Raw genomic sequence first — 55,678 nt, forward strand, 5'->3', positions numbered from 1 at the left:
GGCGCGCACGGCGCCAGCCCGCATTATCACGTCACCGAAGACTCGAACGCGCCGATCCGCGCCGGCGAGCTGTTCCTGATCGATTCGGGCGGCCAGTATCGCGATGGCACCACCGACGTCACCCGCGTCATGCCGATCGGCGCGCCGACGCCCGAGATGCGCGACCGCTTCACCCGCGTGCTCAAGGGCCATATCGCCATCGCCACCGCGATCTTCCCCGACGGCACCTGCGGCGCGCAGATCGACGGCTTCGCCCGCCGGCCGCTGTGGGAAGCGGGGCTCGACTTCGGCCATGGCACCGGCCACGGCATCGGCAGCTATCTCGCGGTCCACGAGGGGCCGCAGCGGATCGCCGCGCCCAATTACCCCGGCGGCGCCTCGCTCGAGCCACTGCGCGTCGGCATGATGCTGTCCAACGAGCCGGGCTATTACAAGGCCGGGGAATACGGCATCCGCATCGAGAACCTGCTGCTCACCGTCCCGGTCGCAGTGGCCGGCGGCGACCGCGATCGCCCCATGCTGGGGTTCGAGACGCTCACCTTCGCGCCGATCGAACGGACGCTGATCGACCCCGCGCTGCTCACCCGCGACGAGCGCGACTGGCTCGACGCCTATCATGCCGAGGTGCTCGCCCGCATCGGCCCCGAACTGGCCGAGGCTGACCGCCAGTGGCTGGCGGCGAAATGCGCGCCTATCGGCTGACCGGCGGATCAGGCGTCGGGCGTCACAGGCTTTTCGCCGTCGTCGCGCGCCGGTTCGGCCTGCGCCGCGGCGCGCGCCTGCGCCTTGCGCCGGTGCAGGTTCGCCCGCAATTGTGCCGCCAGCCGCTGCGCCCGTTCGTCCTTGTCCGCCATGCTATCTGCCTAGCCGCGACGACAAGCGCTTGACAATGCGTTCCGGGTCGTCTCTAGGCGCACCTCGCCCGAACGGGTCGAGTGCTGCCGTAGCTCAGTGGTAGAGCGCATCCTTGGTAAGGCTGAGGTCGTGAGTTCAATCCTCACCGGCAGCACCATTTTTCGACAATCTGACATTCCCCTGCCGGGGGCACGGCCGCTGATCGGGGCGTTACGACGCGTGTCCATGTGACAGTGCACTGCGCGTCGTAACACTTGGCCCGGTCTTGCATCGAGACAGCCTCGCGCACGCAAGCTGTTGCCGGCGATATCTTCGCCCATGCGCCCAGCCGAAAATCAGCCGGATTCAGTCTGTTATTCCACGTTGGTTTACAGCGTGCAAACCGTCTGTGTAAGCAATGCCGGCGGGCAACAGATCAAGACATCCGCGCGACTACAAGCCTATTTCGAAATTTTCCCGGAACTTGAGATGATTTCGTGCCCATCTCCTCTCTGTATCTCGAGCGCCTCGGATGGCTCGTTGCAAAACGCCATGAATGCCGCGGCCGACCCGGATTCCCGCTCGGACACATCGACAGTTACATGGCCGCAGATGTCCTGCCACAATCCGGAATACTGAAATATATTTGATTTTGAACAGAAACAACGAGAGGCAGGCCTCTCCGAATCTCCATGGTTTTCGTCTCTAGCTAAGGAGCGACTCTGTGAAGAAAGTAGCAGCGGCAACGTGGGTCGTCGCGATCACCTTGGGTCTGGCCGCCTGCAAGAAGCAGGAACAGGCGCAGCAAGGCAACGCTCTTGCGGTCATGTCGAATGGTGCTCAGGACCATCAATCGCAACAGCCAGCAGCCGGCAAGGCGTTCGATCCCGCCAGCCTGCCGGTATCAACCGCGCCGCTGGGTGACTTCCCGTATATCTCGCTCCCCAGCGGATATGTGACACCGAGAGCGCCCGACGTGATCGATTTCGATCAGGTGCCGTTCTGGACCGGAGATCATCTGCAGCCCGTGGAGGGACGGATCTGGTCGGGCTACATCAACACTGTCGAAGGCAAGCAATTCTCCGCCCTGGAATTGGAGCGCAACATCGAAGCCGTGGTCTCTTCGCTGGGTGGAAAAAAGATTTTTGACGGCAAAATTCCTAAGGACGCAACAGACAAGATCGGAGAATGGCCGCACAATGTTGCGCAGAAGTACAACGATGGGTTAGGAAGTATTTATAACGAGGCGAGTCAGGTCTTCGTCATCCACCGCGCCGATCGCGATATCTGGATACACCTGAACAGTTCGGAATTCAGCGGCGGCATGCTGATCGCCGAGACCAAGCCGTTACAGATTACGGCCAAAATTCTGCCCGCCAGCGCACTGAAGGCGCAAATCGACAAGACCGGCAAGGTCGCGTTGCACGTCAACTTCGCCACCGACAAGACCGACATTCTTCCTGATTCGCAGCCACAGATCGAGCAGGTGGTGCAATTGCTCAAGCAAGATCCGGTACTGAAGCTGGCGATCAACGGCTACACCGATGCCACGGGCGATCCGGCGCACAACAAGACGCTATCGGAAGGTCGGGCCAAGGCCGTCGCAGCCGCGATCATCGCCAAGGGCATCGATCGGAACCGCCTGTCTGCCGCCGGTTTCGGCGATGCCGATCCGGTCGCCGACAATGCGACCGAAGAGGGCAAGGCCCAAAACCGCCGAGTGGAACTCGTTAAACGGTCCTGAGCCTCGTCACATTGCGGGCCACCGGCATGCCGGCGCAACCGGTGCAGCGTAGACCAACGCTGCACCGGATCGGCGTAACCGACGGGCACATGCCCATCCGTCTGCCGGCGCAGGTGGCTCAGCTTGCCAACCTGGCTGCGACGGCGCGTGCCCACCGCGTCAGGCATCCCGTTCCTGGTTATCGGACAGCCCGGTGCCCTCCGACGCGCGGAGCGCCGCCGCGACATGGCGCAGCTTGTCGGGGTTGCGGACGATGTAGATCGCCGCGATCCGGCCGTCGCGCAGGTCGAGCGCCGTCGTCTGGAGCACGCCGCCGCGCTCGCGACTGACATAGCCCGGCAGGCCGTCGATCATCGTCCAGCGCAACAGTTCGACCGGCGCATCGCGATGCTTGCGCCGCAGCCCGGCGAACAGGCGCAGCGCGCGGTCGAGGCCGCGGATCACGTTGCGGAACGCCGGCACTCGCCCGCCACCGTCGGCGTGGATCGTCACATCCTCCGCCAGCAAGGCCGACAAGGCGCTCGCGTCGCCATCGCGCGACGCCGCGAAGAAGGCGCTGGCGATGCGCGCCGCCTCGGCGTGATCGACGCGATAGCGGGGCCGCGCCTGCGCGACGTGGCGGCGCGCCCGCGAGGCGAGCTGGCGCACCGTCGCCGGTGACCGGTCGAGCGCCTCCGCCACCGCGGACAGCGCCACGTCGAACACGTCGTGCAGCAGGAAGGCGGCGCGTTCCAGCGGCGACAGGCGTTCGAGCGCGAGCATCAGCGTCAGGGTGAGATCGTCCGCCACATCCTCCGGCTCGCTGGTGCCGAGCAGCGGCTCCGGCAGCCATGCGCCGACATAGGTCTCGCGTCGCACCCGCGCCGATTTGAGATGATCGAGGCACAGCCGCGTGACGACCCGCGTCAGCCACGCCGCCGGCGCCGCCACCCCGTCGGCGCGGGCCCAGCGCAGCCAGGCGTCCTGCACCACGTCCTCCGCCTCGGCCAGCGAGCCGGTCATGCGATAGGCGAGGCGGAGCAGCCGCGGCCGCTCCGCCTCGAATGCGGGCGCGTCAGCCATCGTCCACCGGATGCGGCACGCGGAAGCCGACCTGCACGCGGTTCCAGGTGTTGATCGCCCCGATCGCCATCGTCAGCCAGACCTGTTCGCCCGGCGTGAATACCGCCGCCAGCGCCTCATAGTCGGCATCGGGTGCCTGCGTCTCGGGCAGGTGTGTCAGCGCCTCCGCCCAGCCGAGCGCCGCCCGTTCGCGCTCGCTGTACAATGACGATTCGCGCCATGCCGTCAGCATGTAGAGGCGCAGTTCGGTCTCGCCATGGCGGCGCAGATCGGCCGAATGCATGTGCAGACAAAAGGCGCAGCCGTTGATCTGCGACACGCGGAACCTGACCAGTTCGAGCAGCGCATGGTCGAGCCCGCTGTGCGTCAGGCTTTGTTCGAGCGCCATCATCGCCTTCACCGCCTCGGGGACGAGCGCGTGGGGGTTGCGGATACGCGGTGTCATCATCGATCTCCTCGGCGCGGGTGTGCGCCCGGAAGACAGACGAGGCAGGCCGGGCCGGTGTGACATGGCCGGCCGCCCGGACGCCTCGGCTCCGGGCGGCGCGTGCTCAGATCTGCGCCATGCCGCCGTCGACGAACATCTCGCTGCCGGTCATGAAGCTGCTGTCGTCGGATGCGAGGAACGCCGCCGCCGCTGCGGTCTCGGCGGGTTCGCCGAGCCGGCCGAGCGGCGTTGACGCGCCCATCGCCTCGAACGCCTCCGCGCCGACCACGTCGAGCGCCAGATCGGTACGCGTCGGCCCCGGCGACAGCACGTTGACGCGGATGCCGGTGCCCCGCAAATCCTGTGCCCAGCTCCGCGCAAAATTACGGACCGCCGCCTTGGTCGCGCTGTAGACGCTGAACTGCGGCGTTCCCATCACGCCGGTGGTCGAGCCGGTGAGGACGATCGATCCCCCCGCGCGCATCAGCGGCAGGGCTTTCTGGACGGTGAACACCAGCCCCTTCACGTTGACGTCGAACAATGCGTCGTAATGCGCCGCGGTGATGTCGCCGAGCGCGGCGAAGGCGCCGGTGCCGGCGTTGGCCAACACGATGTCGAGCCCGCCGCGCTCGGTGCGCACCGTGTCGTAGAGGCGGTCGAGATCGCCGAGGTCGCTTACCGAGCCGCGAACCGCACGCGCCTGGTCGCCGAGCATCGCCGCCGCGCTGTCCAGTGCCGCCTGCCGCCGTCCGAAGATATAGACGAACGCGCCTTCTTCGATGAACCGTTTGGCGGCGGCCAGCCCGATGCCGCTGCCACCACCCGTTACCACCGCCGTTTTACCCTGCAACCTGTTCATGTCGTATCTCCCTTGAAGGTACGGCACAGCTGGCAGCACACCAACCTATCGACAAGTATGCACCTTTTGGTAAGTACCCGCAGATGAGTGATCTTTCTTCACCCCCCGCCTTTTCCTGCGGGCTCGACGCGACGCTGCGGATCATCGCCGGCAAGTGGAAGCCGCTGATCGTCTATTTCCTGTTCCAGTCGCCCAGCCGCTATGGCGAATTGCGCCGCGCGGTGCGCGGGGTCAGCGACAAGATGCTGATCCAGCACCTGAAGGAGCTGGAGGCGGACGGGATCGTCAGCCGCCACGATCATCAGGAGGTACCGCCGCGCGTCGATTACACGCTGACCCCGCTCGGCCGCAGCCTTGCGGCGGCGCTGGCGCCGCTGTGCGCCTGGGGATCGGAGAACATGGCCGAGGTGACGCGCGTCCTCGCCGAGCGGGAGCAATGGGGCCGCGCTGCCGAACAGACGCCCCATCATTCTTGACACCGGCGACCAAGCGACCGACGATCCGTCCGAATTGGACGATGCCCGGCCGCGCCTTGCGGGATGGTGACATGCGACCGTCCGTCAGGAGAGCCCGATGATGACCGATCCGTCCCGCCGCCTGTTCCTCTCCGGCGCGGCGCTGGCCGCCGCGGCGCCGGCGCTCGCGAAGACCGGGACCGCCGATCGGATCGTCAACCCGCTCGTCCGCCAGCGCGCCGACGCGCAGATCTTCCGCCATAGCGACGGCTGGTATTACATGACCGGATCGGTGCCCGAATACGACCGGCTGGTGCTGCGCCGGTCGCGCACGCTCGCCGGCCTGTCGAGCGCGACGGAAAAGGTGCTGTGGCGGCACGAGGCGAGCGGGCCGATCTCAGGCTTCCTCTGGGCGCCGGAGCTGCATCGGATCGATGGCACGTGGATCATGTATTTCGCCGCCGGCCCGAGTGGCGGCGGAGCCGACGTGTTCCGCATCCGCAGCTATGCGATCGCCTGTGCCGGCGCCGATCCGATGACGGGCAGCTGGTCGGTGCTCGGGCCGCTCGCCCTGCCGTGGGACACGTTCAACCTCGATTCGACGAGCTTCGTCCATCGCGGCACGCGCTACCTCGCCTGGGCGCAGCAGGAGCCGGGGATCGAGACCAACTCCAACCTCTATCTCGCGCCGCTCGCCACGCCGCTGACGCTGGCGGCGAAGCCGGTGCGGCTGTCGGTGCCCGAACTCGACTGGGAGACGCGCGGCTACAAGGTCAACGAGGCGCCGGCGGTGCTCGCGCGCCACGGGCGGCTGTTCATGACCTATTCGGCGAGCGCGACCGACGCGCGCTATTGCCTGGGCATGCTGACCGTGCGCGATGATGTGGACATCATGGACGCCAAGGCGTGGCGCAAGAGCCCGGTGCCGGTGATGACCTCCTCGCCCGCGCACAAGGTCTACGGGCCGGGTCACAACAGCTTCACCGTCGACGAGCGCGGCCGCGACATGCTGGTGTTCCACGCCCGCGATTACGAGACGATCAAGGGCGATCCGCTGTTCGATCCCAACCGCCACACCCGCGTCCAGCCGATCGTCTACCGCGCCGACGGGACGCCGGTATTCAACCCGCCAGTGGCGAACGGCCCGCTACGGTGAGCGATCAGAGGTAGCGCAGCCACCGAACTCAGGGCCGACAGGATGAGGCGCCGGCGGCTGGCGCGGCGTCGATCATCGCGCACAGGGCAAGCGTCGGCTGCTGCCACCATGGTGGCCACAGCCCCCCGCTATCGCCGCTGCCGACGGCCATCCCGGCCGCGGAGATCGCACGATGCTGACCCTGTTCCACGCCCCGCGTTCGCGCTCGACGCGCCTCCTCTGGCTGCTCGAGGAGCTGGGGCTGCCGCATGACGTCCGCTACGTGTCGATCCGTTATAACGAAGGCAGCGGCGATGGTCCCGATCCCGCCAATCCGCACCCCGACCGCAAGGTGCCCGCGCTGCAGCACGACGAGGCGCTGGTCACCGAATGCGCCGCGGTCGCGCTGTATCTCACCGAACTCGCCCCGCAGGCCGAACTGGCGCCGGCGATCGGCGCGGCGGATCGCGGCGCCTTTCTGACCTGGCTGAGCTGGATCGAGGGCGAATGCGGTCCTGCCATCGCGTCCCGCTTCTGCGTCGCACCGGGCGACCCCGAGCCGGCCGCCTTCACCGCCGCGCTCCGCCGGATCGAGGCAGCGCTGGTCCGCGGGCCGTTCCTGCTCGGTGTGCGGTTCAGCGCCGCCGACGTGATGCTCGGCGGGGCGCTCGACTGGGCGCGGCCGGTGCTCCCCGCCGAGGGGGTGATCGCGGCATACAGCGCGCGCCTTGCCGCCCGCCCCGCCTATGTCCGGGCGATGGCGCGCGACGCCGCACCGCAGGCGGCAGCGGCATGACCGCGCGCGACCTGCGGCTGGGCGTCGCCGGCTTCGCGGTCACCGCGCTGCTGATCCTGCTCGTCCCGCCCCCCGTCGGCCTTTAAGGCGGGCGACATGCGCCGTGCCGACCGCCTGTTCGAGATCGTCCAGATCCTCCGCCGCGCGCGGGGGCCGCTCACCGCCGGGGCCATCGCCGCGGCGCTGGAGACGAGCCGGCGGTCGGTGTATCGCGACATCGCCGCGCTGATCGCCCAACGCGTGCCGATCCGTGGCGAGGCGGGGATCGGCTATGTCCTCGATCCCGGCTTCGACATGCCGCCGCTGATGCTGACCTCGGACGAGGTGGAGGCGGTGGTGCTCGGCGCGCAATGGGTGGTCGTCCATGCCGACGACGGCCTCGCCCGCGCCGCCGCCGACGTGCTCGCCAAGGTCGCCGCGGTGGTGCCGCCGCATTTGCGCGCGGCGATCGAGGACCCGGCGGTGATCACCCAGCCCAAGCGGCACGCGCCCGACGATACCAACGTCGACGTCGCGCGGCTGCGCGCGTGGAGCCTGCAGGGGCGCAAGCTCGCGATCCGCTACACCGATGCCGAGGGCCGGAGCAGCGCGCGCACGGTATGGCCGTTCCTGGTCGGCTATCTCGACAGCGTGCGGATGCTGATCGCCTGGTGCGAGCTGCGTAGCGATTTCCGCATGTTCCGCACCGACCGGCTGACCGCGATCGACTTTCTCGACACGCCCTATCCCGAACGCCGCGCGACGCTCCGCCGCCGCTGGCTGGCGATGATGACCGCGCGGCAGGCGGGTGATCCGGGGTAAGTGTAGCCTTGATTGCGAGACCCCTTGCGGGATGGTCCAGGCGGCGGCGGGCAAGACGCAGAGGTGTCGCGCTCGCGCTGCTACCGGCGCATCGATTCGATCAGGTCCAAAGGCCAAGCCCCCCTCGCCCTATACTTCCGCGCGCCCTCTTCGATGCGCAGGCGAAGCTCCGCTCAGGCCGCCGCCGCCAGCGACGCGAGCAGGCCGGAGATGCGCGCGCGCAGCCCCGGCTCACGGGTGATCTCGAGCATCGCCGCAAGACTGCTGCGCGCCGCCGCAACATCGCCGTCGACCAGTTCGAGCCGCGCCCGCTCCCACCAGCCATGGCCATAGCCCGGTGCCATCAGCGTCATCCGCTGGTAGAGGGTCAGCGCGCGCCGCCCCTGTCCCGCCGCCTCGGCACGGGTCGCCTGGTTGAGAAGCAGCCGCACGAGCACCGCGCGATTGGGCATCGCGGCGACATGGCTGACCGCGGCGCCCGGCCCCGGCGCCATCGCCTGCACCATCGCGGCCAGATCCTCGGCACCGACCGGGCGGCCGCCGCGGAACGGATCGATCATCACCGGGGCGACATCGTCGCCGATCAGCACCAGCACATGGCCGGGTACGTCGAGCACATGCGCGATCCACCCCAGCCGCCGCGCCGCCGACACGTAGAGGATCGACAGGCTCACCGGCAGGCCGCGGCGCCGCTTGATCACCCGGATCAGGTCGGCGTTGGCGGGATCGTCATAGGTCACGGCATCACCGACGAAGCCGAACTCGTCGCCGAACACCTGCGCCAGCCGCTCGGCCTGTGCCCGCGCGCTGGTCGCGCCGGGGGCCACCGCGTCGAGCCGGTCGGCGATCGCATCGATCAGCGCGCGGCCGGGTTCGTCGTCCCCCTCTTCATGATCGAGCAGGGCGAGCGCCAGCGCCGCCTGATCGAGGACGATATCCTCGTCGTCGAGCAGCCCGAGGCGGATCAGATCATCTTCCATGTCCCCAAGATGGGCGCCCGGCGATCTTCCGCAACCGCGACCACCCGCCGGTTGCAGCATGATCGCGATTCGCTAAGCCGGTGCGACACAGAGGCCGCAGCCAAGCGGCGCCAGCGAGAGGACCCGTGCCATGACGACGACCACCGCCCTGCTCCGCATCATCGCCCCGCTTGCGCTGCTCACCGCCGCGGTGCCGGAGGCGGGGGCCGACAACCCTATCGTGCAGACGCGCTTCACCGCCGATCCCGCGCCGCTGGTCCATGACGGCGTCGTCTACCTCTATACCAGCCACGACGAGGACGATGCCGACGGCTTCAAGATGCTCGACTGGCGGCTGTACAGTTCGACCGACATGGCGAACTGGACCGACCGCGGGGTGGTCGCCTCGCTCAAGACCTTCCCCTGGGCGTCGCAGAGCAACGATGCCTGGGCGCCGCAGGTGATCGCACGCAACGGCAAATTCTATCTCTACGCGCCGATCACCGTCGCCGGATCGCCGCGCAACGTGATCGCGGTGGCGGTCGCCGATTCGCCGGCAGGGCCGTTCCGCGACGTGCTCGGCAAGCCGCTGATCGCGCCGGGCGAGGGCTATTTCGATCCGACCGTGTGGATCGACCGCGACGGCCAGGCCTATCTCTACTGGGGCAATCCCGACCTGTGGTACGTCAAGCTCAACAAGGACATGGTCTCCTACGACGGGCCGATCACCAAGCTGCCGCGGATCAGGGACTATCAGGAAGGGCCCTGGTTCTACGGGCGCAACGGACGATATTACATGGCCTTCGCCTCGACCTGCTGCGCGGAGGGGATCGGCTATGCGATGAGCGACGCGCCGACCGGGCCGTGGACCTACAAGGGCGAGATCATGCGCCACGACGCGCGGTCGACCGGCAACCACCCGGGGATCATCGACTATAAGGGCGGCTCGTACGTCTTCGGCTTCCATTATGAGCTCAACTTCGCGCTCACCCCGATCCATCACGAGCGGCGCGCCGTGTCGGTCGCCAAATTCACCTACAATCCCGACGGGACGATCCCCGAGCTGGGCTGGTGGGACACGGTCGCCGCGCCGCAGATCGGCACGCTCAACCCCTATGCCCGCGTCGAGGCGGAGACGATCGCCTGGACCGCGCGGATCAAGCGGCCGATCGACCGCGGCTTTGCCTGGGCGCCGGGCGTCACCACCGCGCAGGAGGCCGACCGCGTCTATGTCACCCGCGCCACCGACCGCAGCTATATCAAGGTCGCCGGCGTCGATTTCGGCACGCCGGGCGCGAAGAGCTTCACCGCCGCGGTCGCCAACGCCAGGCCGGATGCGGTGATCGAGGTGCATGCCGATGCGGTCGGCGGGCCGCTGCTGGCGACGCTGCCGGTCGGCAATGCCGGCGCGCCCGCCGCCGGAGGATCGTGGCAGCAGCGGACCGCCGCGGTGACCGGTGCGACCGGCGTCCACGACCTCTACCTGGTGTTCCGCGGCAAGGGCGCGGGCTCGCTGGTCGACGTCGACTATTGGCGCTTCGCCCGCTGACCGGGCGGCAGCGTCACACCAGCAGCAGGTGCGCGGTCTGCAAGCTGGTGGCGAGATAGGATTCGAGCGCGGTGATCGCCGAGAGCGACAGCGTCAGCGGCGTGTCGAGATCGCGGGCCGTATCGCCGACGACCAGCCCGGTCCGCGCAAGATGCTGCAGCCAGCGCGTCATCGTCAGCGGCGGGCAGGCGAGTTCGGCAGCGATCCCGCGCCCGGTCAGCCGCTGCCCCTCGGCATCGGCGACGAACAGCGTGAGCAGCACCTCCCACGGCCATTCGCCGAACAATTCGGCGGGCAGCAGATCGAGCCGCGAGCGCCGGTTAACCAGGATCGCACGTGCCGCCTCGCTCAGGCGGTCGCCGCGGCCCGCCGCCGGCGCATCGTCCGCATCCTGCCACGCCATCGGCTCAGGCCTCCAGGTCCACGTCGATCGCATCGAGCGCCTCGCACAATTTCGCCGCCACCAGCGTATAGCCGAGCGCGGAGGCGCGCTCGATATGGTCGAGCAGCTGATGGCGGATGCGCGCCAGCGCGGCCAGCGGCGAGGCCGGGCCGTCCGTCGCGCACGCAGCGCGCCCACCGCCGGCGAGCGCCGATACGAGGCAGGCGGAATCGATCGGCTTCTCGCAACGGGTGAGGTGCGCATAGGCCTGCGGCACGTCGGCGCGGTCGTTGCCGGTCGCAAAGACGCAGGGCGTGCCGCGCGCGAGCAGCAGATCGACCACCGGATAGACCTTCTGGTCGCCGAGGTTGATGTCGAGCACCGCGCCGTCGATATCCGCCTCCTGTTCGAGCAGGTGCAGCGCCTGCGCGACCGACGGCACCGGGCCGAGCACCACCGCGCCGGCACGGCGCAGCTTGCGCTCCATCGCATCGGCGACCAGATATTCGTCCTCGACGATCAGGACCCGGCGGTTCTGCAACACAGCGTCAGCCATCATCCAAACTCCCCACGCGCCCGGTCCGATACCATCGCCACGGCGATGCGGCAGCGCACGCCGTCATCGGTAAAGGCATAGCTTGTTTTCGCGCCCAATTGATAGGGCAAGGCACGCTCGATCAGCTGCCGGCCATAGCCGCCGGGCCGCGTCCGCGCCTCCACCGGCGGCAAGGCGACGCCGCTCTCGCGCCAGTCGACGGTCAGCCACCGCACCCCGTCCGCATCGCGCGCCACGTCCCACACGACGCTGAGCTTGCCGCCGCGCCCCCTGAGCGCGCCATATTTGGCGGCGTTGGTGGCGAGCTCGTGCAAGGCGAGCGCCAGGCTCTGCACCGCGCCCGAGCGCAGCGGCACGTCGTGCGGGCCGTCGAGGATCAGCGAATCGGCGCCGCCGTGGACCGCGCCGTGCGCGGACAGTTCCGAATCGAGCAGATCGCCGAACGTCACCCGCTGGCCCGCGGTGGCATGCGCCAGCAGCCCCTGGACGCGGGCGAGCGCGGCCAGCCGGTCGTTGAAGCGCTGCTCGAACGCGTCCAGCGTGGTCGCGCCGTCGAGCGTCTTCTCGGCGAGCGACTGGACGATGGCGATGATGTTGCGGGTGCGATGCTGCAATTCGGCGACCATCACCGCCTGCCGCTCCTGCGCCTGGCGCAGCGCGTCGATGTCGTTGGAGGTGCCGAGCCATTCGGCGATCCGCCCGTGCACGTCGCGGACCGGCAGTGCGCGGGTGCTGAACCAGCGGTAGGAGCCGTCCCGATGGCGCTGGCGATGCTCGACGTCGAAGCCGCCGCTCTCCTGCGCCAGCGCCCAGGCGTTGGTCACCGCGGCGACGTCATCGGGGTGGACGAAGTCGAGCCAGCCGCGGCCGTGGCTGTCCCGCTCCTTGTGGCCGGTGAATGCCGACCATTGCGGGCTCGCCCAGAACCAGTCGCCGTCGAGCAGCGCGCGCCACAGCAATTGCGGCACGCCCTCGACCAGCGCGCGCACCCGGCGCTCGTTGGCGAGCACCGCCTCTTCCAGCTGCTTGCGCACGTCGATGTCGATGTTCATGCCGAGCCACTTCTGGACGGCGCCGCCGTCGTCGAGCAGCGGGATCGCGCGCGCGCTCATCCAGCGATACGCGCCGTCGCGGGTGCGCAGCCGATATTCGATGTCGATCGGCTCGATACGCCGCAGCGCCTCCTGCCACGCCTGCATCGTCCCCGCGCGATCGTCGGGATGCAGCGCGTCGAGCCAGCCGAACCCGCGATATTCCTCGTAGCTCTGGCCGGTATAGGCGCGCCAGCTCGCGCTGTCGGCGACGATCGTCCCGTCGCGTGGCGCCTCCCAGATCGTCGTGGCGACGCCGTCGATCAGCTGCTGCGCCCGCGCCTGCACCTCGCGGAACTCGGCATCGCGCGCCCGGAAGCTGGCGGCGGTGCGGGCATGATCGATCGCCACCCAGGCACGCTCGGCGACGTCCTGCACCAAGGCGATCTCGGCGGGCAGCCACGTGCGGGCGCGGTCATGCTCGACGTGCAGGCTCGCGACCCACTGGCCGCGGCGCAGCACCGGCACGATGATCCGCGACGGGCCCTCGGCAGGCGCGCTCGCCACGATCGTCCGGCCCTTGGCGAGCGCGACCGCATCCGCCGCGGTGATCGCCGTCCCCGCCGCGGTGCCCTGCATATCGTCCGCGTCGACCCAGATGCAGCGGGCAGCGGCGAGGCGGCATGCGACCATTCCGGTCACCCGGTCGCGAATGCCATCGGCATCGTCGATCAGCTGGATCGTATCGCTGAGGTGGAGCAGGAAGCTTTGCCGCTGCTCGGCATCGCGCAGCGAATTGGACGTGCGCTTCAGCGTGTCGATGTCGCTGACCACACTTGCCTGACCGGTGATCCGGCCGGCCGCATCGCGCAGCGGCATGGTCGCCACGCGCACCCAGATCTCCTCGCCGGAGTCGCTGGTGTAAAGCAGCTCCTGACCGGGAATGACGCTCTCGCCGCGGGCCGCACGGGCGCCGGGGAAGTCGCCGGGATCGAGCGGCAGCCCGTCGCTGCCCCAGCCGCGCCACCGCCAGCGGCGTTCGGCATCGGTCGAGGGGATCGCGCCCGTGGGGCAGAACCGCTGATATTGCGCGTTGGAGACGACGATCCGGCCGGCGGTATCGATCATTGCGACGCCCACCGGTACGCTGTCCAGCGTGGCGGCGAACCGGGCTTCGCTGTCGGCCAGCGCCGCCTCGGCACGCGCCAGGCGCTGTTGCAGGTCAAGGATCGTTGCGGAATCGTCCATGCCGCATCAACGCACAAAACGCGCCGCGATGCACGGATTGGCATCACATTTGATATAAATATATCATCCACTTACCCGCCGCGCATCGACCGACACCGCGAGCCGGGATCGACATCAATTCCTCCCCCGCCGGAGGGAGGTGGCAAGCCGAAGACATGACGGAGGAGAGGACACGCCAGTCAAGATTTTGCTTACATCGCCCCCGTCACGGCTTCGCGGCGCCGCAGTATCAGGCCGGATCGACATTCAGGCCATTTCCTCTCCCGCCGGGGGAGGGCTATCGCCTATAGCTCCGGTGATGAGGTTCAATCGGCATCCTTCTGGTACCCGTCACCCCGGACCCGTTCCGGGGCCCACCGGGCCACAGGAGAACGGTGTCCCATCAAGCCTTTCCCCTCGCCGCAGAGTGGACCCCGGAACACGTCCGGGGTGACGGGGTGGGATTGGGAGGCGGCGGACTCAAGCGAACGTCCACACGATAGCCTTGCCCTGCCGGGGCAGGCGTTATCTCCAAAGCTTGAATGTCGATCCCGCCAAGGGCGAGGAACCGAACCCACTGTCGATCCCGCCTAGCCGGCGCGCGCCAGCCGATCGGCGAGGAAGTCGACGAACACGCGGACCCGTGCGGGCAGATGCGCGCCGCCGACGAACACCGCATGGATCAGCTCGACATCGCCGGGATTATAGTCTTCGAGCAGCGCCACCAGCCGGCCCTCGGCGATCTCGGCGGCGACGCTGAACCGGCCGACGCGGGTCACGCCGACCCCGGCCGCGGCGAGCTGCCCCAGCGTCTCGCCGTTGTTCGCGACGATGCCGCCCTCGACGCACAAGGTGAAATCGCGCCCGTCCCGCCGGAACGGCCAGATCGGCTCGGCGCGGCGGAAGTTGAAGTTGAGGCAATTGTGCGCGTGCAGATCCTCCGGCACCCGCGGCGTGCCGTGGCGCGCGAGATAGTCGGGCGATGCGACGATCACCCGCCCGCTCTCGCCCAGCTTACGCGCGGTGAGCGCGCTGTCGGCAAGGGGGCCGAAGCGGATTGCGACATCCGCCTGCCCGCCCGCGATATCGACCAACGTGTCCGTCAGCGCGATGTCGATGAGGATGTTGGGATAGGCGCGGGCGAAATCGCCGAGCAGCGGCACGATACACAGCCGACCATGCGCCAGCGCCGCGGTGACGCGCAGCCGGCCGCGCGGCGCCCCCTGATCGGCGATCTGCTGTTCGGCATCGTCGAGATCGGCGAGGATGCGCCGCGCCGCGAGCAGATAGCTCTGCCCCTCCGCGGTCAGCGTCAGGCCACGTGTCGAGCGTAGCAACAGCCTGACGCCGAGCCGCGCCTCGATCCGGTCGATCGCCCGCGCCACCGCCGACGGCGTCAGGTCGAGCAGCCGCGCCGCCGCCGAAAAGCTGCCGCCTTCGATCACCGTGGCGAACAGGGCGAGCGCGCGTGCCCGGTCGCTGCCACCCGTTATCTTTGCATCCACTGCACAGATCCTTCGCCCGTCGCGGCGGTTCTACCCTGCCGCCGACGCGTCCATCTAGCCGGTCACGATCGTACTGCAAAAGGATGGATGATGGAGTATCGGCAATTGGGATCGTCGGGCCTGCGCGTGCCGGCGCTGTCGTTCGGCACCGGCACCTTCGGCGGCAGCGGCCCGCTGTTCTCCGCCTGGGGCCAGAGCGACGTCGCAGAGGCGCGGCGGCTGGTCGACATCTGCCTGGAAGCGGGCGTCACCCTGTTCGACACCGCCGACGTCTATTCGCATGGCGCGTCGGAGGAGGTGCTGGGCGCGGCGATCAAGGGGCGGCGCGACGCGGTCCTGGTTTCGACCAAGACCGGGCTGCCGATGGGCGACGGGCCGCAGGATTGGGGCGTGTCGCGCGCGCGGCTGATCCGCGCGGTCGAGGATGCGCTGCGTCGGCTCGACACCGATCGCATCGATCTGCTTCAGCTCCACGCCTATGACGCGTCGACGCCGGTCGAGGAGCTGATGGCGACGCTCGACACGCTGATCGCCGCGGGCAAGATCCGCTATGCCGGCGTCTCCAACTATCCCGGCTGGCAGCTGATGAAGGCGCAGGCGCTCGCCGACCGCCATGGCTGGCCGCGGCTGGTCGCGCATCAGGTCTATTATTCGCTGATCGGCCGCGCCTATGAGGCCGATCTGATGCCGCTCGGCCGCGACCAGGGGATCGGCGCGCTCGCGTGGAGTCCGCTCGGCTGGGGCAGGCTGACCGGCAGGATCGGTCGCGACCGGCCGATCCCCGCCGGCAGCCGCCTGCACGAGACCGAACAGTTCGCGCCGCCGGTCGAGACCGAGCATCTCTATCGCGTCGTCGACGCGCTCGAGGCCATCGCGGCGGAGACCGGCCGGACCGTGCCGCAGATCGCGATCAACTGGCTGCTGCAACGCCCGACCGTGTCTTCGGTCATCATCGGTGCGCGGAACGAGGCGCAGCTGCGTGACAATCTCGGCGCGGTCGGCTGGGCGCTGACCCCGGCGCAGATCGCCGCACTCGACGCGGCGAGCGATGTCATGCCGCCCTATCCGCACACCCCCTACCGCCAGCAGGAAGGCTTCGCCCGCCTCAACCCGCCGCTCGTCTGAATCGGGACACGATCATGAAACTCCACCCTTCCCTGCTCGCGCTCGCGCTGGGCGCATTCGGCATTGGCGTGACCGAGTTCGCGCCGATGGGCATGCTGCCGATGATCGCCGACGACCTCGGCGTGTCGATCCCCGCCGCCGGCCTGCTGGTCAGTGCCTATGCGATGGGCGTGCTGATCGGCGCGCCGCTGATGACGCTGACCACCGGCCGGATCGACCGCCGGACGCTGCTGATCGGACTGATGGGGATCTTCACGCTCGGCAACGCCTTGTCGGCGCTGGCCGACGGCTATGCGATGCTGATGGCCGCCCGCATCGTCACCTCGTTCAACCATGGCGCCTTCTTCGGCGTCGGATCGGTGGTTGCGGCGAGCCTGGTGCCGCCCGACCGGCGCGCCGGCGCGGTCGCCGCGATGTTCTCGGGGCTGACGATCGCGACGATCGGCGGCGTGCCGCTCGCCACCTGGGCGGGCGAGATGCTCGGCTGGCGTGCCGCCTTCGCGGGGATCGCCGCGGTCGGCGCGGCGGTGATGCTGGCGCTGCGGCTCGCGCTGCCGGCGCTGCCCACCGGCGGACTGGCGGACATGCGCGCCGAACTGCGCGTGCTGGTGCGCGGACCGGTGTTGCTCGCACTGGCATTGACCACGATCGGCTTCGGCGGCGTGTTCACCGTCTTCACCTATATCGCACCGATCCTGCGCGACGAGACGCATCTCGGCACCGGCGCGATCACCCTCATGCTGATGCTGTTCGGCGTCGGCGCGACGATCGGCAACACGCTCGGCGGCCGGCTCGCCGACCGCTCCGCCGACCGCGCGCTGACCATCATGCTCGTCGTGCTCACGCTGACCCTCGTCGCCTTCGCGGTCCTGATGCGCTGGCCGGTGGCGGCGGCGCTCGCCATCCTCGTCTGGGGCGTGGCGAGCTTCGCGATCGTGCCGCCGTTGCAGATGCGCGTCATGGCCGCCGCCGCGGAGGCGCCCAACCTCGCCTCGGCGATGAACATCGGCGCGTTCAACCTCGGCAATGCGATCGGCGCGGCGCTCGGCGGCGGCGTGATCGGTGCACACCTTGGCCTGCCCGCGGTATCGCTGGCCGGCGCGGCGATGGCGGCGGCAGCGCTGGTGCTGCTGCGTGCCGTTCGCCGACCGGTGCGTACGGAGTGCTCCCTGGCGTGAGGGGGGCGTGCGCCCCCCTCGGGTTCAGCTCAGATAGAGCGCGCGCAGGCGGGTGATATCCGCCGCCGACAACCCCATCTCGTCACGCAACCAGCCGGTTGCGCCATCGGGATGCCGGTCGAGGACGGCCAGCGCCGCCTCGATATAGCGCCGGTCGGCGGCCGCCAGCGCCGCCATCACCCCCGGCGGCAGGTGCGCCCACGGACTGTCGGCCTGCGCCGGGCTGGCGAACAGCTTGGCGGGGTCGAGATAGCGGTTGGTCAGCAGATAATCGTCGATCACCGTCTGGCGCGGCACACCCAGCGCGGTGAGCAGCAGCGCGGCGGCGACGCCGGTGCGATCCTTGCCCGCCGAACAGTTGAACGCCAGCGGCGCATGACCGGCAAGCAATTCGGCGAACATGCGGCGATACTGGCCGCGGAACTGGACGAGCATCTTGGGATAGCTCGCGGTCATCGCCGCCCGCGCCGCCTCCGCGGTCCAGTCCTTCATCGGCGTGGCGGGCAGGAAGTCCCGCGTGTCGAGCGCATAATCGTCGCTCAGCATCTGCGGCGCGCCGGTCGCGGGCCAGTGCACCGGCTCGGCGCTGCGTTCGCGCGTGTCGCGCAGATCGCAGACGACGCGGATGCCGCGCCGCTGCAAGGCAGCGTAATCGGCCGGCGTCAGGTCGTGCATCGAACCGGAGCGGTACAGCATCCCCCATCGCACATGCCGCCCGTCTTCGGTGGCATAGCCGCCGAGGTCGCGGAAGTTGCGGCCGCCCTGCAACGGCAGCAGCCGCTCGTGCGCCGCCGCCGCCGCCGCCGCGATCGCGGACCGCGGCGACTGGGCGACGACCGCAGCGCCGGGCGCGACGGCGAGCAGCGCGAGGCTTGCCGCTCTGACAGCGCGCATCAGAACTTCACCTGCACCTGGCCGCCAAGGGTGCGCGGCTCGTTGAAGAAGCCGGCGAGCCCGGTGGTCACGCTCAGCGTCTTGTAGAAGACGTGCTGCTCGTCGAACAGGTTGCGCGCCCAGACCGACAGCGTCAGCTTCGCATCGCCCTGTCCCACCGCGATATCGGCCAGCGCGAGCGAGCCGTTGACGATGAACGCGGCATCACCCTTTGGCTGGTAGACGTTCCGCGGATCGTTGGGCCCAACGTACACTGGATCCTTCGAATCCTGGTAGAAGCCCGAGTCGTAATTGCCGTCGATATGCGCGCGGAAGGTGACGCCGGTCAGCGGCACCTCGAAATCGGCCGCGGCGCTGGCCGAATCCTTCGGCGTGTAGCTCGGGTAGATCGGCACCGCCAACGGGTTCAGATCGCCGTTGGAATTGGGATAGGGATTCACCGCCGCCGGGATGTGGACATAGGTATGCGCATAGGACCCGTGCAGCGTCAGTCCGCGCGTCGGCATCACCGTCAGTTCGGCTTCCAGGCCATGGATGCCGCCGGTGCCGGGCGCGTTGACCGTAGAGATCGTCGTACGCGTCGTCGCACCGTTCTTGCCATCGATATAAGGACGCTGGAAGTCGACCTGGATGTTCTTATAGGTGCCGGCATAGGCCGCGATGTTGAAGCGCGCGTGGCGATCGAAGAATTCGGTCTTGGCGCCGACCTCGAACACAGACACCGTTTCGGGATTGAACGCGTCATATTCCTGCGAGCGCGAATTGGCGCCGCCGGACTTATAGCCGGTGCTCCATTTGCCGTAGAAATGCACGTCGGGCGTGGCATCGACCGCCAGATTGACCATCGGGTCGACGCGCGACCAATTCGCATCGAGCGGCAGTTCGCGCGACACGCCGTTGCGGTCGACCGGCAGCTTGCCGCTGACCGTCATCAGCCTGCCCTGCTTGGAGTCCCGGCTCCAGCGCAAGCCCCCCGTCAGGTGGACGCGATCGTCCAGCGCCGCCGGCGTCCACGTCGCCTGCCCGAACGCGCCGATGCTGGTGGTCTTCACATAGCTGGCACGGTCGATTCGCTGAGACGTGTAGTCGAGCGGCAGGGCTGTGTAATTCGGCACATCGGTGCGGAAGTTCGGCGGCAGGATGGTATAGGCGGTGCAGGTGAAGTCGGTGCACTGGTCGGTATAGAAGGCGCGGGCATTGTCCTCGACGTGCTCCTGATAATAGAGCGCGCCGGCGACGAACTGCACCTCCGGCACGTCGCCGATCAGCTGCACTTCCTGGCTGAACTGGTTCTGCCGGAAATCGGCGAGGCTGTAGCGGCCGAAGAGCAGCGGAACGGGCTTGTCCTGGAACCCCTTGCTGGAGAAGGTCGTGGTCGCCGCCGACAGCGTATTGGCCGCCGAGCCATTGTCATACTGGGTCTGCGTCATCGCGCGATAGGCGCTGATCGACTTGACCGTCAGCGTCGACGCCGGGTGATAGGCGAGCGTCAGCTGGTTGCCACGGACCTTGCCGACGCTGGGTTGCTGGGGCACGCCGACATTGGCGTCGCGGGCACGCGTCGACTGCACGGTGCCGAGCGGCGCCTGCTTGTAGGTGCCCGGCGCGAGCAACTGCAGGTACAGCGGGGTCGAGGCGTCGTAGGAGGTGTCGAACGAATAGTCGGCGCTGAAATCCGCGCTCGGCTTCCACAGCAGTTCGTAATGCAGGCCGCGCTTGTCATAGGCGTTGAAACCGTCGGCGCCCGACAGCGGGTTGCGGACGAGGGGCCCGCGGTGGCTGGCGACCGCATCGATCTTGATCGCGAGATTCTCGATCGCCGGCAGGTCGATATGCGTCTCGGCCTTGTAGGCACCGTAATTGCCGATGCCCGCGATCGTGTTGACGTGGAATTCACCGCTCGGTTTCTTGGTGACGATATTGACCGCACCGCCTTCGGTGTTGCGGCCGAACAGCGTGCCCTGCGGGCCCTTGAGCACCTCGACATTCTCGATGTCGAACAATGCGGTGCCAAGCCCCTGTGCACGGCCGAGATAGACGCCGTCGATATAGACGCCGACGCCCTGGTCGCGCGCGGGCTGGTTGCTGTCGCTCAGCACCCCGACGCCGCGGATGTTCACGATCAGCGCCGAATTGCGCGAATAGAAGGGCGCGACCTTGAGCGACGGGATCGATCCGTCGCCGAGATCGACGAGCGACACGACATGCCGGTTGGCGAGGTCGTCGCCGCTCATCACGCTGATCGAGATCGGCGTCTTCTGCGCGTTCTGCGGCCGCTTCTCGGCGGTGACGACGATGTCGTCGAGCTGGTCGGGCGCCGCCTCCGGCGTCTTGTCGGCAGCGGCGACGCTCTTGGGGTCCTCGGCCGCCAGGGCCGGCGTGGCGATCAGGGTCGAGCAGAAGGCGGTTGCGGCGAGCAGCCGCGCCGCGACGGCGGCGTTGGCGAATGACATGACGGAATCCCCCGTTTCGTGACGAAACATGCGGTCGCCGTGGGGTTGGTTCGTTTCGGACTTATGACAATTTTCGCGCGTTTATGTTGCGCCGCAAAATATGTTGCTGCTGTGTTGCTGGCGCAACGCTCGCGGCGACTGGCGCTTGGCCCATAACGGGGCTGGTACAAGACGATTAGCGGCACCCCCCCAAAGCTACCAGGAACCAACTGGATTAACGTAGGTTTGTAGGTCCAGAACGGCCGCACCATGGCCGCTCGCGTGATGCTTCAACCCGCCGTCCTTGGTCCGGCCGAACCGACGCCCTCCCCGCGCCGGATCGTGGTCGGCCGTCCACCGCTTCCGCCACGTGTCCTGGAGAGCCGAATGAACACCCACGAATGGTATGGCGGCGTCCGCTATGCCGGCGGCAAGATGGCGAAGGCCTCAGGCGACGCGCGCGACCGTTGCGATTGCCAGGCCGACGGCGGCGTCCATCAGGTCGTCGCCGCCGCGGGTGGCTGTGCACTTGCCGGGCTGATCCATGGCCAGCGCGGCTGATCGCCAAGCGGCATCGGTGCCGATATCGCCGAAGAGCCTGCGCGAGACCAATGATCTGCGCCACCTGCGCCAGATCATCGCCGGTCTGGACGAAGGCGTGATCCTGATCGATCCCGACCAGAGCCTGCTCTGGGCAAACGATGCCGCGCTTGCCATGCACGGTGTCGAGCGGCTCGATCAACTGGGTGCGACGGTCGACGCCTATCGCGCCCGCTTCCAGCTGCGCTATCGCAACAACCATCGGCTCGCCGCGAGCGATTACCCCATCGAACGCGTCGTCGCCGGCGACTCCTTTTCGGAAGTGGTGGTCGAGGTGACCGTCGCCGGCGAGGACGCACCGCGCTGGGTGCATCAGGTGCGCAGCCTGGTGCTCAACGACGCCGACGAGGATGCGCCGACCTGCGTCGTGCTCATCCTGCAGGACGTCACCGCCCGGTTCGAGGCGGAGGACCGGTTCGAACAGTCGTTCAACGCCAATCCGGCACCGGCGGTGATCTGCCGCCTCGCCGACCTGCGCTTCGTCAAGGTCAACCAGGGCTTTCTGGAGATGACCGGCCATGCCCGCGACGCGGTGCTCGGCAAGACCGTCTACGACATCGACGTGCTGCACGACGCGACCAGTCGCGAGCTCGCCAAGCAGCGGCTCGCCGAGGGGCGCACGATCCCGCAGATGGAGGCCGATCTGCTACTGCCCGGCGGCGGCACCCGGCTGGTCATCGTCGCCGGCCAGCCGATCGACCTCGACGAACAGCCCTGCATGCTGTTCACCTTCGCCGACCTCGAACCGCGGCGGCAGGCGGAATCGGCGCTACGCCACAGCGAGGAGCGGTTCACCCGCACCTTCCAGCTGGCGCCCGTGCCGATGGCGATCGGTGCCCGCGACGGCCATGTGCTGTGCGAGGTCAACGCCAGTTTTACCGCGCTCACCGGCTATACCGCCGACGCGATCGTCGGCCGCTCGCTTGCCGAACTCGGCCTGTGGGCGGACGACGCGATCCGCGGCGATGTCGAGGCGGCGATCGAGGACGGCGGCGACCTGCGCAACCACGAGGCGCGGATCGCGGTGCATGACGGCGGCGCGATCGACTGCGTCGTCTCGACCGAGACGATCACCATCGGCTCGGCGACCTGCCTGCTCTGGGCGTTTCAGGACATCACCCGCCGCAAGGCGACCGAACTCGAACTGGTCGAGGCGATCGAGGCGGTGATGAAGGACACGAGCTGGTTCAGCCGCTCGATCATGGACAAGCTCGCGCGGCTGCGCGCGCCGCAGCCCGACACGGACGGCCCGGGGCTTGAGGCGCTGACCGCGCGCGAGCGCGAGGTGCTGGCGCTGATCTGCCGCGGACTCGACGACAAGAGCATCGCGCGGACGCTGGACGTCTCGGGCAATACGGTGCGCAACCATGTCGCGCGGATCTACGCCAAGATCGGCGTCAACCGCCGCACCGCCGCCGCCGCCTGGGCGCGGGCGCGCGGGTTCGACGACGGCGCGCTCGCGCTCCGCGCGATCGGCCGCACCACGGCGCGGGGTGGCGCATGACCGACAGGATACCTGCCGACCGGACGAGCCGCGCCGCCAAGGGTGCCGCACGCGAGGCGATCGGCAAGTTGCTCGGCGACGATGCCGAGGTGCGCAAGGGGCGCGCAGAACGGGATGCGGGACAGGCCGGCACGTCCGGGCCCGCGCCCGAAGACCGCTAACGACAGACGTTCAACAGGAGTGATTATGGCGACGATAACGACGACCGGTGCGATGCCGGCAGCAGAGGGCGCGATCCTGCGCGGCACCAAGCGGTTGTCCTGGGGGGCGATCTTTGCCGGCGTGGTGATCGCGGTGGCGATCCAGCTGGTGCTCGGCATCCTTGGCACCGGCATCGGGCTAACGATGGTCGATCCGGTCGAGGGCACGACCCCGGGCGCTGCCGGCTTCGGCATCGGCGCCGGACTGTATTGGCTCATCACCACGATCGTCGCGCTCGGCGCCGGCGGCTATGCCGCGGCACGCGTCGGCGGCGCCACAGATCGCTTCGACGCGCTGGTCCATGGCCTGGTCGTCTGGGGCGTCACGCTGATCCTGACGCTGTACCTGCTGACCTCGGCGGTCGGCGGCATCATCGGCGGCGCCTTCCGCACCGTCGGCGCGGTCGCCGGCGCCGCCGGCTCGGGCGTCGGGGCCGCCGCGCCGCGCGCCGCACAGATCGCCGGCGTCGACGCGAGCGACGTGCGCCAGGAGGCCGCCGCCTATCTGTCCGATGCCCCCAGTGATCCTGCGCAGATGACCCCCGAACAGGCGCAGAAGGAGATTGCAAAGCAACTGCCCGCGATGGCGCGCGGCGGCAGCGAGGGCGCGCAGGCCGAAGCCCGGGTCGTCGACATCGTCGCCGCCCAGCGCAAGATCAGCCGCCCCGCGGCGCAGGCCCAGGTGACGCGCGCCAAGGCCGATTTCGTCAAGACGAAGAACGATGCGGTCGCCACCGCCAAGTCGGCGGCCGATACCGCCGCCGGTGCTGCGGCGGGAACATCCTTCATCCTCGTGCTCGCGCTGCTGGTCGGTGCCGGTGCCGCCGGATTCGGCGCGACGGCTGCCACGCGCCGCCGCCTGCGCTGAGTGTCCGCGGCGGGCCGGCGTGATCCGGCCCGCCGCACCTTCCCGCCCCGATCGGCATGGGGCAGGACTGTTCCATTTCGGCACCGCGCTTGCTTATCGACGGGTAAGCGCCCATCTATGATGTTCATATAGTCGCATATCGACGTACCGCGCCGGATTCCGGGGCGTTTCGCCCTTCCCTGCCTCTCTTCTTCCGCTGACGAGGTGCCCGATGTCCAGCGACGCCACATTCTTCCGCAAGCAGGCCGATCAGGAGCGCAGCAACGCGTCCGAGGCCAATCTCGACAACGTCCGCGATCGCTGCGAACGCGCCGCGCGCTCTTGGGAAGCGATGGCCGCCCGCGCCGAGCGGACCGAGGCGATGCGCGACCAGCGTGCCGCCGCCACCCGCGCCGCCAGCGCGCTCGCCGCATCCGACGATCCGGTCCACAGCGAGGCGTGAGCCACGCCCGCGTCACGCCGCTGCGGGGGGCAGCGGCGGCGCACGATACCCTGACCCGCGGCGCGACCTTCCTCGCCGCGCTCGCCGAACGTCCGGTGATCACCGATGGCTGGCCGCAGGGGCCGCAGGCGCGCACCCGTGCACGTTTCGTCGCCAACTGCCTGCGCGAACTCGACCGCTTCCTCCACGGCCTGCTCGACGAGCTCGGCGCATCGGCGGGCCATGTCGTGCGCGAGGACCAGCGCAACACCGCCAATAAGCTGCGCGATTATGGCGTGCACCCGCTCACCCTCGGCGCCGACCGGGCACGCTTGCTCGCGCTCGGCCGGTCGAGCGCCTGCCTGATCCACTGCAACGGGCTGGTGCGCCGTCCCGACGTCGCCGGCGGCAGCATGATGACCGCCGGCTGGCGCGCCACCGCGGGTGACGAGCTGCGCCGCTACCCGCTCGGCGCGCGGCTGGCGCCGGGGCGCGCCGAGATCATCGACGTCTGCCGCTTCTACGACCGGCTCGGCCAGCGGCTGATGCTCGCGCCGCCGGTCCTGCCGCCGCGCCGTCAGCCTGTGCCGAGGAAGCCGCGCATCGCCGCCGCGGCCTCGTTCCAGGCGACGCCATGCGTCGCGCACCAGGCGTCGTCATAATAGGTGCAGGCGTAGCGATCGCCGCCGTCGCAGAGCAGCGTGACGATACTGCCGCGCTCGCCCGCCGCCGCCATGTCGCTGACGAGCTGCGCGCAGGCGTGCAGGTTGGTGCCGGTCGAGCCGCCGACCGATCGCCCGAGCACCTCCGACAGCGCGCGCATCGCGCCGAGGCTGGCGGCATCCTCGACCGCGATCATCCGGTCGATCACCGAGGGGATGAAGCTCGGCTCCAGCCGTGGCCGGCCGATCCCCTCGATGCGGGACGCGCAGCCATCGGGTAAGGCGGTGACAGCGGGATCGGCGAAATGGCGGTGGAAGACCGAATGCTGCGGATCGGCGACGCACAAGCGCGTCGCGTGCCGCTGGTAGCGGATGAAGCGGCCGATCGTGGCGGAGGTGCCGCCGGTCCCCGCGCCGCACACCACCCAGCGCGGCACCGGATGCTCCTCCTGCGCCATCTGCGCGAAGATGCTCTCGGCGATATTGTTGTTGCCGCGCCAGTCGGTCGCGCGCTCGGCATAGGTGAACTGGTCCATGTAATGACCGCCGGTCTCCGCCGCGAGCCGCTGCGCGGCGGCATAGACGGTACGCGGATCGTCCACCGCATGGATCTCGCCGCCGTAGAAGCGGATCGCGTCGAGCTTGGGCGCCGCGGTCTGCGCCGGCACCACCGCGATGAAGCGCAGGCCGAGCATCCGCGCCAAATAGGCCTCCGACACCGCGGTCGACCCCGACGACGCCTCGATCACCGTGGTGCGCGGCCCGATCCAGGCGTTGCACAACGCGTAGAGGAACAGCGAGCGCGCCAGCCGGTGCTTGAGGCTGCCGGTCGGATGCGAGCTTTCGTCTTTCAGATACAAGGTGATGCCGGGAAAGCGCGGCAGTTCGAGGCGGATCAGATGGGTATCCGCCGAACGATTGTAATCCGCCTCGATCCGCCGCACCGCCTCGGTGAGCCAGCGGCGGTCGATGTCCGTTGCCTGGGTCATGCGCGGGGGCTTTATACGGGTGAGGCGGAAACGGACAGGGTAAGAGGGTGAGACTGCTGATGTCTATCGCTCCCGCCCTGTCCCCCTCCGTCACGCCCTCGGCGCGCCACCGTGTCGGGGGAGAGCGCGCCGAGTTCCAAGCCCGCCCCGTCACCCCGTGTTCCGGGGTCCACTCTGCGGCGAGGAGAAGGGCTTGATTCGACATCATTCCCTTGCGGCTGGGTGGACCCCGGAACGAGTCCGGGGTGACGAAGCTGATGAGGACGTCGATCGAACCTCATGCCCCTGCCCGTAAAGGGGAGAAGGCGTGACGGAGGGGACAGAGCCGGAGCCCCGCGCGCCGCAAAACCGCACCCCACCTTTACCCGCATCCACCATTTCTATCGTCGCACCCGCACCGCCCACGTCCTACATCGCCGCGATGATCAGGAACCTCGCGCAGTGACCCGGCCGACCTTCGGCGTGCAGGTCTTCATCGGCATGGCCATCGGCCTGGCGCTCGGCTTCGTCGCGCGCAGCTATGGGCTCGTCGGGCTTGCCGACGGGCTGAAGATCGTCGGCGACATCTTCGTGCAGCTGCTCAAGGCGCTGGTCGTTCCGCTCGTCTTCACCGCGATCGTCGCCTCGATCGCGGCGTTGCGCGATCTCAACAATGCGGCGAGGCTGGTGGGCGGCACCTTCATCTGGTTCGGGCTGTCGGCGCTGATCGCGGTGTCGATCGGGCTGATGCTCGGCACCGTGCTCCAGCCGGGTGCGCATGCCGGGATCAGCGCCGCCGCCGCGGTGCGGCCCGATACGGCGGGGTCGTGGCTCGACTTCCTGCGCGGGCTGGTGCCGGCCAATATCCTCGGCCTCGAAGCCTCGACCAAGCTCGCCGACGGCGCTGCCAAGACCGGCCTGTCGTTCAACGTCCTGCAATTGATCGTCGTCGCGATCGCGATCGGCGTCGCCGCGGTGCGGACCGGCGAGGCGGGCGCGCCGTTCCTCGCCTTCAACGCCTCGGCGCTGGCAATCTTCCGCCGCATCCTGCGCTGGGTCGTCCGCCTCACCCCGATCGGCACCGGCGCGTTGCTCGGCAGCGCGATCGTCCGCTACGGCTGGCAGTCGCTGTCGGCGCTCGGCACCTTCGCGATCGCCATCTACATCGGCCTCGGGCTGGTGCTGTTCGTCGTCTATCCGCTGCTGCTGCTCGCCAACGGCATGGGCCCGAAGCGCTTCTTCGCCACCGCCTGGCCGGCGATCCAGCTGGGGTTCGTCTCGCGCTCGTCGATCGCGACCTTGCCGGTCACCGAACAGGTGGTCGAGCGGCTCGGCGTGTCGCGCAGCTATGCCGCCTTCGCGGTGCCGTTCGCGGCGACGACCAAGATGGACGGCTGTGCCGCGGTCTATCCCGCGGTCGCGGCCTTGTTCGTCGCGCAATATTACAATATCCCGCTGCACGGTGCCGACTATCTGCTGATCGTGCTGGTCTCGGTGCTCGGCTCGGCGGCGACCGCGGGGCTGACCGGCGCGCTGGTCATGCTGACGCTGACGCTGTCGACGCTCGGCCTGCCGCTGGAGGGCGCCGGGCTGTTGCTGGCGATCGACCCGATCCTCGACATGGGCCGCACCGCGGTCAACGTCGCCGGCCAGGCGCTGATCCCGGCGATCGTCGCCAAGCGGCAGGGGCTGCTGGCCGAGTCAGGGGCGGGCGAACTGGTGCCGGCCTGAGCCCGAATGGCGCGACACCGGCTCAAGGCCTTGCACCGACGCGGGATACGCCAACCCCCTACGCATTCGATAGCGCCTGCGGCGACGGACCCGGATCGTTTCGATCAGAGTGCCATGTAGCCCGGTGATGTCGTCCGCGATCAGGCCGCCGCGAGCGGGGCGAACCGCGCCACCTGCCGGCCGATCAGCCCGAGCTGCTCGACCACCGCGGGATCGTTCGCGCCGCCTTCGTCATCGAACTTGGTCACCTGCGTGTTGATCGCCGCGGCGAACGGCGTCGGCCAGCCGCGCAGCGCGTGGACGATCGAGCGCAATGCCGCGATCGTCGAGCCCGTCGCCTGCCAGCCATAAGCGGTGGCGATCAGCCCGACCGGCATGTCGGCGAGGTACGGCCGCGCATCCTTGGCGGTCTCCTCGAGCAGGTCGAGCGCGTTCTTGACCACGCCCGAGATGCTGCCGTGATAGCCCGGACTGGCGATGATGACCGCCGACGCCTGTCGCACCGCGTCCACGAACGCCTCCTCGTCGGCGGTCCGGCTGGTCGCGCGCGGATCGTAGAGCGGCAGCCGCGCCATGTCGGCGCCGCCGAACATCCGCGTGCGGAAGCCCTCGCGCTCGGCGGCATCGAGCGCGATGCGCAGCGCGCGTTCGGTCGAGGACACGCCGCCGATGGTGCCGCCGATGCCGACGACGAGTGGAGGAGAAGCGGGATCGACTGCCATGACGGCTGCGATAGCGCGGCTCGACGGACGGCGCCAGCCAAGGTAAACTTCGCTAACCTCACGCAGAGACGCGTGCCCTTGCCTCAGCTGTTTTAGGATTGTAATACACCTCATGGCTGACCGCTGGGACGAGCCGATGCGTCACGAACCCGTCGAGACCAACCGCCGCAATACGATCGGCCGGCGTTACGAGCTGGACGACGAGGCGCCGCACGATCCGCCGCGCGACCGGCGCTTCGGCGGGCGCTTCGACGACTTCATCTCCGACGACGACACGATCGGCGACGGGGCACCGCCGCCGCGCCGCCCGCGCAACATCGGCCGCTGGATCGTGCGCGGCCTCGGCGTCGGGATCATCCTGCTGGTCATCGCGATCGGCTGGCTCGCGGTCACCGCGCCGCTCAGCAAGTCGCTGCAACCGCCCACCCCGCCGTCGATCACGCTGACCGCCGACGACGGCACGCCGATCGCGCGGCGTGGCGCGATCATCGGCGCGCCGGTCGACGCCGCTAAGCTGCCCGCGCACGTCACCGACGCCTTCCTGGCGATCGAGGACCGCCGCTTCCGCTCGCATTGGGGCATCGACCCGCGCGGCATCCTGCGCGCCTTCGTCCACAATGTCGGTTCGGGCGGGGTGCGCGAGGGCGGCAGCACGATCACGCAGCAGCTCGCCAAGAACGCCTTCCTCGATTCGGACCGCACCGCCGCGCGCAAGATCCGCGAGGTCATGATCTCCTTCTGGCTCGAGGCATGGCTGAGCAAGGACGAGATCCTGTCGCGCTATCTGTCGAACGTCTATTTCGGCGACAACGTCTACGGCCTGCGCGCCGCGTCGAAACATTATTTCGGGCGCGAGCCGGAGAAGATGAACGTCGGCCAGGCGGCGATGCTGGCCGGCCTCGTCAAGGCGCCGTCGCGGCTTGCGCCGACCAGCAACCTGGAGGGTGCGCGCAAGCGCGAGATGCTGGTGGTACGCGCGATGGCGGAGGCAGGCTTCATCACCAAGGCGGAGGCCGCCGCGGTCCAGCCGCAGCGCGTGCTGGCCAGCCGGCCGACGCAATTGCCGAGCGGCACCTATTTCGCCGACTGGGTGCTGCCCGAGGCGCGCGATCAGGCCGGCGAGATCAAGACCGAGGCGACCGTGAAGACGACGCTCGACCGCCGGCTGCAGGCGACCGCCGAGCGGGTGATCCGCCAGGCGGGGCTGCGCCAGGCGCAGGCGGCGATCGTCGCCATGCGCCGCGACGGCCGCGTCGTCGCGATGGTCGGCGGCAAGGACTATGCCAAGAGCCCGTTCAACCGCGCGACGCAGGCGCGCCGCCAGCCGGGATCGACCTTCAAGCTGTTCGTCTATCTCGCCGCGATGCGCGCCGGCATGACCCCCGATACGATGGCCGACGACAGCCGCGTCGAGATCGCCGGCTGGAAGCCGAAGAACGACGACAATCGCTATCTCGGCCCGATCACGCTGCGCCGCGCCTTCGCCCGGTCGAGCAACGTCGTCGCGGCGCGGCTGACGCAGGAGGTCGGCGTGCGCAACGTCATCAAGGCGGCGCGCGACCTCGGCATCTCGACGCCGATCCCCAACGAGGCGACGATCGGCCTCGGCACCGCCGAAGTGTCGCTGCTCGAACTGACCGCGGCCTATGCGGCGGTGGCCAACGGCAAATATCCGGTCCATCCGCGCGGGCTGGAGGAGAGCAGCACCAACAAGAGCTGGTATCAGTCGCTGACCGGCGGGCCGAGCAAGATGCCCGACGGCATCCGCGACCATATGCTCGACCTGCTCGGCTCGTCGCTGCGCGGCACCGGCCGCGCCGCGGTGCTGACGCTGCCCGCCTATGGCAAGACGGGCACGTCGCAGAACAGCCGCGACGCCTGGTTCATCGGCTTCGCCGGCGACCTGGTGGTCGGCGTGTGGGTCGGCAACGACGACAGTTCGCCAAACGCCGGGCTGCACGGCGGCGGCATCCCTGCGCAGATGTGGCGCCAGTTCATGGTCTCGGCGCTCAACATCGCGCCGGTCGTCGCGCCGGTCATCGTCGAGGAGAATGCGATGGACCCCGAGGCGGTCGTCGGCCCCGAGGAAGGGATCGAGCAGCCGATGGGCGACATCGTCGGCCCCGAGGGAACGATCGACGGCTTCGGCATGCAGATGAAGATGGGCCGCGACGGCAGCATCAGCATCTCGCCGGGCCGCGACCGCGGGCCGCCGGCGGCGCCGGACGGGCCGCCGCCGCGCGACCGGCGTGGCGGTGGCGACGAAGGGGATGAGGGCGAGCAGTAAGCCCGCCTCCCGCGCCGCCGCGAGGCTGTCGCCTATCGGCGTTCGTGTGCGGCCGGCGTCTTCAAAGCCCGGACGTGTTCCGGGGGCCACTCTGCGGCGGAAAGGCTTGATTCGACGCCGTTCCCTTGCGGCCCGGTGGACCCCGGAACGAGTCCGGGGTGACGGAGCTGATGAGGAACGGGCGAGCCTCATCATCGGCCCTGGGCCGCGGGGGGCTGGCGTCGCCCCCGGCCTTCGCTAGACGCATCCGCCATGGCGCAGCGACGCACCCCACGGACCCGCAGACGGCGCAAGGCGCACGACCTGCGCTCGGAGCGGTGGCTGCTGCTGCTCGGCGTCGTCGCGGTGGTGATCGTGGTGGCGGGGTCGATCGGGCCGTGGCCGTTCACGGCGCCGCCCGCCCCGGAGGCCGCCCGGCCGCTGACCATGGCAGAGGCGCGCGCATCGAACGCGGCAGTGCCGATCGATGTCAGGCGCCGGCTGCGCGCCCTGCCCTATCGCTTTCAGGGTGGCCCGGCGGCGCGCGAACAGGCGGCGGAATGCCTCGCCACCGCCGCGCTCTACGAGGCGGGCGACGACCTGCGCGGCCAGCGCGCGGTGATCCAGGTGATCCTCAACCGGGTGCGCGCGCCCGGTTTCCCCAAGACGATCTGCGGCATCGTCTATCAGGGCTCGGGCCGCACCACCGGCTGCCAATTCTCCTTCACCTGCGACGGCTCGTTCCGGCGCCGGCCGGTGCATCTCGGCTGGGGGGCGGCACGGCGGGCGGCGCGGCGCGCGCTCGCCGGCTATGTGTTCGCCGACGTCGGCCGCGCGACGCATTACCATACCGACTGGATGGTGCCCTATTGGCGCGACACGTTGGTCAAGGTCGGGCGGGTCCGCTCGCACCTGTTCTACGTGCGGCATTAGACGCGAGCCTTTCGCCCGCCGATCTGGCAAGACCGCCCCCTCAGCAAGGAAGAGACGATGGCAAAACGATTCTGGGCGCAGATCATCGAGTTGGACGAAGAGGTCGAGGCCGCGTCGATCCCCGGCGTCACCGACTACGAGAGCGCCGCCGATGCCCTGGTCACCGACTTCGTCGGCGCGATGGGCGGCGAGATCACCAGCGGCGCGGTACGCGTGTGGGTCGAGGGCGGCGCGGCGAAGGTGTATGACTGGAGCGCCGAATTCGACATGCCCGAGGACGCCGACCTCGACGGTGACGAGGATATCGAGGTCGAGGGCGAGATCGTGCTGACCGAACGGATGGGGTGACCGCCGCACCGGGCGGTCCCCCCGGTTGACGGTACGCAGCGCGCGCCGCAAGGCGCTGTCATGCGTTTCTTTTCCGACAATGCCGCGTCGGTGCATCCGAACGTGATGGCCGCCCTCGCCGAGGCGAACACGCTCGACACCGCCTATGACGGCGACGCGCGGTCGCAGGCGCTCGACGGGCGGCTGTCCGACCTGTTCGGCACCGATGTCGCGGCGCTGTGGGTGCCGACGGGGACGGCGGCGAACTGCCTCGCGCTCGCCGCGCTGTGCCCGCCGCATGGCGCGGTGGTGTGCCATCGCGACGCGCATATTCAGAACGACGAGGGCGGCGCGCCCGAATTCTACACGCACGGCGCCAAATTGTACCTTGCCGACGGCGACGGCGCGAAGCTGAGTCCCGACACGATCCGCGCGGTGATCGACGCGATCGCCAACGACGTGCATCGCGTCCAGCCGCACGCAATCTCGATCACCAACGCTACCGAATATGGCCGCGTCTATTCGCCCGACGAGGTCGCCGCGATCGGCGCGCTGGCGCAGGAGCGCGGGCTGGGGCTGCATATGGACGGCGCACGCTTCGCCAATGCGGTCGCGACGCTCGGCTGTTCGCCGGCGGCGGTGACGTGGCAGGCGGGAGTCGACGCGCTCAGCTTCGGCTTCGTCAAGAACGGCGCGATGAGCGCCGAGCTGCTCGTCTTCTTCAAGCCCGCGCTGGCCGGCGCGACGCTGTATCGCCGCAAGCGCGCCGGGCTGCTGTTCTCCAAGGGCCGCTATCTCGCCGCGCAGGTGCTGGCGATGCTCGAAGACGATCTGTGGCTCGACAATGCCCGCGCCGCCAATGCGCGCGCGGCCGAGCTGGCGGCGGCGGGCGCGCGGCTGGTCCATCCGGTCGAGGCGAACGAGGTCTTCCTGCGCGCCACGCCCGAGGAAGCGGCGGCACTGCGGGCGCAGGGGTTCGACTTCTACGATTGGGCGGCGGGCGAAATCCGGCTGGTGACGGCATGGGACAGCCCGGCCGATCAGGTGGCGCTGCTCGCCGCGGCGATCGGGCAATTGTGAACGCGGTCGGCGCGCCCCGGTCGACGCGGGCGGCGATCCTCGTCCCCTTCGCGCTGGTCACGCTGATCTGGGGATCGACGTGGCTGGTGATCCGCGACCAATTGGGCGTGGTGCCGCCGAGCTGGTCGGTGACCTATCGCTTCCTCGTCGCCGGCATCGCGATGGCGGTGGTGGCGAGGGTGAAGGGCGAGCGGTTCGCGCTCGACGGGCGCGGCTGGGCGTTCGCCGCGGCGGTCGGCGTGCTGCAATTCTGCCTCAACTTCAACTTCGTCTATCGCGCCGAACATCACATCACCTCCGGCCTCGTCGCGGTGGTGTTCGCGATCCTGCTGGTGCCCAATGCGCTGTTCGCGCGCATCCTGCTCGGCCAGCGGATGGGCGGGCAGCTGATCGCGGGATCGGCGGTGGCGATGGCGGGGATCGCGCTGCTGTTCCTGCACGAGGCGCGCAGCGGCCCGGCGGGAACCGCGGCGACGCTCGCCGGGATCGGCTTCACCGGGGTCGCGATCCTCGCCGCATCGATGGCGAACGTGTTGCAGGCGACGCCGACCGCCAAACGCTATCCGATGATGGCGACGCTGGCGGTCTCGATGCTGATCGGCGCGGGCGTCGACGGGGCGGTCGCCTGGTGGCTGACCGGGCCGCCGGTGGTCGAGACGCGCGCCGCCTATTGGGCGGGGATCGCCTATCTCGGCCTGTTCGGATCGGCGATCGCCTTCCCGCTTTACTACAAGGTGCTGCGCGTGATCGGGCCGGCCAAGGCGGCCTATTCGAGCGTCATCGTGCCGGTGATCGCGATGCTGCTGTCGACGCTGTTCGAAGGCTATATTTGGTCGCCGCTAGCCGCGGCGGGGGCGGTGCTGACGGGGATCGGGCTGGTCATCGCGTTGAGGGCGCGCAGGCCGAACCGATAGTCGCGATAGGCGGGTTGCCAGCCGAGCAGCCGCTTCGCCTTGCCGTTGGCGACGCGGCGATTCTCGGCATAGAAACCGCGTGCCATCGGGGAGAGCGTCTCCAGCGCGACGAGCGGCGGCGGCGGCAGGCGGAGCAGGCGCGCGGCGAAGGTGACGACATCGTCCTGCGAACACGGCCGGTCGTCGGCGAGATTGTAGGCGCCGGCCGGAGCATTGCGCGCGGCGAGAACGCCGCTGACGATATCGTCGACATGGACGCGGCTGAACACCTGATCGGGCAGGCCGATGCGATGCGCCGTGTCCGCGGCGACCCGCTCCAGCGGCGAGCGGCCGGGTCCGTAGATGCCGGGCAGGCGGAAGACGCGCGCACCCCGTGCCAGCCACGCGGCATCAGCGGCGGCGCGCGCCGAGCGGCGGCCCGAGCCGGTCGGCGCGCTCTCGTCGACCCAGGCGCCGGCGGCGTCGCCATAGACTCCGGTCGAGGAGAGATAGCCGAGCCAGCGGCCAGCGAGCGCATCGCCGTACCGCCCGAGCACCGGGTCGTCCTCGCCCTCCGGCGGCACCGAGGAGAGGATATGCGTCGCCGCGGCGATCGCGGGGCGCACCGCATCCTCGTTGGCGAAGCGCAAGCTGCCGTCGCGGCCGTCACGCGTCGTGCCGAGCGTGGCACCCGGCCAGGCGGCGGCGATGCGAGCGGCCGTGTACCCGAGGCCGAAGATCAGGAGCATATCGTGCCTTCTGCGTTTGGTGAGACTACCCGCGCCCGCAACGATCCATCCGTCACGTGTGGATCATGGGTACGCAGACAACGCCTCTATCGCGCCATCGGCCCCTTGTAGGTCGTGCCGAAATAATCGCCCTTGTTCCACAGCGGTCGCGCGTCGCCATCGGCGATCTCGCGCGCGATCGCGTAATTGGTCGCGACGAAGCGGACGCCCTGGTCCCACAGGATCGGCTGGGTGAGATCGTCGCCGGGGCGATGGTAGCGGTGGGCGAGGAAATCCTCGAACGGCGCCTTGCCCGCGCCCTTGATCCCCGGCCACAGGAAGACCGAGGGGATGCCCTTGCGGACGAAGTTGAAATGGTCGGAACGGGTGAAGAAGCCCTGTTCGGGCATCGGATCGGGCGACAGGCCGACGCCGACGCCGTTCACCGCCCGGCGCACGATCGGACCGAGCGTCGATCGGTCGGCACCGAAGGCGATCATGTCCTCGAACCGGTAGAGCAGCACCGGCATGTCGAGATTGACGTCGGCGACGATGTCGGCGAGCGGCACGGTCGGGTGATCGACGAAATAGCTCGATCCGATCAGCCCCTTTTCCTCGCCGGTGACCGCGAGGAACATGACGGTGCGGCGCGGCGGCCTGCCGCTGGCGGTGAAGCGCTTCGCCTCCTCGATCAGGCTGGCGATGCCGATCGCATTGTCGAGCGCGCCATTGTTGATCCGGTCGCCCTCGCCGCCCGCGTCGACGCCGATATGGTCGAGATGCGCAGAGAGGATCACCACCTCTTTCGACAGCACCGGGTCCACGCCCGGGACGACGCCGATCACGTTGCTGCTCGCGCCCGGGGTGAAGGCGGTATGCGTCGTCGCCGCCAGCGTGCCGGCCAGCGGCATTGGGGTATAGGCGGGATTGTCCCCCTTGGCCTGGGCGACGATCTTCGCCCAGGCGGCGCCGAAAAGCTTCGCGGCACCGGCCCGGCTGAGCGTGCCGAGCACCGGCGTGCCCGGCGCGGCGCTGGTGCCGGTCCCCGCAGGCGTCGCCCAGGTGGTGCGCGGACTGTCATAGCCGCTGGCGGAGAACGGCCGCTGGCGGGCGGCGGGACGCGGCGCCTCGATCATCACGATGCCGACCGCGCCATGCGCCGCGGCGATCTGCGCCTTGGTCGCCGCCGCGGCGAAATAGGAGCGCTCCTCGCCGGCGAACGTCGTCGGCGATCCGGCGAGGAGCGCGACGATCTTGCCGCGGACGTCGACGCCGGCATAATCGTCGACGCCATATTGCGGCGCGACGATGCCACGGCCGGCGAAGACGACCGGCGCCGACACCTGCGTCTCGGCGCGCGCCGGATTGGCCGCGGGAACATAATCCTCGCCGAAGACCAGCGGCTGCGCCGCGCCGCCGGCGGCGGTCCAGGTCATCGCCCCCTTGTCGGCCGCCTTGTAGACGACCAGCGGCACCGCCTGCAGATAGCCGCCCGCATCGCCGGCGGGGCGCAGGCCGGCAGCATAGAATTGCGCGGCGACATATTGCGCGGCGATGTCGAATTCGGGGCTGCCCGCCTCGCGGCCCTTCATCGCGTCCGAGGCGAGGAACAGGACGTGCGCCTTCATCGCCGCCTGATCGGCGGGCAGCGCCTGGTTGAGCAGCGCATTGGCCTGCGCCTGTGCATCGGGCGCGGCGGTCTGAGCAGGCGCGGACGCGGCGAGGGTCAGCGCGGCGAGCGCGCCGAAGGAACGGATCATGCGGGGGTCCTGACGTAGATTATGGTGCAGCGTACCAGCGCGTCGGGCGCGTGCAAGGCTGACCGTCGCCCTTCCTTAGGCGTCGTTGCCGGCATGCGAAGGGGGAGGAAAGGCGTGGGACGCCGCGATCCCCGCCGGAGGAATGACTGGCAGGCTGCGGATGCGTTCTTATAAAGGGTGGATGCTCGACGCCATGCACTCCATCGCCCAGCCCGATCATGCCGCGACCGGCGCGATCAGCCGCCACGACTATCGCCCGCCCGCCTGGCTGGTGCCGGAGACGCGGCTGGTGTTCGACCTCGATCCCGCCGCGACGCGGGTGACCGCGACATTGTCGGTGACGCGCAACGATGCCAGCGGCGATCCGCTGCGGCTCGACGGCGCCGGCCAGACGCCGCTGGCGGTGCGCGTCGACGGCGTCGCGACCGACGCTTGGCGGGTCGAGGGCGAACAGCTCGTCATCCCGCTCGCCGGTGACGTCCACACGATCGAGACCGAGGTCGAGATCGCGCCCGAGCGCAACACGCAGCTGATGGGCCTCTATGCCAGCGGCGGCATCCTGTGCACGCAATGCGAGGCGGAAGGCTTCCGCCGCATCACCTATTTCCCCGACCGGCCCGACGTGCTCAGCCGATATGCGGTGCGGCTGATCGCCGACAAGACGCGCTATCCCGTGCTGCTCGCCAACGGCGACCCGATCGCGACGGGCGACCTCGACGATGGCCGCCATTGGGCGGAGTGGAACGACCCCTTCCCCAAGCCCTCCTATCTGTTCGCGCTGGTCGCCGGCGACCTCGCGGTCAATCGCGGCGAGTTCACCACCCAATCGGGCCGGACAGTGCAGCTCGGCATCTGGGTGCGCGCCGGCGACATCGACAAGACCCACCACGCGTTGCGCGCGCTCGAACTGGCGATGGCGTGGGACGAGCGCGTCTACGGCCGCGAATATGACCTCGACGTGTTCAACATCGTCGCCGTCGACGATTTCAACTTCGGCGCGATGGAGAACAAGGGGCTGAATATCTTCAACAGCCGCTACATCCTCGCCGATCCCGACACCGCGACGGATTACGATTACGACGCGATCGCCGCGGTGGTGGCGCACGAATATTTCCACAACTGGTCGGGCAACCGCATCACCTGCCGCGACTGGTTCCAGCTCAGCCTGAAGGAAGGCTTCACCGTCTATCGCGACCAGGGCTTCTCGGCGGACCAGGGATCGGCCGCGGTCAAGCGGATCGAGGACGTGCGCGGCCTGCGCGCGGCGCAGTTCCCCGAGGATGCCGGGCCGCTCGCGCATCCGGTACGCCCGGAAAGCTATCTGGAGATCAGCAACTTCTACACGGCGACGATCTACAACAAGGGTGCCGAGCTGATCCGCATGATGGCGACGATCCTGGGGCCGCAGGCGTTCCGCGCCGCCACCGACCTGTATTTCACCCGCTTCGACGGCACTGCCGCGACCTGCGAGGATTTCGTCGCCTGCATGGAAGAGGCGAGCGGCAAGGACCTGACGCAGTTCCGCTTGTGGTACAGCCAGGCGGGAACGCCGCGCGTCGCCGCCAGCCTGACGCATCTCGCCGGTGAGGGCCGCGCGACGCTGCGCCTCGCCCAGCACGTGCCGGCGACGCCGGGCCAACCCGACAAGCAGCCGATGGTGCTGCCGCTGAAGATCAAGGTGTTCGGCGCCGAGACCGGCCGCGCGCTCGGCGACGAGCAACTGGTGCTGCTCGACGAGGCGGCGAGCACGATCGTGTTCGACGGCATCACCGAACGGCCGGTGCTGTCGGTCAACCGCGGCTTCTCCGCGCCGGTGATCATCGAGAGCGACCGGTCGGCGGCCGACCTCGCCTTCCTCAGCGCGCACGACGACGATCCCTTTGCGCGCTACGAGGCGATGCAGCAATTGATGCTCGACACGCTGGTCGCGACGACGATCGAGGGGCGGCCGGACAATGACGCGGTGATCACCGCGGTCGCCAACACGCTCGACGACCGGACGCTCGACCCGGCCTTCGTCGCCGAGGCGGTGCTGCTGCCGTCGGAGAGCTTCATCGGCGACCAGCTCGCGATGGTCGACCCGGAGGCGATCTTCCGGGCGCGCGAAGGGCTGCGCAAGGCGCTGGGGCTGCGGCTCGCCGATCGCTGGCGCGATGCCTATGAGCGCGCGCCGACGGTGCCTTATGTCTATACCCCGGCGGCCAAGGGCGATCGCCGGCTGCGTAGCGTCGCGCTCGGCTATATCGCGGCGAGCGGTGCCGACGATGCCGCGACGATCGCCTTCCGCCAGTTCGAACAGGCCGATAACATGACCGACCGGCAGGGCGCGCTCGGCACGCTCGCCAACGGCTATTCGGACGAGCGCGAAGCGGCGCTCGACATCTTCTACCATCGCTATGCCGGCAATTCGCTGGTGATCGACAAATGGTTCCAGACGCAGGCGCTGTCGTCGCGCGACGATACCGGGCAGCTGGTCGCCGAGCTGGCGCGGCATCCCGACTTCACGCTGGCCAATCCCAATCGCGCGCGGTCGCTGGTCGGGGCGTTCGGGGCGAACCAGCGCGCATTCCATGCGGCGGACGGGTCGGGCTATCGCTTCCTCGCCGACCAGCTGATCGCGCTCGACAAGCTCAACCCGCAGACCGCGGCGAAGCTGCTGCCGCCGCTGGCGCGCTGGCGCCGGTTCGACCCGGACCGCGCGGCGCTGATGCGGGCCGAGCTGGAGCGGATCGTCGCGACGCCCGGCCTGTCGAAGGACGTGTTCGAACAGGCGTCGAAAAGCCTGGGATAAGGGTCGCACCGACCGCCCGTCACTCGGCAGGACCAGGTGACGGGACGTCGGGCGACGGGGCTCCTTACGCCTCGACGGCGTCTGCGCGGGCGTTGATCTTGCTGGTCGCGAGCTGGGTCAGCTTCTCGTCGGTCGCCTTTTCCTCGTCGAGCGTCTGCTGATACAGCGCGGCGCTCTCGGTGCGGCCGAGCTGCTTGGCCCAGGTGACGAGCGTGCCGTAACGGCTGATCTCGTAATGCTCGACCGCCTGCGCCGCCGCGGTCAGCGCCGCGTCGAGCACCGCCTTGTCGCTCACCTCGCCGGCGACCTCATTGGCCTCCTTGATGATGCCGTCGATCGCCGGGCAGGTCGCGCCCTTGGGCTGGCGGCCCTCGATCTCGAAGACGCGGCGCAGGCGCTCGATCTGGCCTTCCGTCTCCCGCAGATGCTGTTCGAAGCCTTGGCGCAATTGCACGTCGGTCGCCTTCGCGATCATCTTGGGCAGCGCCTTGGTGATCTGCTGCTCGGCGTAATAGATGTCCTCGAGCTGATGGACGTAGAGATCCTCGAAGGTCGCGATGTCCTTGCTGAACAGGCCCATGGTCGTTCTCCGTCATGCGGTGGGTGTCGGGCGCTGCAACGTGCCGACCGGCGGGGCGGTTGCGTGCGCGGTGCAGGAATCGCCCGTCGATCCGCTTCCGGGTGCGATCGCGATTGCCGCCGCATCTCGGCTGGCCTAAACTTCGGCCGGTCGGGGTGGGGAGACAATCGGTGGCGATACGGCGTTCGGTGACGGCTCTGGCGATCAGCGCCATGCTGGCGAGCTGCGGTGGCAGCGACAGCGGCGGCGGATCGTCGATCGGGGGCACGGCCCCGACGACCAGCACGCCGGCCCCGACCCCCACGCCCAGCCCGATCGCGGCCGCCGGATGCTCGATACGCGAGCGGCAGAACTGGGTGACGGAGCAGATGCGCGAATGGTATCTGTTCTACGACACGCTGCCGGCCAACCCGAACCCGGCAGGCTATGCCACCGTCGAATCCTATCTCGATTCGCTGACCGCGACCGCACGATCGCAGAACAAGGATCGCTATTTCACCTATCTGACCTCGATCAAGGAAGAGGATGCCTATTATTCCTCCGGATCGACCGCGGGCTTCGGCTGGCGGTTCGGGCTGACCGCCGACGGGCATCTCTATGTGACCGAAGCGTTCGAGGGCGCGCCGGGCCTTGCCGCGGGCGTCGACCGCGGTGCCGAGATCCTCGCGATCGGCACCAGCGCGAGCAACCTGCAGACGGTCGCCAGCCTGCTCCAGAGCGACAGCACCGGCGCCGCGCTGAACAACGCGCTCGGCGAGGACACGGCGGGGACGACCCGCTATTTCCAGGTCCAGGACGCCAGCGGCACCCGCACCGTATCGGTCGCCAAGAGCGACTTCACGCTCGATCCGGTGTCGAGCCGCTATGGCGCGCAGATCATCACGGATGGTGGCCAGCGCTATGGCTATGTCAACCTGCGCACCTTCATCAGCACCGCCGATCCGGCGCTGCGCGCCGCCTTCGCGCGGTTCAAGGCGGCGGGGATCACCAACATCATCGTCGACCTGCGCTATAACGGCGGCGGCGCGCTGCCGATCGCCGAGCTGTTCACCAATCTGCTCGGCGCCAACCGCTCGACCCGCGACGTGATGAGCTATGTCAGCTATCGCCCCGAGAAAGCGGCGCTGAACGAGACGACCTATTTCACCCCGCAAGCGCAATCGGTCGCCGCGACCCGCATCGCCTTCATCGGCACCGGCGGCACCGCCTCGGCGAGCGAATATGTCATCAACGCCTATATCCCCTATCTCCATGCCAATGCCGGGCTGATCGGCACCAATACCTATGGCAAGCCGGTCGGCCAGATCGCGCGGAGCAATGTCGGCTGCGACGACCGGTTGCGGGTGATCGCCATCGCATTGCAGAATGCGGCACGGCAGGGCGCCTATTACAACGGCCTCGCCGATACGGTGGAGGCGAGCTGCCAGGCGGCGGACGACATCCGGTATCCCATGGGCGACCCGCGCGAGGCGTCGACGCGCTCGGCGCTCGACTTCCTGCAGGGCAAGAGCTGCACCCGCGTCGCGCCGGCGGCGGGCGCCGGGGCGCATGCGCTGTCGGTGGCGATGCCGCGCGAGGCGCTGATGCCGACCGGGCCGCGCGTCTCCACCGCGCAGCGCGAGGTGCCGGGGCTGTTCTAACCCGCCCTCCACGCTGTAAGGGCGTCGCCCTGGACCAGCGGGTTCGTGGGCTTTGGGGGATATGCCATGCAGAATGACGACGACAGCTTCGTGTACGACGAGGCGACCGGCGAGTGGATCAGCGCGGCGGATGCCGCCGCCGCCGCCAAGAGCACGCCCGCCGAGGGCGCGGTCGAGGTGCGCGATTCGGTCGGCAACCTGCTCGCCGACGGCGATCAGGTGACGCTGATCAAGGACCTGACCGTCAAGGGCGCGGGCCAGACGCTGAAGCGCGGCACGCTGATCAAGAGCATCCGGCTGACCGGCGATGCGCAGGAGATCGACTGCAAGTTCGACGGCATCAAGGGACTCGTCCTGCGCGCCGAGTTCGTCCGCAAGCGCTGAATGCCGCCGCGGATCGATCCGAGCTGGACGGCGGCGCTCGCCGACGCACTGGCCTGCCCGAGCCTCGCGGCGCTCGACGCCTTCCTCGCCGCCGAGGCGGCGGCGGGCAAGGCGATCTTCCCGCCCGCCGAGGACCGGTTCCGCGCGCTCGAACTGACGCCGCTCGACCGGGTGCGGGTCGTGATCCTGGGGCAGGACCCGTATCACGGGCCGGGACAGGCGCATGGCCTGAGCTTCTCGGTCCGGCCGGGGGTCAAGCCGCCGCCCAGCCTCGTCAACATCTACAAGGAGCTGCACGCCGACCTCGGCATCGCGCCGGCGCGGCACGGCTTCCTCGAGCCCTGGGCGCGGCAGGGCGTGCTGCTGCTCAACACGGTGATGAGCGTGGAGAGCGGCCGCGCCGCCTCGCATCGCGAGCGCGGCTGGGAGCGATTCACCGATGCGGTGATCCATGCGGTCGCCGCCAAACCCGATCCGGTCGTTTTCCTGCTATGGGGCGCGCATGCGCAGAAGAAGGCGGGGTTCGTGACGCGCGCCGAGCATCTGGTGCTGTCCGCGCCGCACCCCTCGCCGCTCTCCGCCTACAAGGGCTGGTTCGGCAGCCGGCCGTTCAGCCAGGCCAACGCCTTTCTGACCGCGCACGGCGTCGCCCCGATCGATTGGGCGCTGCCGACGGAGTGATCGACGGTCCCGCCGCCGCGGCGGTGGCGGACGTTGCCGACGCTTCCGCTACGTCCCCACCGCATGGCGTTCGGGACTATGGTGTGGCCGGGTCAGCGGCTCGCCCACGTCGCAGAATAGGACGGCGGCGGCGGCCAAGGCGGGCAGATTGCAGCGAGCGTGGCGTAGGGGCATCCTACATGGCATGACGGCCCTATCGGCGTGGATAGCCCACGATTGACATTGGACAGGTCGTTGTCCATCTTTCTGCCATGCAGGCCGTCAGCTATTCCGAAGCGCGCGAAAATCTGAAGTCGATGATCGACAAGGTCGTGGCCGACCGTGCGCCGCTCGCCATTACCCGGCAGCGCGGCGAAGGCGCCGTGTTGATCTCGGCGAGCGAATGGGCGTCGATCGAGGAAACGCTGTACCTATTGCGATCACCAAAGAATGCGGAGCGTCTGCTTGAGGCAGTGCGCGGCTTCGAGGCAGGTGGCGAAGGCCTTCCGCTGCCGTGAAGGTCGCGTTCTGGCCGACGGCGTGGGATGATTACCGCCATTGTCAGGACCATGACGCCAAGCTCTGCGACAAGATCAACGTATTGATCGAGGAATGTCGCCGCGATCCGTTCAAGGGGACAGGCAAGCCGGAACCGCTCGGCGGTAATTTGTCCGGCTGGTGGTCGCGCCGGATCAACCACGAGCATCGTCTGGTGTATCGCGTCGCCGGCAGCGGACCTGACCAAAGTTTGCAGATCGCGCAATGCCGGTATCATTATTGAGCGCATCGCGCAGACTGCGGCGTGGCGATCATCCTGCGCGCATCCTTTCTTCCGGCGGTCGGTTGGATCCCGCAAGGAGATACGCGATGGCGGAAGCTTATTGGAACGGTGTGCGGATCGCGGCGAGCGACGATATCGTCACGGTCGAGGGGAATGCCTATTTCCCCCGGTCGGCGGTCGACCCTGCGGTGCTGGTCGATAGCGCGACGACGAGCGTCTGCCCGTGGAAAGGCACCGCGCATTATCACACGCTGCGCGTCGGCGGCGCGGAGAACCGTGACGCCGCTTGGTATTATCCCACGCCCAAGGATGCCGCAAAGGAGATCACCGACCGTATTGCCTTCTGGAAGGGCGTCGAGGTCCGCTGAGGGGCCGAAGCGGGATCGTCACCCGCTCCCGACATAGATGAGGCCGGACGGTACGGTGCTGTCGCCACGATAGCCGGCACGGCCACCATGCGGTGTCGGGCAGCGCCGCCCCAGCCGTCCGCCGGACGCTCGGCGCTTCGACGCAGCGGGCGGCATCAGGGAGCCCTTGCCGATACCCGACCGGCACAGAGAGAGGGCACGCGGTCTTCCTCCACGGGCAAGGCGCCGCCGCCGGCCGCCGACGGGCTACACGAATCCCGTCAGCGACTCAGGCAGCGCGGATCACTCCGCCGGCAGATAGACCTCCCCGCCCTTCTCGCGGAACCGCTCGCTCATATCGGCCATGCCCGCCTCGGCCTCTTCCGCCGCGACGAAGGTGGCGACCGGCGCATTCTGCCTGGCGGCGAACTCGCGCACTTCCTGCGTGATCTTCATCGAGCAGAATTTCGGGCCGCACATCGAGCAGAAATGCGCGGTCTTGGCGCCCTCGGCGGGCAGCGTCTGGTCGTGGAACGACTCCGCCGTGTCCGGATCGAGCGACAGGTTGAACTGGTCGCGCCAGCGGAAGTCGAAACGGGCGCGGCTCAGGGCGTCGTCGCGCAGCTTGGCGGCGGGATGGCCCTTCGCCAGATCGGCGGCATGCGCGGCGAGCTTGTAGGTGACCACACCGACCTTGACGTCGTCGCGGTCGGGCAGGCCGAGATGCTCCTTGGGCGTGACGTAGCAGAGCATCGCGCAGCCGAACCAGCCGATCATCGCCGCGCCGATGCCGCTGGTGATATGGTCGTAGCCGGGCGCGATATCGGTGGTGAGCGGCCCGAGCGTGTAGAAGGGCGCCTCGCCACAGACCTGGAGCTGCTTGGTCATATTCTCCTGGATCTTGTGCATCGGCACATGGCCGGGCCCTTCGATCATCACCTGCACGTCCTGCGCCCAGGCGCGATGGGTGAGTTCGCCCAGCGTGTAGAGCTCGCTGAACTGCGCCTCGTCATTGGCGTCGGCGATCGAGCCGGGACGCAGGCCGTCGCCCAGCGAATAGGCGATGTCATAGGCCTTCATGATCTCGGTGATCTCGTCGAACCGTTCGTAGAGGAACGATTCCTTGTGATGCGCGAGGCACCATTTCGCCATGATGCTGCCGCCGCGGCTGACGATGCCGGTGACGCGCCTGGCGGTCATCGGGATGTACGGCAGGCGCACGCCGGCGTGGATGGTGAAATAGTCGACGCCCTGCTCGGCCTGTTCGATCAGCGTGTCGCGGAAGATCTCCCAGGTCAGCTCCTCGGCGATGCCGCCGACCTTTTCGAGCGCCTGATAGATCGGCACGGTGCCGATCGGCACGGGACTGTTGCGCAGGATCCATTCGCGGGTGTCGTGGATGTTGCGTCCCGTCGACAGGTCCATCACCGTGTCGGCGCCCCAGCGGATCGACCAGACGAGCTTGTCGACCTCTGCCGCGACGTTGCTGGCGACCGCGGAATTGCCGATGTTGGCGTTGATCTTGACCAGGAAGTTGCGGCCGATCGCCATCGGTTCGGATTCGGGATGGTTGATGTTCGACGGGATGATCGCGCGACCGCGCGCGACCTCGTCGCGGACGAATTCGGGCGTGACGTAATCGGGGATCGATGCGCCGAAGCTCTCGCCGTCGCGGACATATTCACGCAGCATCTCGCGGCCGAGATTCTCGCGCGTCGCGACATATTCCATCTCGGGCGTGATGATGCCGCGGCGGGCGTAATGCATCTGGCTGACGTTGGCGCCGGCACGCGCGCGCAGCGGGCGGCGGGCGGCATGGGGGAATTGCGGGACGCCGCCGGAGCGGTCGGGGCCGAGCTGGCCGTTGTCCTCGGGACGGATCGCGCGGCCGTCGTAGCTTTCAACGTCGCCGCGACCCTCGATCCACGCGCGGCGCAGCTGCGGCAGGCCGGCCATGATGTCGATGCGCGCCGCCGGATCGGTATAGGGGCCGGAGGTGTCGTAGACGCGCAGCGGCGGCTCCCCCGAGGCGGGATCGAGATGGATCTCACGCATCGCGACGCCGAGCGGACCGACGTGGATCTTCTTCGAGCCGCGGATCGGGCCCGTCGTGACGCCAATCTCAGTGCGGGCGGGGATATCGGCCATGTGTCTCTCTCCTTGGGCGGAGAGCGGACGCGGGTTTTCTGGTGAAACCGCTCCCTCCCTCCGCCGGTGTCAACCGGATCAGGTTCAGCGGGTCGAAGGCTGCGGCCTTCCTCTCAAGCGCTGCGTCAGCGCTCCCCCGGGGATAATGATCGAATGATACGCGGTTCGGCGGCGAGCGCCAAGCCTATTCCTCCCCTCGCCGAGGCGGCCGCCGCATCGGCTGCGCGGTGATGAGGCTGGGTTTGCGCGGAGGAAGCCGTCACCCCGGAATGAGTCCGGGGCGACGGGGGCGTTGCGGGCGACGGCGGTCGTAAATGCCTCCCCCCGGGGGGGGAGGGATCGTCCGTACGTCAGGCGCTGGCGGCGGAGGTGCGGATGTTGCCGTTGATGCCGTTGGGGAAGAACCCGCCGGAGGCGACCGCCGCCCTGTTGAAATAGACGATGTTGAGCACCTGGCCGGTCGAACGGCCGAAGGCGACACCGTTGGTGTCGGCCGGCACGACATTGGCGGTGGTCGCGTCGCCGATCCCCTCGTCGAGGTTGCTCGTGCCGTCGAGGCCGTCACGCGCATCGGAGAGCAATTGCGCATTTTTGATGGCGGTCGCGGCGCCGGCCAGCGTCTCGGCGGGGTCGATACCCTTGCGGTAGAGGACCGAGCGGATCAGGCCGGCGTGATAGCCCTCGGTGGCGAGGATGCCGGCCGCCGCCTCCAGGAACACCTTGTTGACCAGCAACGGCGCGGCGCCCTTGTACGCCGAGACGCCGACGTCCTCGAACAGATAGGCACCAAGCAGGAAGTTGATGTCGTTGGCATAGGGGTTGAACACCTCGGTCTCGCCGACCACGCGGGCGGCACGTGCCACGGCGGTGAAGGCGCCCGTGGCGTCGCCGCCGATGTTGATCGCGGGCATCGCCACCGCCGAGCTGCCGAGGATCGTCCGCAGGAAATTGACGTGCGCGATCTCGTCATTGGCGATCTCGCGCGCATATTGCGCGACGATCGGGTCCTGGAAATTGACCGCCGCGCCGCCGGTCACGGTGCCGAGCGCGCCGACGCCGCTGATGATGCTGGACGACAGGCCCTGGCCGAATGCGGCGAAGCTGTAGAAGCTCGCCTCGAGATATTCGAGGTTGAGCGCGAAGTTGAGCACGTCGGCATCGGTGCCGACGGTCGGCGTGGTCGCGGTCGGTGTCGGGCTGGGGGTGCTGCTGTTGTCGCCGTCGCCACCGCAGGCGGCGAGCAGCGAGAGCGCGCCGGCCGAGGCGGCGGCGCCACCGGCATAGCGCAGGAAGTTGCGGCGTTCGGCACGGCGGTCGGCGATCGCGGCGAGGACGGTATCGGTCGGAAGGTCGGTCATCGGGTCTATCCCCTGGAAGCGTGTGGTACGGACGGCGGGATCAGGAGGCGGTCGCCGCCTTGATCGTGCCGTTGAGGCCGGCGGGGAAGAAACCGCCCGTGCTCGCCGCCGCGGCGTTGAGATAGACGATGTTGAGCACCTGATTGGGGGTGCGGCTGTAGGCGATCGCGTTGGCATCCGCCGGCACGATGTTGGACACCGTATAGGGCTGCGGGGTCGGGGTGGGCGACGCCGTCGGCGTCGGCGTGGGCGTCGGCGTCGGTGTTGGCGTGGGGGTCGGCGTCGCGGTGCCCGTCGGGGTCGGCGTCGGCGTCGGCGCCCCCGGCGTGATGGTGATCGGCGCGATGCCCTGATCGATCTCGGTGCCGCCGTCGAGGCTGTCGCGCGCGTCGGAGATGGCGGTGGCGCTGCCGAACAGCGCCGAACCGCTGACCGAGCCGCGGCGGAACAGCTCGCCGCGGATCGTCGCGGCGTGATAGGCCTCGACCGCGAGGATGCCGGCGGCGGCCTCGATATAGGTCTTGGTGAGCAGCGGCGCGGCGCCCTTGTAGGCGGTGACGCCGACATCCTCGAACAGATAGGCGGCGAGCAGGAAATTGTCCTCGCTGCCGTACTGGTCGAAGGTCTCGCCCTGCTTGATCAGACCGGCGGTGCGCGCGGCGGTGGAGAAGGCGCTGTTCGGGCCGACCGACAGGTCGAGCGCCGGCTGCGCGATCGCGCTGCTGCCCAGCGCGGTGCGCAGATAGGTGACGTGGGCGACCTCGTCGGCGGCGATCTCCCGCGCGTAGCGGGCGAGGATCTGATCGGTGAAGGTGACCGGCTTGCCGCCGCTGACGTTCGCGCTGCCGGGCGTGCCAGCGCCGCCGAGCAGGGAGGCGGCGAGGCCGGCGCTGCCGGTCGCGAAGGCGTAGAATTGCGCCTCAAGATATTCGAGGTTGAGCGCGAAGTTCAGGATGTCCTGATCGGAATAGGTGGTCGCGGTCTGCGCCTCGGCGGCGCCGGCGATCGTCAGCGCGGAGGCACCGGCGGCGGTGACCGCCATCGCGCCCATCGCGGTGCAGAAGAAGTCGCGACGGTCGTTGCGGCGCTGCACGCGCGCGTCGAGCGCTGCTTCGAGGGCGCTGTCGATATCGGTTCGGGCGGTCATTACTCGGGTTCCTCCCACGCGCGGGCGGTCTGCGGGCCGCCCAGGATGGCCTTGCCGTTCCGCATCCGGGGGAAGGCGTCAAGCCCGCACGCGGCGGAAATCGGCGGCGGCACGACGGAACGGCGGCGGCGCGCAGAAAAAATCCTCCCCCGATACGCGATCGGGGGAGGACCCTGTGCCGGCCGGCGCGGAAGGAGCCGCCGGCCAACCCGGTGAGGCCGCTGGCTCAGCCCAGCCCGACCGTGAAGGCGGGGTTGGGATTGTTGGTGCCCGCTGGGAAAAAGCCGCCGCGCGTGCGGTTTGCCCCCTTCAGGTTGAGATAGGCGATGTTGTGCACCTGCTGCACGGTGCGGCTGTAGGCGATCGCATTGGCATCGGCGGGGACGATGTTCGACACCGCATTGGACTTGCCGATATTGGTGCCGGCGATCCCCTCGTCGGTGTCGCCCGCGGTGCCGCCGCCGCTGCCGTCGAGCAGATCGCGCGCGGCCGAGATCTGGGTGGTCGCGGTGATCAGATCGGTGTTGGTGATGCCGCGGCTGTAGAGGATCGAGCGTACCAGGCCGGCGTGATAGGCCTCCGCCGCCAGGATCCCCGCCGCCGCGTCGAGGTACATCGCCGAGATCACCGGCGAGGCGCCCTTGTAGGCGGTGACGCCGATATCCTCGAAGATATAGGCGGCGAGCAGGAAGTTGATCGGACTGGCATAGGGATCGAATAGCCCGTCCATCGGCACGACGCCGGCCGCACGCGCCGCGGCGGTGAAGGCGCCGGACGCGGTGCCGGATATGTCGATCGCCGGCTGGGCGACGGCGGCGCTGCCGAGCGCCGAGCGCAGGAAGGTGACGTGCGCGATCTCATCCCGCGCGATCTCGCGCGCATATTGGCCGATCAGCTCCTCGCCGACGAAGTTGACGCCGCGCGGAAAGCCGTCGCCCGTGCCGGTGATCACCGCGCCCTGCGTGCCGGTGCCGGTGAGCAGCGACGGCGACAGGCCGGTGTTGAATGCGGCGTAGCTGTAGAATTGCGCTTCGAGATATTCGAGGTTGAGCGCGAAGTTGAGCACCGCGACATCGGTGCTGACCGCGGTCGCGGGCGGGGTGGGCGTCGGCGTCGGAAACGGCACCGACATCGCGTCGTCGTCGTCACCGCAGGCGGCGAGCAGCGACAGGCCGCCGACCGCGGCGACGCCGCTCGCGGCGGTCTTGATGAAGGCGCGGCGCGCCCGGCGGCGCGCGGCGGTGGCCTCGACGATGGCGAGGACGGAGAGTTCCTTGGTCATGCTATCCACCCCTGCTCAGTTCGCGGCGCTGCTGCGCAGCCCGCTGTTCCCGTTGTTGATGCCGTTCGGGAAGAACCCGCCCGCGGTCACCGATCGCGGATTGAGATAGACGATGTTGAGCACCTGGGCCGGCGTCCGGCTGAACGCGAGGCCGTTGGCGTCGAGCGGCACGATGTTCGACGCGGTCGCGCCATTGGCGGTGATCGGCGTGATGTCCTGGTCGAGATCGGCGCTGCCGTCGACCGAGTCGCGCAGGTTGGAGATCGCGGTGGCCGCGGCGGCATTGTTCTGCGCGGCGACGATCATCGGCGTGGCGAGGCCGCGCGCATAGAGCGCGCCGCGGACGATGGCGGCATGATAGGCCTCGACCGCAAGGATGCCGGCGGCCGCCTCCAGATAGGTCTTGTTGTTGATCAGCGCGCCCGCGGCGCCCTTGTAGGCGGTGACGCCGACATCCTCGAAGAGGAAGGCGGCCTTCAGGAAGCTGTCGTCGTCCTTGTATGGATCGAAGCCGGCCAGCGCCGGGCTGCCGCTCGCCGCTGCCGCCGCCGCAAAGGCGCCGCCGCCCGAGATGTCGATCGTCGGCTGCGCGGCGATCAGCGCGTCGCTGGTGCCGCTGCCGCGGATCGCGGCGCGCAGGAAGGTGACATGTGCGACCTCGTCGGCGGCGATCTCGCGCGCATAAGCGGCGATGCCGAGGTCGCTGAACTGGACCTGGCGGGCCATGCCGGCGTCGCGGCCGGTCACCACCTGGCCCTGCGTGCCGACGCCGCCGGTGAGCAGGCTGTTGGGCAGGCCCGTGCCGAAAGCGGCATAACTGTAGAATTGCGCCTCGAGATATTCGAGGTTGAGCGCGAAGTTGAGCACGTCGACCTCGCTGATCGCCGTCTGTGCCGCAGCATCGGACGCCATCGACATCGCCGCCGCACCGGCCGCGGTGACCGCCGCCATGCCCATCGCGTTCTTGAAGAATCCGCGCCGTTCCTCGCGGCGTCGCGCCCGTGCGTCGAACGCCTCGATGATCTGATCCGTCTGGGTCATCGTCAGCAACCTCCCTCACTCTCGTGCGGTCGCCGTCGTCGCCACATTCCGTTGACGGGCGACCGGTGACCATGACGAGCTACGTTGCCGACGCCGCGAAAGATGCGACCGCGCCGAAACAATATGTCGATTTTCCAAAATGATCCGCCATGGTCGGAATGTTCGCACCGGCATATTGCCGCACCGCCTTCACTTGGGTTAGCGACAGCGCGTGTCTCCCGCCGCCCCTTCCAGCCCCCAGGCGGCGCGTGCGCTGCTGGTCGAGGCGCTGATCCGCACCGGCGACGCCGACCGCGACGCCTTCCGCACCGTCTATCGGCTGACCTCGGCGAAGCTTTTCGGGATCTGCCTGCGTATCTGCGACGACAGGCAAGGCGCCGAGGACGTGCTGCACGACGTATATCTCACCATCTGGCACCGCGCGGGTGCCTATCAGCCGGGACGGGCGAGCCCGATCTCGTGGCTGGCGACGATCGCGCGCAACCGGGCGATCGACTGGCGGCGGCGCCATGGCCGGATACGCACGGCCCCGGCAGAAGAGGCGGACGCGCTGCCCGATCCCGCCGCGGCGCAGGACGATGCGCTGATCGACGACGAACTGCGCGCGCGGCTGCACAATTGCCTGGAGGCGATCGAACCGCGCCAGCGCGGCGCGATCCGCAGCGCCTTTTTCGGCGGGCTGACCTATGCCGAGCTGGCGGTGGCGCAGGCGGTGCCGTTGGGCACGATGAAAAGCTGGGTGCGGCGCGGGCTGATCGCGCTGAAGGGATGCCTCGATGGCGACGCCTGACGACCACCTGCCCGACATGGCCGCGGCCGAACTGGCGCTCGGGCTGCTCGACAGCGCCGAGCGCGACGCGGCATTGCGCCGGCTTGCCACCGACCCGGGATTCGCGGCCGAGGTGGAGCGGTGGCGCGACTGGCTGGGGGCGCTGTTCGCCTATTGGCCGGCGGTGGCGGCGCCCGACGCGGTGGCGGCGCGGGTCGAGGCGTCGCTGGATGCCACGCGAATCGCGCCCGTCGCCGCCAACGACACGACGCCGTGGCGCGGGCTGGCGCTGGCGGCGAGCCTTGCCGCCTGCCTGTTGCTGGCGATGACGACGATGCTGATGCTGCGCCCGGCGCCGGCGCCGGTGCGCGTCTCGGTGCCCGTGCCGGTCGCGGCGCCGCCGCCGCTGCTCGCCGCGATCGCGCCGACCGGCAAGGGCGCGCCGATCGCCGCCGCCTACGATCCCGCCAGCGCGACGGTGCGGATCGCCGGCGGTGTCGCGGTACCGGCGGGGCGCTCGGCGCAATTGTGGGCGATCCGCGGGACCGATGCGCCGCGCTCGCTCGGGGTGATCCCGGCGGGTCCGGTGCGGCTGATCGTGCCGGCAGCGGTACGGCCGGCGCTGGCGGCGGAGACGGTGCTGGCGATCTCGATCGAGCCGGTGGGCGGCTCGCCGACCGGACTGCCGACCGGACCGGTGGTGGCGACGGGCAAGCTCAGCGGCTGAAGGGCGACCCGTCCCCTATCGTCGTCCGGCATTCGGCGGGACGACGACAGGGGATTGGTGCGGCTTAGAAGGTGTAGGCGAGCCCGACCGCGCCAAGCCACTGGTTGCGCGAGCCGGCGACGCTGACCAGCGGACTGTCGGCGAACCCGTTGAGCATGCGGACATAGGTGCCGCCGGCGACGATCTTGAAGCCCTTCAGCAGGTTGCCGGTCAGCGAATAGGTCGCGAGGCCGCCGAGCGAATAATTCTTCCAGCCGGCGCGCGCATTATAGGTCGGCAGGCCGCTCGCCAGCGTCTGCGCCGGCGATACCGAGAAATAGGTGGTGGCATAGCCGCGGCCGGCACGCTCGGCCGAGGCGAAGACGGCAACCGCCATCTTGGTGCTCAGCGGCGTGATGTAGTTGACGCTCGGCTGCCAGATGCCGCTGTCATGCGCGTTGGCGACATCGTGGCGATAGCTGACCGTCGCCGACAATTGGTCGTACTGGCTGGTGATCACGCCGGTCTTGCCGATGCCGACATAGCCGCCCAGCTCGATCGCGGTATCGACCTTGCCGAGCGCCCGCACGCGCGGATCGTCGATGCCCTTCAGGCTGCTGCGGTTGAAGTTGACGACGCCGATCGGGCCGGCCTGCAGGTCCCAGACGGGGCCGGGCTTGTCGCGGATCAGGTCGACGCTGATCCGGTTGCCGGCCAGGACGAAGCCATAGCCCTTGATCGAACCGACCGCACCCGGCGCGGCGGTGAAGCGATAGTCGTTCGAGCCTTCGTAGTCGCTGAGATAGACGCCGGCGGCACCGACGGTGATCGTATCGCGATTGAAGTCGAAATCACCGGACTGGGCGGGGGCGGACGCCTCCTGCGCGGCGGCCGGGGTGACGTACACGGCAGCGGCGGCGAGCGCGAGCGGCATCAAAAACTTGGCGGACAAAGCGACGGCTCCAAACCTGTTACGACGCCGTAACGCGGCGGGAGCCGGTTCCTATCCAATGCCGACCGATCAGAAGATGTAATGCATTCTGATCTGTTGCTGATTTGCATCACCGGTCACCGCGAAACGGGCGGCGGCGAAGCGCGGCGCGCCGAAGCGGATCGGCGGATTGCGCGAGAAGCCGAAGCCCTCGCGCGGGATGCCCGCGAAGGTGTCGAGCTTGGCGTTGCTGTTCTCGTCGTGAATCACCGCGACGGCATATTGGCCGTGCGGCAGGCCGTCGAAGCGCAGCGTGTGCGCATTGGCGGGCACCGAGCGGGTGATCGCATCGGCATCGTCGACGCAGCCCGGGAAATTGTCGGGATCGGCGGTCAGGCAGACGCGCAGCAGCCCCTTGGCGGAGCGCATCTGGCTGACGGCGACGTCAAGCCGCGCGATCGGCGCCGCGCCCAGCGCCAGCGCCGCCGCCGGCAGCAGCGCGGCGAGCGCGACCGGCCGGGCGCTGCGCCTGCGCCTTGGCGCGGGCATGACTGCGCGCGAAATCGCCGACACCGCGATCGGTGCCGCAGAGGCGATCCCAGAACCGGAAGTAGAGCCCATAGTTACATCCATATTGCTCATGGTGCCGCTGGTGGTGGCTGGCGGTGATCAGCCAGCCGCCCAATGGCCCCCGCCACATGAACCGCGGGAAAACCTCCCAGCCCATGTGATTGGTTACGCCCATAACCGTCATAGTCGTCAGCACGAAGCCCAGAGCGGCGACATGGATCGGAATTGCCAGCACCAGTAACGGAATTACCACAGCGCCGGTCAGCGCCTCGATCGGGTGGAAGGCCATCGCCGCCCAGGCGGTCGGCGGGCGGCTGGCATGGTGGACGGCATGCGCCGCCTTGAACACCGCCGGTCGATGCATCCAGCGATGCGTCCAGTAGAACCAGGTGTCGTGAAGGACGAGGTAGAGCAGGATCGACACCGGCCAGTACCACAGGGGATAGGCGTGGAGGTCGCGATAGACGCGCGTCCAGCCATGCGCCTGCCACCCCCAGGCGAGCACGCCGGCGGGGATGCCGTAGATCGCCGCGGAGGCGAGGCTCCACGCGATCTCGCGCCGCATCTGCGCATCGAGCCCGCGATAGAGGCCGGGATGACGCAGCCGCGTCGCCGCGGCGAACGCCCCGGAAACGAGGAGATAGCGCACGCCGACGATCATCGTCATCGCCAGCGCGGACAGGGTGACGGCGAGCAGCATGTCGCAGGACTTAGCGGATTTCCGCCGGCGGGGATATGGCGGAAGCGGCGCGGCGTGGCGCGGCGCGGCGCGGCGCGGCGCGGTGTGGCAGCCGGATCGACATTGGGGGTTTGGAGTAAGTCCTCCCCCGCCAGGGGGAGGTGGCATGCCGCAGGCATGACGGAGGGGGAGGTAAGCAACGTCTTCGGTGGCGTTCCCCTCCGTCACGGCTTCGCCGCGCGCCCCTTGCGGGCAGGGCGATCGCATATGGCCGGGGTGGTGAGGTTCGATCGGTTTCCTCATCACAGCCGTCACCCCGGACTTGTTCCGGAGTCCACTCTGCGGCGGGGGAAAAGGCTTGATTCGACACCATTCTCTTGCGGCTGGGTGGACCCCGGAACGGGTCCGGGGTGACGGGACGAGCTTGGAGAGAGCCGGGCCAGCATGAACGTCGATGAGCGACAGCCCAGCCCGCCAAGGCAAGGTGTCAGCGTTCGAACACGTGTATCGGTCGTCCCTTATAGTCCGCCTCGCGCACCAACCCGTACCCCAGCCGCGCCGCCAAGCGAAGCGAGGGCGCGTTGCCGGGGTCGATGATGCAGGTCGTCCGGGTGATACCCTGCGCCGCCGTCCAGCCGAACACCGCCGCCAGCGCCTCGCCGGCATAGCCGCGGCCGTGCAGCGCCGGCGAGAGCGTCCAGCCCACCTCGGGCAGCGCGAGCGGCGGGTCGATCGCGCGCTGCGCCTCGAGCAGGCCGAGTTCGCCGACGAAGCCGCCGCCACGGTCGCGGACCACCCAGCTGCCATAGCCGAACGCCTGCCACTGGCCGATCGAGCGCAGCAGGCGGATCCATACCTCCTCGCGGCTGCGCGCGACGCCGCCGATCATGCCGAACACGCCGGGATGCGCCCACAAGGCGGCGAGCGCGTCGAGATCGACCGGCCGGTGGACGCTGAGGATCAGGCGATCGGTGGTGAGGACAGGCGGCATCATCCCGACAGGCTAGCGCCGAACGCAGCAACGGAAAATCCGGTTCTCGCGCCGCCCGCTTTGCGGTAGGCGCAGCCATGGGCTCGACCATCCCTTGCGACGTGGCGATCGTCGGCGGCGGCCTCGCCGGCGGCCTGATCGCGCTGGCGCTGCACGCGCGGCGGCCCGGGCTCGACGTGCGGATCGTCGAGGCGGCGCCGCACCTCGGCGGCGACCACGTCTGGTCGTTCTTCGGCAGCGACATCGCGCCGCAGGACCG

General features: G+C 69.1%; 55 protein-coding genes, 1 tRNA gene, 1 pseudogene and 1 riboswitch (2 of these 58 only partly in view). Of the genes and pseudogenes, 32 read left to right on the forward strand and 25 right to left on the reverse strand.

Translation table 11 applies throughout. From position 1 onward, the window contains the following. Nucleotides 1–702, forward strand: the 3' end of a protein-coding gene (locus HD841_RS00565) for an aminopeptidase P family protein (protein WP_179506957.1). The gene continues 1,101 nt to the left of window position 1, outside the view; 702 of the gene's 1,803 nt are visible here — the last part of the coding sequence; its start codon lies off the left edge, out of view; the stop codon is at nt 700–702. Nucleotides 703–710: 8 nt separating this feature from the next. On the opposite strand, the gene HD841_RS00570 is transcribed toward HD841_RS00565, so the two are convergent. Continuing rightward, complete coding sequence (locus tag HD841_RS00570) at nt 711–854, reverse strand: hypothetical protein (protein ID WP_179506958.1); 144 nt, start codon at nt 852–854, stop codon at nt 711–713. 83 nt (nt 855–937) lie between these two features. Between HD841_RS00570 and HD841_RS00575 the strand changes: the two genes are divergently transcribed. Together HD841_RS00575 and HD841_RS20915 are read left to right on the forward strand one after the other, a co-directional pair. Next, a tRNA-Thr gene (locus HD841_RS00575) sits at nt 938–1,012 on the forward strand. Nucleotides 1,013–1,558: 546 nt separating this feature from the next. Next, the gene (locus HD841_RS20915; protein ID WP_218845338.1) at nt 1,559–2,578 is read left to right on the forward strand and encodes an OmpA family protein; all 1,020 of its coding nucleotides are present in this window, start codon (nt 1,559–1,561) and stop codon (nt 2,576–2,578) included. A 159-nt stretch (nt 2,579–2,737) separates the two neighbouring features. Here HD841_RS20915 and HD841_RS00585 read toward each other — a convergent pair whose 3' ends face one another. The 3 genes from HD841_RS00585 to HD841_RS00595 all read right to left on the reverse strand — a co-directional run bounded on the left by HD841_RS00585 (nt 2,738) and on the right by HD841_RS00595 (nt 4,926). Continuing rightward, entirely contained in the window at nt 2,738–3,640 is a 903-nt protein-coding gene (locus tag HD841_RS00585; protein WP_179506959.1) for a sigma-70 family RNA polymerase sigma factor, read from the reverse strand. Then, nucleotides 3,633–4,085 (reverse strand): carboxymuconolactone decarboxylase family protein, encoded by a 453-nt coding sequence (locus HD841_RS00590; RefSeq protein WP_179506960.1) that lies wholly within the window; start codon nt 4,083–4,085, stop codon nt 3,633–3,635. The genes HD841_RS00585 and HD841_RS00590 overlap by 8 nt, the downstream gene beginning before the upstream one ends. Nucleotides 4,086–4,191: 106 nt before the next feature. Then, a complete protein-coding gene (locus HD841_RS00595; RefSeq protein WP_179506961.1) occupies nt 4,192–4,926 on the reverse strand; it encodes an SDR family NAD(P)-dependent oxidoreductase in 735 nt (244 codons plus the stop codon). An 83-nt stretch (nt 4,927–5,009) separates the two neighbouring features. Here HD841_RS00595 and HD841_RS00600 point away from each other — a divergent pair, with 83 nt between their 5' ends. The 4 genes and pseudogenes from HD841_RS00600 (at nt 5,010) to HD841_RS00615 (ending at nt 8,113) form a co-directional block, all read left to right on the forward strand. Continuing rightward, nucleotides 5,010–5,402 (forward strand): winged helix-turn-helix transcriptional regulator, encoded by a 393-nt coding sequence (locus HD841_RS00600; RefSeq protein ID WP_179506962.1) that lies wholly within the window; start codon nt 5,010–5,012, stop codon nt 5,400–5,402. Between the two features lie 97 nt (nt 5,403–5,499). Further along, a pseudogene (locus tag HD841_RS00605) lies at nt 5,500–6,531 on the forward strand (glycoside hydrolase family 43 protein); the annotation flags it as partial. A gap of 178 nt (nt 6,532–6,709) precedes the next feature. Beyond that, entirely contained in the window at nt 6,710–7,312 is a 603-nt protein-coding gene (locus HD841_RS00610; RefSeq protein WP_179506964.1) for a glutathione S-transferase family protein, read from the forward strand. Nucleotides 7,313–7,408: 96 nt separating this feature from the next. Then, nucleotides 7,409–8,113 carry a helix-turn-helix transcriptional regulator gene (locus HD841_RS00615; RefSeq protein WP_179506965.1) on the forward strand — a complete coding sequence of 235 codons (705 nt, stop codon included), beginning with the start codon at nt 7,409–7,411 and terminating at the stop codon, nt 8,111–8,113. A 173-nt stretch (nt 8,114–8,286) separates the two neighbouring features. Here the strand turns inward: HD841_RS00615 and HD841_RS00620 are convergent, their stop codons facing one another. Next, nucleotides 8,287–9,093: a SirB1 family protein gene (locus HD841_RS00620; RefSeq protein ID WP_179506966.1), complete on the reverse strand. Its 807-nt coding sequence runs from the start codon at nt 9,091–9,093 to the stop codon at nt 8,287–8,289. 130 nt (nt 9,094–9,223) lie between these two features. Between HD841_RS00620 and HD841_RS00625 the strand changes: the two genes are divergently transcribed. After that, complete coding sequence (locus HD841_RS00625; protein ID WP_179506967.1) at nt 9,224–10,621, forward strand: glycoside hydrolase family 43 protein; 1,398 nt, start codon at nt 9,224–9,226, stop codon at nt 10,619–10,621. Between the two features lie 13 nt (nt 10,622–10,634). Here the strand turns inward: HD841_RS00625 and HD841_RS00630 are convergent, their stop codons facing one another. The 4 genes from HD841_RS00630 to HD841_RS00645 form a co-directional block, all read right to left on the reverse strand. Beyond that, entirely contained in the window at nt 10,635–11,024 is a 390-nt protein-coding gene (locus HD841_RS00630; RefSeq protein WP_179506968.1) for a hypothetical protein, read from the reverse strand. A gap of 4 nt (nt 11,025–11,028) precedes the next feature. Further along, on the reverse strand, nt 11,029–11,562 hold the full coding sequence (locus tag HD841_RS20560; protein WP_218845339.1) for a response regulator: 534 nt from the start codon (nt 11,560–11,562) through the stop codon (nt 11,029–11,031). Beyond that, on the reverse strand, nt 11,559–13,838 hold the full coding sequence (locus tag HD841_RS00640) for a PAS domain-containing protein (RefSeq protein ID WP_179506969.1): 2,280 nt from the start codon (nt 13,836–13,838) through the stop codon (nt 11,559–11,561). The genes HD841_RS20560 and HD841_RS00640 overlap by 4 nt, the downstream gene beginning before the upstream one ends. A 569-nt stretch (nt 13,839–14,407) precedes the next feature. Beyond that, nucleotides 14,408–15,322, reverse strand: a complete 915-nt coding sequence (locus HD841_RS00645; protein WP_179506970.1) for a LysR family transcriptional regulator — start codon at nt 15,320–15,322, stop codon at nt 14,408–14,410. A 90-nt stretch (nt 15,323–15,412) separates the two neighbouring features. On the opposite strand from HD841_RS00645, the gene HD841_RS00650 reads away from it, so the two are divergent. After that, entirely contained in the window at nt 15,413–16,447 is a 1,035-nt protein-coding gene (locus tag HD841_RS00650; protein ID WP_179508035.1) for an aldo/keto reductase, read from the forward strand. Between the two features lie 14 nt (nt 16,448–16,461). Beyond that, a complete protein-coding gene (locus HD841_RS00655; RefSeq protein ID WP_179506971.1) occupies nt 16,462–17,625 on the forward strand; it encodes an MFS transporter in 1,164 nt (387 codons plus the stop codon). A 24-nt stretch (nt 17,626–17,649) separates the two neighbouring features. Here HD841_RS00655 and HD841_RS00660 read toward each other — a convergent pair whose 3' ends face one another. Further along, nucleotides 17,650–18,519 carry a tyrosine-protein phosphatase gene (locus HD841_RS00660; protein WP_179506972.1) on the reverse strand — a complete coding sequence of 290 codons (870 nt, stop codon included), beginning with the start codon at nt 18,517–18,519 and terminating at the stop codon, nt 17,650–17,652. Beyond that, complete coding sequence (locus HD841_RS00665; RefSeq protein WP_179506973.1) at nt 18,519–20,972, reverse strand: TonB-dependent receptor; 2,454 nt, start codon at nt 20,970–20,972, stop codon at nt 18,519–18,521. Before HD841_RS00665 ends, HD841_RS00660 begins: the two co-directional genes overlap by 1 nt. 366 nt (nt 20,973–21,338) lie before the next feature. On the opposite strand from HD841_RS00665, the gene HD841_RS00670 reads away from it, so the two are divergent. From HD841_RS00670 to HD841_RS00695, 6 genes are all read left to right on the forward strand, one after another. Next, entirely contained in the window at nt 21,339–21,512 is a 174-nt protein-coding gene (locus HD841_RS00670; RefSeq protein ID WP_179506974.1) for a hypothetical protein, read from the forward strand. A 16-nt stretch (nt 21,513–21,528) separates the two neighbouring features. Next, nucleotides 21,529–23,055 (forward strand): PAS domain S-box protein, encoded by a 1,527-nt coding sequence (locus HD841_RS00675; protein WP_373562906.1) that lies wholly within the window; start codon nt 21,529–21,531, stop codon nt 23,053–23,055. Next, nucleotides 23,052–23,216, forward strand: coding sequence for a hypothetical protein (locus HD841_RS00680; protein ID WP_179506976.1), 165 nt, complete (start codon nt 23,052–23,054; stop codon nt 23,214–23,216). The genes HD841_RS00675 and HD841_RS00680 overlap by 4 nt, the downstream gene beginning before the upstream one ends. 25 nt (nt 23,217–23,241) lie before the next feature. Next, nucleotides 23,242–24,123, forward strand: coding sequence for a hypothetical protein (locus HD841_RS00685; RefSeq protein WP_179506977.1), 882 nt, complete (start codon nt 23,242–23,244; stop codon nt 24,121–24,123). 211 nt (nt 24,124–24,334) lie between these two features. Next, nucleotides 24,335–24,565 carry a hypothetical protein gene (locus HD841_RS00690; RefSeq protein WP_179506978.1) on the forward strand — a complete coding sequence of 77 codons (231 nt, stop codon included), beginning with the start codon at nt 24,335–24,337 and terminating at the stop codon, nt 24,563–24,565. Then, nucleotides 24,562–25,206 carry a hypothetical protein gene (locus tag HD841_RS00695; RefSeq protein WP_179506979.1) on the forward strand — a complete coding sequence of 215 codons (645 nt, stop codon included), beginning with the start codon at nt 24,562–24,564 and terminating at the stop codon, nt 25,204–25,206. The genes HD841_RS00690 and HD841_RS00695 overlap by 4 nt, the downstream gene beginning before the upstream one ends. On the opposite strand, the gene HD841_RS00700 is transcribed toward HD841_RS00695, so the two are convergent. Continuing rightward, nucleotides 25,122–26,195 carry a PLP-dependent cysteine synthase family protein gene (locus HD841_RS00700; RefSeq protein ID WP_179506980.1) on the reverse strand — a complete coding sequence of 358 codons (1,074 nt, stop codon included), beginning with the start codon at nt 26,193–26,195 and terminating at the stop codon, nt 25,122–25,124. The two genes, HD841_RS00695 and HD841_RS00700, sit on opposite strands and share 85 nt — an antisense overlap. 441 nt (nt 26,196–26,636) lie before the next feature. Between HD841_RS00700 and HD841_RS00705 the strand changes: the two genes are divergently transcribed. Then, the gene (locus HD841_RS00705; protein ID WP_179506981.1) at nt 26,637–27,905 is read left to right on the forward strand and encodes a dicarboxylate/amino acid:cation symporter; all 1,269 of its coding nucleotides are present in this window, start codon (nt 26,637–26,639) and stop codon (nt 27,903–27,905) included. A 140-nt stretch (nt 27,906–28,045) separates the two neighbouring features. On the opposite strand, the gene HD841_RS00710 is transcribed toward HD841_RS00705, so the two are convergent. Then, nucleotides 28,046–28,627, reverse strand: coding sequence for an NADPH-dependent FMN reductase (locus HD841_RS00710; RefSeq protein WP_179506982.1), 582 nt, complete (start codon nt 28,625–28,627; stop codon nt 28,046–28,048). A 112-nt stretch (nt 28,628–28,739) separates the two neighbouring features. On the opposite strand from HD841_RS00710, the gene HD841_RS00715 reads away from it, so the two are divergent. From HD841_RS00715 to HD841_RS00735, 5 genes are all read left to right on the forward strand, one after another. Further along, nucleotides 28,740–30,914 carry a transglycosylase domain-containing protein gene (locus tag HD841_RS00715; RefSeq protein ID WP_257015165.1) on the forward strand — a complete coding sequence of 725 codons (2,175 nt, stop codon included), beginning with the start codon at nt 28,740–28,742 and terminating at the stop codon, nt 30,912–30,914. A gap of 252 nt (nt 30,915–31,166) precedes the next feature. Beyond that, nucleotides 31,167–31,826, forward strand: a complete 660-nt coding sequence (locus HD841_RS00720) for a cell wall hydrolase (RefSeq protein WP_179506983.1) — start codon at nt 31,167–31,169, stop codon at nt 31,824–31,826. Between the two features lie 57 nt (nt 31,827–31,883). Next, a complete protein-coding gene (locus HD841_RS00725) occupies nt 31,884–32,174 on the forward strand; it encodes a hypothetical protein (protein WP_179506984.1) in 291 nt (96 codons plus the stop codon). A gap of 60 nt (nt 32,175–32,234) precedes the next feature. Beyond that, nucleotides 32,235–33,233, forward strand: a complete 999-nt coding sequence (locus tag HD841_RS00730) for a threonine aldolase family protein (protein ID WP_179506985.1) — start codon at nt 32,235–32,237, stop codon at nt 33,231–33,233. After that, entirely contained in the window at nt 33,227–34,147 is a 921-nt protein-coding gene (locus HD841_RS00735) for a DMT family transporter (protein WP_373562944.1), read from the forward strand. The genes HD841_RS00730 and HD841_RS00735 overlap by 7 nt, the downstream gene beginning before the upstream one ends. Here HD841_RS00735 and HD841_RS00740 read toward each other — a convergent pair. Together HD841_RS00740 and HD841_RS00745 are read right to left on the reverse strand one after the other, a co-directional pair. Beyond that, nucleotides 34,057–34,875 carry an NAD(P)-dependent oxidoreductase gene (locus HD841_RS00740; protein ID WP_179506987.1) on the reverse strand — a complete coding sequence of 273 codons (819 nt, stop codon included), beginning with the start codon at nt 34,873–34,875 and terminating at the stop codon, nt 34,057–34,059. The two genes, HD841_RS00735 and HD841_RS00740, sit on opposite strands and share 91 nt — an antisense overlap. A gap of 86 nt (nt 34,876–34,961) precedes the next feature. Beyond that, nucleotides 34,962–36,614, reverse strand: a complete 1,653-nt coding sequence (locus HD841_RS00745; protein WP_179506988.1) for a M28 family peptidase — start codon at nt 36,612–36,614, stop codon at nt 34,962–34,964. Between the two features lie 181 nt (nt 36,615–36,795). Here HD841_RS00745 and pepN point away from each other — a divergent pair, with 181 nt between their 5' ends. Next, complete coding sequence (pepN, locus tag HD841_RS00750) at nt 36,796–39,405, forward strand: aminopeptidase N (protein WP_179506989.1); 2,610 nt, start codon at nt 36,796–36,798, stop codon at nt 39,403–39,405. A gap of 64 nt (nt 39,406–39,469) precedes the next feature. On the opposite strand, the gene HD841_RS00755 is transcribed toward pepN, so the two are convergent. Beyond that, a complete protein-coding gene (locus tag HD841_RS00755; RefSeq protein WP_179506990.1) occupies nt 39,470–39,985 on the reverse strand; it encodes a YciE/YciF ferroxidase family protein in 516 nt (171 codons plus the stop codon). A gap of 176 nt (nt 39,986–40,161) precedes the next feature. Here HD841_RS00755 and HD841_RS00760 point away from each other — a divergent pair, with 176 nt between their 5' ends. The 6 genes from HD841_RS00760 to HD841_RS00785 all read left to right on the forward strand — a co-directional run bounded on the left by HD841_RS00760 (nt 40,162) and on the right by HD841_RS00785 (nt 43,818). Then, nucleotides 40,162–41,625, forward strand: a complete 1,464-nt coding sequence (locus HD841_RS00760) for a S41 family peptidase (protein WP_373562945.1) — start codon at nt 40,162–40,164, stop codon at nt 41,623–41,625. A 66-nt stretch (nt 41,626–41,691) separates the two neighbouring features. Further along, a complete protein-coding gene (locus tag HD841_RS00765) occupies nt 41,692–42,009 on the forward strand; it encodes an alkylphosphonate utilization protein (protein WP_179506991.1) in 318 nt (105 codons plus the stop codon). Further along, the gene (gene ung / locus HD841_RS00770; RefSeq protein WP_179506992.1) at nt 42,010–42,690 is read left to right on the forward strand and encodes a uracil-DNA glycosylase; all 681 of its coding nucleotides are present in this window, start codon (nt 42,010–42,012) and stop codon (nt 42,688–42,690) included. Nucleotides 42,691–42,941: 251 nt separating this feature from the next. Beyond that, entirely contained in the window at nt 42,942–43,187 is a 246-nt protein-coding gene (locus HD841_RS00775; RefSeq protein ID WP_179506993.1) for a type II toxin-antitoxin system Phd/YefM family antitoxin, read from the forward strand. Further along, nucleotides 43,184–43,450, forward strand: a complete 267-nt coding sequence (locus HD841_RS00780; protein WP_179506994.1) for a Txe/YoeB family addiction module toxin — start codon at nt 43,184–43,186, stop codon at nt 43,448–43,450. Before HD841_RS00775 ends, HD841_RS00780 begins: the two co-directional genes overlap by 4 nt. A gap of 86 nt (nt 43,451–43,536) precedes the next feature. After that, entirely contained in the window at nt 43,537–43,818 is a 282-nt protein-coding gene (locus tag HD841_RS00785) for a DUF427 domain-containing protein (RefSeq protein WP_179506995.1), read from the forward strand. A gap of 282 nt (nt 43,819–44,100) precedes the next feature. On the opposite strand, the gene thiC is transcribed toward HD841_RS00785, so the two are convergent. From thiC to HD841_RS00810, 5 genes are all read right to left on the reverse strand, one after another. Then, nucleotides 44,101–45,945 carry a phosphomethylpyrimidine synthase ThiC gene (gene thiC / locus HD841_RS00790; protein WP_179506996.1) on the reverse strand — a complete coding sequence of 615 codons (1,845 nt, stop codon included), beginning with the start codon at nt 45,943–45,945 and terminating at the stop codon, nt 44,101–44,103. Between the two features lie 38 nt (nt 45,946–45,983). Next, nucleotides 45,984–46,093, reverse strand: a riboswitch (TPP riboswitch). A 202-nt stretch (nt 46,094–46,295) separates the two neighbouring features. Beyond that, entirely contained in the window at nt 46,296–47,303 is a 1,008-nt protein-coding gene (locus HD841_RS00795) for a ferritin-like domain-containing protein (protein WP_179506997.1), read from the reverse strand. A 40-nt stretch (nt 47,304–47,343) separates the two neighbouring features. Further along, nucleotides 47,344–48,450 carry a ferritin-like domain-containing protein gene (locus HD841_RS00800; protein ID WP_179506998.1) on the reverse strand — a complete coding sequence of 369 codons (1,107 nt, stop codon included), beginning with the start codon at nt 48,448–48,450 and terminating at the stop codon, nt 47,344–47,346. A gap of 226 nt (nt 48,451–48,676) precedes the next feature. After that, nucleotides 48,677–49,732 (reverse strand): ferritin-like domain-containing protein, encoded by a 1,056-nt coding sequence (locus HD841_RS00805; protein ID WP_179506999.1) that lies wholly within the window; start codon nt 49,730–49,732, stop codon nt 48,677–48,679. A gap of 15 nt (nt 49,733–49,747) precedes the next feature. Further along, a complete protein-coding gene (locus HD841_RS00810) occupies nt 49,748–50,773 on the reverse strand; it encodes a ferritin-like domain-containing protein (RefSeq protein ID WP_179507000.1) in 1,026 nt (341 codons plus the stop codon). Nucleotides 50,774–50,984: 211 nt separating this feature from the next. On the opposite strand from HD841_RS00810, the gene HD841_RS00815 reads away from it, so the two are divergent. Together HD841_RS00815 and HD841_RS00820 are read left to right on the forward strand one after the other, a co-directional pair. Further along, nucleotides 50,985–51,563: a sigma-70 family RNA polymerase sigma factor gene (locus HD841_RS00815; protein ID WP_179507001.1), complete on the forward strand. Its 579-nt coding sequence runs from the start codon at nt 50,985–50,987 to the stop codon at nt 51,561–51,563. Further along, nucleotides 51,550–52,269 (forward strand): anti-sigma factor, encoded by a 720-nt coding sequence (locus HD841_RS00820; RefSeq protein ID WP_179507002.1) that lies wholly within the window; start codon nt 51,550–51,552, stop codon nt 52,267–52,269. The genes HD841_RS00815 and HD841_RS00820 overlap by 14 nt, the downstream gene beginning before the upstream one ends. A 64-nt stretch (nt 52,270–52,333) precedes the next feature. Here HD841_RS00820 and HD841_RS00825 read toward each other — a convergent pair whose 3' ends face one another. The 4 genes from HD841_RS00825 to HD841_RS00840 form a co-directional block, all read right to left on the reverse strand. Then, nucleotides 52,334–53,182, reverse strand: a complete 849-nt coding sequence (locus HD841_RS00825; protein WP_179508038.1) for a MipA/OmpV family protein — start codon at nt 53,180–53,182, stop codon at nt 52,334–52,336. Between the two features lie 87 nt (nt 53,183–53,269). Further along, nucleotides 53,270–53,728: a DUF2141 domain-containing protein gene (locus tag HD841_RS00830; RefSeq protein ID WP_257015167.1), complete on the reverse strand. Its 459-nt coding sequence runs from the start codon at nt 53,726–53,728 to the stop codon at nt 53,270–53,272. Beyond that, the gene (locus HD841_RS00835) at nt 53,625–54,449 is read right to left on the reverse strand and encodes a sterol desaturase family protein (protein WP_179507003.1); all 825 of its coding nucleotides are present in this window, start codon (nt 54,447–54,449) and stop codon (nt 53,625–53,627) included. The genes HD841_RS00830 and HD841_RS00835 overlap by 104 nt, the downstream gene beginning before the upstream one ends. A 466-nt stretch (nt 54,450–54,915) precedes the next feature. Continuing rightward, on the reverse strand, nt 54,916–55,422 hold the full coding sequence (locus HD841_RS00840) for a GNAT family N-acetyltransferase (protein ID WP_179507004.1): 507 nt from the start codon (nt 55,420–55,422) through the stop codon (nt 54,916–54,918). 74 nt (nt 55,423–55,496) lie between these two features. On the opposite strand from HD841_RS00840, the gene crtY reads away from it, so the two are divergent. Next, on the forward strand, nt 55,497–55,678 hold the 5' portion of the coding sequence (gene crtY, locus HD841_RS00845; protein ID WP_179507005.1) for a lycopene beta-cyclase CrtY. The gene runs 985 nt beyond the window's last position; only the first 182 of its 1,167 coding nucleotides appear in the window; the start codon lies at nt 55,497–55,499; its stop codon lies off the right edge, out of view.

This window comes from Sphingomonas melonis, from assembly GCF_013409985.1.
In the GTDB taxonomy this organism is placed as follows: domain Bacteria; phylum Pseudomonadota; class Alphaproteobacteria; order Sphingomonadales; family Sphingomonadaceae; genus Sphingomonas; species Sphingomonas melonis_A.

What these genes read in the sequence shown, in the direction of transcription:
- HD841_RS00745 (WP_179506988.1), bottom strand. Translation starts at nt 36,614, where the DNA reads ATGATCCGTTCCTTCGGCGCGCTCGCCGCGCTGACCCTCGCCGCGTCC.
- HD841_RS00830 (WP_257015167.1), bottom strand. Translation starts at nt 53,728, where the DNA reads ATGCCCGCGCCAAGGCGCAGGCGCAGCGCCCGGCCGGTCGCGCTCGCC.
- HD841_RS00700 (WP_179506980.1), bottom strand. Translation starts at nt 26,195, where the DNA reads ATGACCCAGGCAACGGACATCGACCGCCGCTGGCTCACCGAGGCGGTG.
- HD841_RS20560 (WP_218845339.1), bottom strand. Translation starts at nt 11,562, where the DNA reads ATGATGGCTGACGCTGTGTTGCAGAACCGCCGGGTCCTGATCGTCGAG.
- HD841_RS00740 (WP_179506987.1), bottom strand. Translation starts at nt 34,875, where the DNA reads ATGCTCCTGATCTTCGGCCTCGGGTACACGGCCGCTCGCATCGCCGCC.
- HD841_RS00610 (WP_179506964.1), top strand. Translation starts at nt 6,710, where the DNA reads ATGCTGACCCTGTTCCACGCCCCGCGTTCGCGCTCGACGCGCCTCCTC.
- HD841_RS00620 (WP_179506966.1), bottom strand. Translation starts at nt 9,093, where the DNA reads ATGGAAGATGATCTGATCCGCCTCGGGCTGCTCGACGACGAGGATATC.
- HD841_RS00720 (WP_179506983.1), top strand. Translation starts at nt 31,167, where the DNA reads ATGGCGCAGCGACGCACCCCACGGACCCGCAGACGGCGCAAGGCGCAC.
- HD841_RS00785 (WP_179506995.1), top strand. Translation starts at nt 43,537, where the DNA reads ATGGCGGAAGCTTATTGGAACGGTGTGCGGATCGCGGCGAGCGACGAT.
- HD841_RS00590 (WP_179506960.1), bottom strand. Translation starts at nt 4,085, where the DNA reads ATGACACCGCGTATCCGCAACCCCCACGCGCTCGTCCCCGAGGCGGTG.
- pepN (WP_179506989.1), top strand. Translation starts at nt 36,796, where the DNA reads ATGCTCGACGCCATGCACTCCATCGCCCAGCCCGATCATGCCGCGACC.
- HD841_RS00595 (WP_179506961.1), bottom strand. Translation starts at nt 4,926, where the DNA reads ATGAACAGGTTGCAGGGTAAAACGGCGGTGGTAACGGGTGGTGGCAGC.
- HD841_RS00800 (WP_179506998.1), bottom strand. Translation starts at nt 48,450, where the DNA reads ATGACCGCCCGAACCGATATCGACAGCGCCCTCGAAGCAGCGCTCGAC.
- ung (WP_179506992.1), top strand. Translation starts at nt 42,010, where the DNA reads ATGCCGCCGCGGATCGATCCGAGCTGGACGGCGGCGCTCGCCGACGCA.
- HD841_RS00685 (WP_179506977.1), top strand. Translation starts at nt 23,242, where the DNA reads ATGGCGACGATAACGACGACCGGTGCGATGCCGGCAGCAGAGGGCGCG.
- HD841_RS00710 (WP_179506982.1), bottom strand. Translation starts at nt 28,627, where the DNA reads ATGGCAGTCGATCCCGCTTCTCCTCCACTCGTCGTCGGCATCGGCGGC.
- HD841_RS00775 (WP_179506993.1), top strand. Translation starts at nt 42,942, where the DNA reads ATGCAGGCCGTCAGCTATTCCGAAGCGCGCGAAAATCTGAAGTCGATG.
- HD841_RS00690 (WP_179506978.1), top strand. Translation starts at nt 24,335, where the DNA reads ATGTCCAGCGACGCCACATTCTTCCGCAAGCAGGCCGATCAGGAGCGC.
- HD841_RS00640 (WP_179506969.1), bottom strand. Translation starts at nt 13,838, where the DNA reads ATGGACGATTCCGCAACGATCCTTGACCTGCAACAGCGCCTGGCGCGT.
- HD841_RS00825 (WP_179508038.1), bottom strand. Translation starts at nt 53,182, where the DNA reads ATGCCGCTCGCGCTCGCCGCCGCTGCCGTGTACGTCACCCCGGCCGCC.
- HD841_RS00615 (WP_179506965.1), top strand. Translation starts at nt 7,409, where the DNA reads ATGCGCCGTGCCGACCGCCTGTTCGAGATCGTCCAGATCCTCCGCCGC.
- thiC (WP_179506996.1), bottom strand. Translation starts at nt 45,945, where the DNA reads ATGGCCGATATCCCCGCCCGCACTGAGATTGGCGTCACGACGGGCCCG.
- HD841_RS00755 (WP_179506990.1), bottom strand. Translation starts at nt 39,985, where the DNA reads ATGGGCCTGTTCAGCAAGGACATCGCGACCTTCGAGGATCTCTACGTC.
- HD841_RS00765 (WP_179506991.1), top strand. Translation starts at nt 41,692, where the DNA reads ATGCAGAATGACGACGACAGCTTCGTGTACGACGAGGCGACCGGCGAG.
- HD841_RS00670 (WP_179506974.1), top strand. Translation starts at nt 21,339, where the DNA reads ATGAACACCCACGAATGGTATGGCGGCGTCCGCTATGCCGGCGGCAAG.
- HD841_RS00715 (WP_257015165.1), top strand. Translation starts at nt 28,740, where the DNA reads ATGGCTGACCGCTGGGACGAGCCGATGCGTCACGAACCCGTCGAGACC.
- HD841_RS00655 (WP_179506971.1), top strand. Translation starts at nt 16,462, where the DNA reads ATGAAACTCCACCCTTCCCTGCTCGCGCTCGCGCTGGGCGCATTCGGC.
- HD841_RS00805 (WP_179506999.1), bottom strand. Translation starts at nt 49,732, where the DNA reads ATGACCAAGGAACTCTCCGTCCTCGCCATCGTCGAGGCCACCGCCGCG.
- HD841_RS00585 (WP_179506959.1), bottom strand. Translation starts at nt 3,640, where the DNA reads ATGGCTGACGCGCCCGCATTCGAGGCGGAGCGGCCGCGGCTGCTCCGC.
- HD841_RS00820 (WP_179507002.1), top strand. Translation starts at nt 51,550, where the DNA reads ATGGCGACGCCTGACGACCACCTGCCCGACATGGCCGCGGCCGAACTG.
- HD841_RS00840 (WP_179507004.1), bottom strand. Translation starts at nt 55,422, where the DNA reads ATGATGCCGCCTGTCCTCACCACCGATCGCCTGATCCTCAGCGTCCAC.
- HD841_RS00810 (WP_179507000.1), bottom strand. Translation starts at nt 50,773, where the DNA reads ATGACCCAGACGGATCAGATCATCGAGGCGTTCGACGCACGGGCGCGA.
- HD841_RS00570 (WP_179506958.1), bottom strand. Translation starts at nt 854, where the DNA reads ATGGCGGACAAGGACGAACGGGCGCAGCGGCTGGCGGCACAATTGCGG.
- HD841_RS00600 (WP_179506962.1), top strand. Translation starts at nt 5,010, where the DNA reads ATGAGTGATCTTTCTTCACCCCCCGCCTTTTCCTGCGGGCTCGACGCG.
- HD841_RS00625 (WP_179506967.1), top strand. Translation starts at nt 9,224, where the DNA reads ATGACGACGACCACCGCCCTGCTCCGCATCATCGCCCCGCTTGCGCTG.
- HD841_RS00725 (WP_179506984.1), top strand. Translation starts at nt 31,884, where the DNA reads ATGGCAAAACGATTCTGGGCGCAGATCATCGAGTTGGACGAAGAGGTC.
- HD841_RS00665 (WP_179506973.1), bottom strand. Translation starts at nt 20,972, where the DNA reads ATGTCATTCGCCAACGCCGCCGTCGCGGCGCGGCTGCTCGCCGCAACC.
- HD841_RS00650 (WP_179508035.1), top strand. Translation starts at nt 15,413, where the DNA reads ATGGAGTATCGGCAATTGGGATCGTCGGGCCTGCGCGTGCCGGCGCTG.
- HD841_RS00630 (WP_179506968.1), bottom strand. Translation starts at nt 11,024, where the DNA reads ATGGCGTGGCAGGATGCGGACGATGCGCCGGCGGCGGGCCGCGGCGAC.
- HD841_RS00660 (WP_179506972.1), bottom strand. Translation starts at nt 18,519, where the DNA reads ATGCGCGCTGTCAGAGCGGCAAGCCTCGCGCTGCTCGCCGTCGCGCCC.
- HD841_RS00835 (WP_179507003.1), bottom strand. Translation starts at nt 54,449, where the DNA reads ATGCTGCTCGCCGTCACCCTGTCCGCGCTGGCGATGACGATGATCGTC.
- HD841_RS00795 (WP_179506997.1), bottom strand. Translation starts at nt 47,303, where the DNA reads ATGACCGACCTTCCGACCGATACCGTCCTCGCCGCGATCGCCGACCGC.
- HD841_RS00680 (WP_179506976.1), top strand. Translation starts at nt 23,052, where the DNA reads ATGACCGACAGGATACCTGCCGACCGGACGAGCCGCGCCGCCAAGGGT.
- HD841_RS00730 (WP_179506985.1), top strand. Translation starts at nt 32,235, where the DNA reads ATGCGTTTCTTTTCCGACAATGCCGCGTCGGTGCATCCGAACGTGATG.